Consider the following 57,671-nt stretch of genomic DNA (forward strand, 5'->3'; position numbering starts at 1 on the left):
TCCTGTTTCAGGCTGACGCCCGGAGACGACGAGGACGTCATAGCGCGAACGCCGGAGCCGGCCGCGCCGTATACCATGTTGATAGCTGCTACTTCCGATTCAGCCTGTACGAACACGCCGCCTACCTGAGGCATTCTCAGCGACATATATTCAGGGATTTCATTCTGCGGGGTAATGGGATATCCGAAGAAACCGCGACAGCCTGCACGAATTGCGGCTTCAGCTATAGCTTCACTGCCCTTCCAAATTTCTCTTTTCATGGAACAGTTCACACTCCTCTTTGTTAGTCCTTTTCAATAGTAATGATCGAATCCGGGCAAATTCTTGCGCAGCTTGCGCAGCCGATGCAGAGCGATTCATCCGTGCAGTGTGCCGGCCGGTAGCCCTTAATATTCGTGCCGTCTTCTAAGGCCAGAATCTGTTTGGGACATACGGTGATGCACAATCCGCATCCTTTACAACGCTCTTTTCTGAAAGTCAAATGCATTGCCATAGGTGTTACGTCTCCTTTCTTTGCGGGTGTCATTCCCAAGGTTTCTTCATGTACAACTGCATAGGGAATACAGGATATACTAAATCCGAAACCCGATCTGCCAAATGCAGGGGGACAGCGTGGCAGACTACGGGGATTCCGGTTAATACCGATACTTCCTGGGCCATCTTCGCGCCGGCAACGACGTCTTCGACGTCTGTCAGCTGGCAGCAGTGCGTATTGTTGATCAGGCCATCGATTTTCAAGCCCGACGACTGTTCAATGGCCCGTACATATCGTTCGGCTTTTTCCGCCGTATCCGATAAGGGCCGATTGGCATTGACGACACACAGCACGCGAGCTCCGCATCGCTGAAGATCATGACGATAGCGGGCCAGCACTCTGGCTCCCGACGGGTCGCCGCCAATATCTAAAATGCCGTATAACTCAGGATTATCAAACAAAGCAAATACATCGGGCGGCATAGACGGCAGGTCGGCGTCGACATGCATCTGCGAGCTGGCTATGAGCCGGCCGCCCCGTTCTTCTATCATATCCCGGCATTCGCGTGAGCGAAAATACGGGTCTACGACGTCTAAATCGGCCAAGGCAAAGGGATGTCCTTTATCGGCCAAGGCCATTGCCATATTTACGGCAAGTTCCGTTTTGCCGCTGCCAAAGTGCCCTACGATAACCGTAAGACGCGCGGCATCTATCCAATTATCCATGGTGTAAACTCCTCATTTATTGGGGAATCCATAAAAATCCTTGAATCCGTTCCCTTATTCTGTCATGTTAAAAGAATTGGTTTTCTCATTCTTAAATATTGTTGTACATTTGCTTTAAGTGTACATTGTATCATGACCATTTGGTATTTATATTATACCTTAAATCGAAGGCTTTCGCAAGACAGATTCAAGTAAAACGTTCATCTTATGCAAATTGAATCTAGCTATATTTCACTTATTGCATTGAAAACATAGCCTCTCTCAGGTAATTCCATTATCTAAGTGAGAATAAAATCCTCTGGAAGTAAATCTTGATAGAGAAATATTATGTAAGTGATCATGTAACATTCTAAAGGTATTAGAAAAACAAAAAAATCGATTATACACATAGCATAATAAGAAAAAATTTCAGCATTGACTATATGCCGAAAACTTGGTATACTCAGCGTGTAGACTGAAAAGTATGCAAAACACAACGAGCCCCTTCAAGAGTGCCATCTTGAAGGGGCTCTTGCGTTGTTTACGGCCAACGCCACGCCGAGGCTAGTTGCTTAATATCATAACAGCAAAACGGGCTTGCCCGCGCGATTGCGCGAAGCAGGCCCGTTTTTTATGCACTGCACTATTCGCTTTTACTGCCAAACGGCCTTCATCGTGTCTTTGTACGATTCGTTCAAGTGGTTGATGATGACGTTGAACATGGTGTAAATCATGTCGCCGTCGGCTTCTCCGTCCTTGAACAATACGCACGTGTCCATGACGAGGTTGCCTTCGTCGTCGGCGTAGTATTTAAAGGACTTGTACTTCTTATTGTAGCCGTTCATGAGCTCCAGCACGGCTTCCCTATTGTCATCGCGCAGGGCTTTCGGCGCGACGAGAATGCGGATCATGCAGTAAATGCTGCTGTCCAGGATGACCAGCGTCGGAAGCTGGTTGCCGCCGACGTCGATGTAGGAGCGGAAGACGACGGTGTTCAGCGCATCGTCCTGGATTTCGTCGACCGTAAAGGCCGCGATTTGTTTTTCTTTTAAATAGTCTTGAAATAATTCTGCTTTTTTGTTCATGGGAATCCCATCCTTTCTCTTACAGCAGCTGGGAGCCCTATCATGCAGGGCCCCTGCTGCCATGTAGTTCATACAAACTGCCTTTCCTTATTCGACGATGACCTCGTCTTCTTCAGCGTTTTCTACGCTGTGACCGCTGCCGCTCGTCAGGCCGTACCGTTCGTGGTACGACAGGTCAGGCGCATAATACTTGTCATAGAAGTTATAGAAATCTTCGTCAGTAAACAGGTTCATCCAATCGACCTGGCTGTACCGCTGATTGTATGCGTAATTGTGGTCGGCCAGATGGAGCAGGTTGCCGTTGCTGATCTGGACGGTTCCTTCCGGCGAGAAGAAGATATGCATCCACTTGTCGTTCAGCTCGTCGCTGTTCCACGCCGCGAGGTCGTCCTTCGGGCTGTTGATGCTCGTGTTGACCCAGTACGAGCTCGATACGCTGTCATCGTAGACCGGAGCCGAGCCGAAGACGTTCGTCGTCATGTCGTCGGTGCTGAAGGTGGCCTTATCCTGTACGTAAACCTTGTCCAGATGCAGCGCTCCCTCACTGACGTGGATATTGCCGGTATTCAGCCACAGATGGTCGAAACGCACGCCGCCGTTGGTCAGGATGTCGCCGATCACGAGGTTGTCAATCGGCTGGTCGTCCGCCGTGCCTTCCGGCGTAATGACCAGGAAGCCGTCGCCGTCTTCACGCTGCGTGATGCTGTCCAGATCCATATTGGAGCCGGAAATGGCAATCTGCTGGGCCGCTTCGATGTTTTCCACATCCATGTCCTTGCCTTCGGACTTCACGAAAACAGCTACGAGGTTGCCGCTGACATTGACGAGGTGGAGGTTGCCGTTGGCTACGGAAATGCCGGCGTCCTGCTTCGCATACAGCTCGTACAAGTCGACGTCGCCGATGCCATCGTGCCGAACGGTCACATTGCCTTCTGCAGAGGTAAGGTGCGCCCAGTCTCCTGTCGGGCCTTCGCTGTTCGTGTCTTTGATGACGCCGCTTCCGCCTTCGTTGATGGAAACGGTCACGTCGCCGCCATTCGACGTTACATAGATGTCTTCATGGACGCCGTCCTGCGTACCTTCAAAGAGGATATTGCCGGAATTTACATTCAAATCAATGTTTTGCTCAGACTTCAGGTCATCGCGAAGCGTCATATTGCCTTCAGTCAGTACCTTGAAAACGATGTCCTCGCCGGCAGTTACCGCGCTGTTTGCCGTGATATTTCCGACGTTCGTCGTGAACAGCACGTCCTTACCGGCATTAAATACAGCATCGCTTTCCGTCGTGATGTCACCCGTACCGAAAACGTTCGCCACGACGTTGCCGCCACCTTCGCCTTCCGCTACAGCCGTCACCGCGCCGTTGAAGGTAATGGAGCCGTCGCCGGTAACTTCTGCTTTCACGTCGCCGTCACTAGCCGTCGTCGTTCCTTCAAAGACGATATCGCCATTCGCAGCTGTCGCTAAGACTTCTTTGCCCGAAGCGATGTCGCCCTTGACAGTAATATTGCCTGTGTCATCAGCCGTAATCCCAGCCTGCAGCTCCGTATTGAGAGCCGACTGGATACTGCCGTTGACGAGCACCGTGCCGCTTTGCGTCTGGGCCAAGACTTTGCCTGTTTCAGCCTTCACATCTCCACCCAGAGTAATGTCGCCGCTTCCTGTCGTCGCCGAGAAATTATTGTCAGCCGTCGCGCTGCCGGTTACGGTAATCGCGCCGCTGCCGCTGTCCAGAGCAATATCCGTTCCCGCATCTACGTTGCCCTTGACTTCAATGCCGCCGGCAGTAGTATGAGCGTTCACAGTTCCCGCTGTTGCGGTGACGTCGCCGCCAAGAGTAATCTTGCCATCTACCGTATCCGCCTTGAATTGATTGCCAGCTGTTGCGATGCCGTTCACCGTGATAGCGCCGCTGCCGCTGTCCAGCAGGATGTCAGTCTTAGCAACAGCGCTGCCGTCTACAAGGATATTTCCCTGGTCTGTCGTCGCATTGATATTGCCTTCTTCTGCCGATATGCTGCCGTCGAAGGTCACATCACCGCTGCCGGTCGCAGCTGTGACGTCGCCGCGCATGGCCGTGACGTCGCCGTCGAAAGAAATCGCGCCGCTGTTCGTCGTCGCTTTGACTTCGCCATTATGGGCCGTTACCGTGCCGGTAATGTTGATGGCTCCGCTTTCTGTCGTCGCCGAGAAGTTGTCTCCGGCATTCATCGTACCTTCGACGTCGATAGCGCTTTGTTTACCGCTGAAACTAATGTCCGCATTCACATCGCTACCGTTGGCTTTCTGCGTCGTCGCCGATCCGGTCACAGTGAGCTTACCGTCAGCACTTCCGTTATGCTGAATGACAATGCTGCCGTCGTTGACAGTAATACCAGCAGCGGTATCACCATCCGTATCGCCGAACTGCACGTCGAAGCTGTCGGCGGCGCTGTGGATTTCCACATTGCCGGTTAGGCTATTATTATGCAAGCCTTTGACCGCAACAGAGTTAATCTGATTGGTTTCACTCAGTAAGAGCTGGCTGCCCGTGCTGGACAGGTTGACGTGATTAGCAATGAGGCCTTTCGAAGCTTCCGACTGGGTGATGTCGCCGTTCGTGGCAGTGACATTGAAGTCATTCGTCCCTACATCGACTGTTCCGTCAGCCAAATCGACGTTGACTGCCGAAATAGACGCGCCGCCATTTGTCGTCGTGATGCTGCCTGTCAGCGCTTCGTCTTCATCCGTACCTTCGCCGAGGCTGACGTCGCTGACGCTGGTCAGGTCGAAGCTGCCGCCATTGATGTTGCCGATGACGAGATTGCCTGTAGAGCCATCGCCGCTTTCGCCGGAAATCCAGATGCCTTCTGCTGCTTCGGCATTGACTACAGCGCCGTTATCCAAAATGCGGATAGCCTGATTTTCACCAGCACCGCCGATGCTGTCGCCAGCGCTAAGATTAACTTCTGCAGCGTTGATGCGGCCCTGCGCGGTACTGTCTTTTACATTTTCCATCAGAATACTGTCCGTAGCTGCGAGATGCGCTGCCTTGTCTGTGGCGAGCGTAAGGATATCCAAATCTCCCTTCTCGGAGATGTATATATCTCCCTTGGCATTCGCATCGAGTGAACCGGTTAGCTCTGTATGTACATAAAGATCGTCTGCGTTGCCACTCGTGATACTTCCTTCTCCGCCAGCAATAATGAGGTTACCTCCCTTGATGGAACCAACCTCTACACCATCATCGCCCTGAAGCCGGACGTTACCACCAGTTTTAATGTCATTGATATCGAGCGTCGTACCTTTGACACCGGCAAGATATACGTTGCCATTGCCTTCAACAGCCACATTGACCGCTCCGTCTGCCGCCACTGTGATAGCCTGCTGCTGGCGGATGGTGACCTGCTGATTAGCTTCATCCCAAGTGAGGTCTCCTGCCTTGGCATTTGCTAACAATTTAAGATTTTCTTCCTTATTCAGATCCGCATAGTTGATCGTCTGCGCTTCGCCGTCAATGCCGATTCCGCCGCTGGCCGCATTAAGAGTGATATTTATAGCGGACACATTCGGCGTATCAACCGTCTGTACTTCGCCAGATTTTGTGTTGAGAACACTGTCCTGGATCGCGTAGAGGAGCTCATTCTTGCTCCAGCCATAGTTTTCGCTGTTCGAGACCTCCGCATAACTCGTAATGAGATCCTGCTCTCCGTCACTGAACTCTTTATTTTCGAAGTGCTTCGTCTTGGCATTCTGATAATCCTTCTGATACTGCTCATATGCAGCATTAATCTTCTCTTTGTCTCCGCCTGCCTCTGCAACCGCTTTGAGATAGGTCTCTTTCGCATGCTTCACACCTTCGTCATTATAGAAGGCATCCGCCGCAGCCCAGTAGCTTTCGACTTTTGCTTTATCGCCGCCTGCAAGCGAGTTCGCTCGATTCGTCAACGCTTCTACGCGTTCAGCTTTAGCTTTGTCAGCAGCATTTGTGCTCTCGTTTGCCTTGTCATTCTTGTCAATGAGACCGCTTTCTAACCAGCGGTCGATCTTATCCTGGGCGCTGCTGGACGAGCTGTTTTCTGACGGATGCGCATCGACGAAGCTGCCGTTCGTTACCGTAAGCACGGCGTCGCCGTTCGTGCTTTCGATCGTGCCGAGGCGCATATTACCGTCTGTCTGCGTGAGGACGATGTCGCCTGCAGCAGAGGCGTTCACGCTCGACGCCATCGTATCAGCGCTGTACAGGTCGCTGCCGCCAAGAATCGTAAGGGCATTGTTCTCCGTACCGATAGATCCCATCTTACTGATGAGGTCGATGCGCTGTCCCTTTACGGCATAGTCGCCGGACATATGGCCGTCGAGGAGGCTGCCGGCCGCTTCGAGGTAGACGTTGCCCGTTTCGGCAGTAATCGGATTGGCACCGCCAGTCACGGCTTGTTCAATAGAGAGGTCGCCCTTCGAAGACGTGAAATGGATATCTCCATTGTCCGAAGCGATATTGACCGTCGCGCCGCTGCCGATAGCCGCATGGTTTACATTGATATCTCCCGCAGCTTTGAGATTTACGTCATCGGAATTGATAATCCCGTTGCCGGTGATCGCGCCATTTTGACTCGTGAGACTGACGCTGCCTTTACCGACAGTCTGGCTGTTTCCGTCGACGACAGAGGCGTTGCTGATGTTGCCAGCAAGGGTCATATCGCCGCCGGATGTAACGGAAATATTACCACTCCCATTGCCGTTGCCGATGAAGCCAATCTGAATATGCTTATCCGCAGCGATAGACGTCGTCGTAGAAGAAGCAGTCCCTTGCTTTCCTGTCCATGTGTACGTGGTCGTGCCGTAGCCGAAGACTTTCCCCCAGAATCCATCGTATTTCATATCCGGGGAAATATCGCTGTATGTCTCATCACTGCTATTACTATAGCTTCCCGTGATGGAGAAATCCTTGCCGCCGTTTCCTTTTGTAATGACAACACCGTTTTCTTTTCCCGCTGTCCCGCCGCTGGAAACTGGCGTCCCCTCCGGCATTTTATTCTCCGCTTTGAGTCCAGCAACAAATGTATCAGATTCTCCATAATCCAGAAGTCCCCAGAAAAGGAAATCTTCTGTGTACTGATATTTTTTCGTTACTTCACCGCTGACGCCGCCGGTCCACTGGTACTGCAATCCCTTTTCCGGATCATACCCCATGTCTCCCGTTACGGCGCTCCAATCAGACAGCACACCTCCAGAGTAATACGAACGTTGTTCATCATTTCTATATTCAGTGACTAAGTAATGGCCATGACCATCTGTCTTGTTTTTGTCTGTAATACTGATGAGGCCGCTGATATCGTTGTTCGTAATGGTATTTACTGTGACGTTTTTATCAATCTTCGACGTATCGATAGCAATATCTGCCGCTCCGTCCATCGCCATGATCTTGCCGCCGCCAGTACTAGAAATATTGCCGGTAATGTAGATCTTGCCGCCAGATACGGACACGCTGTCTGTAAGCAATTCGCCAGTGGACGGATTATAGTACACTCGGATTGCATAGTCATAAACGCCGGTCTCTTGGTTATAAACCTGACCGCCTGCATTGATCAGGTACTTTTCATTCGCCATGACAGCACTGTCCGAAAGGGCTTCCTGCTTACCCTGCCATTCCTTATCCAACGCATCGACTTTTGCCTGAGCGCTGCTGTCCAACGTCACAGAATATTTTCCGTAGCCGCTCTGTACCAGCCCGCCGATGTTGACGTTCAGACCGTTGATGTAGACGTTGCCTCCAGCAACGATCTTGTTTCCCGGGTCTGCTGGATCATCTTTTTTCCAGATCAGATCTGCTTCTGTGATGCCATACTTTCCGCCGGCGACGATATTCGTCTTGATCCAGTTGACATACTCTTCATAGGTTTTAAATTCAGGAATCGTGTAACTATTATTTGCCACAAACTGATCGTAAATGTACTCCTGAATCGCATTGGCCACGTCTTTGCTGAACTGGTATTTCGTGACGGGGTCGCCGCCTATATTGATAAACCCTTCCGCGCTGGTCTGGGTAACGGAACCGTTTGTAGCGACGAGGCTGACGTTGCGGCCGCTGATGTTTCCGAGAATATTAAGGTTGTAGCTATTGTTGGTGAGCGTCACGTCACCAGACGTATTGGTGATATCCCCAAAGACGCCGATATCTGCCTGCATCCCTTCTTTCATGGACGCCGTGCCGGAGATGTTGATCTGCGATTCGCCGCCAGTCACACCGCCTGCATGAATTTGCGCAGCGCTCATTTCATTGCCCGCCGTATCTGCAGTCAGTGTCGAGCCGTTCATACGGATCTGTCCGCCCGCATCCTGAATAGTCACATCATTTACAACGAGATAAGCATCACTTTCATTGGTAATATTGATCTGCGGAGCGCCTTGAGCCGTAAGATTACCGCCGCCTTTCAGCGAGTCGCTATCAATGTTGATATTGCCGCCGGATACGACGATGTCAGGCAAAGACACTGCGGGCACCTCAATCTCAGACGAAGGCGTAAGATTTCTATTTATGTCCTCCTTCGCCATGCCCATCCGTTTCATTTCCAGAAGAAGGGAGTCTCGTTCGCTCTTATAGCTTGCATACTCAGAAGTGCCTTCTTCATACTGGCCCATCAGTCGAACAACTTCGTTGTAGCGATCCATCAAATTATTTTTGATCGTCGTAGTTCCGGTCTGAACGGTATCCGTACGGAACCAACCTTCGCCTTCTCCCACACTGATAGTGATATTGGAAGTATCAACGCTTCCTCCGTCAGCAGGCATTGCGTCAGGTTTAGGGATTTCGCCTTCAATGGTAAGGTTCAGATGATTATGAATGCCAGCTGTCAGGCTCGCCCCCTCTGCGATTTCCACAAAGTTAGCGTCGCCATTTTCATGCGGCACAGTCTCGCCAAGCGTTGTGGACGCCACGGTACTGCTGCCGCTCGTGCCTTGATACAGATTATATTCTTGCGCCGATTCCGTTACGGTGGTCGCACCTTTTGCCGCGCTGGCATTAATGTGACGCACGCTTTCCACAATTCCGCCAACAGACACTTGATTGGCCTGCGTCATCGCATTATCCACTTTCGGAGCCGTCGCCAACGGAATGACCGTCTTGTTGTACGCATCGGCGAGAACTTGCAGATCCAAGGATGAGGAGATTCCCTCCGAATTTGCACCGGCGTAGAGGTTCACGTCGTTTGTGCTGTGAAGGGTAGAACCGCTGCCGACGGTAATCTTGTTGCTGCGGTCGAGGACGTTCTTTGCTTCTGCCGAAGCCGCGCCGACTGCACCGCCTTGGGTATCGGCGATGGTTTCGAGTTTCACGTCGGTGTCGTCCGTCGCCGCCAGCGTGATGTCCTGATCCTTCTTGTCTGTAGTGAGCGTAGCATTAGTTACATTGACGCTGTTGTTATACGTAATGTCATGGTCGCTGAAAGCGAGGGCAACGGGAATGACGCCGGCCGATTTCAGGCTGTTCTTGGAATGAATCGTGCCTTCCGTCGAGGCAAAGGCCGTAATGCTGCCTTCGTCGCCTGCGCCGGTAAGCGTGCTGTGCTTCATATCTACGCCAGCCGTAAAGTCGAGGTCGTCCTTATAATCGGTGGCGTTGACGTTGATGCCGCCGTAGCCGGAGCCGTCAATCTCGCCGACGTAATCGACCTGGTTCTGCGCAACATAGCTCTGCGCGCCGTCTGTCGTGATGGTCGCGTTGTCGAGAGTCACGTTGGCCGCATTGTTGATAACGTTGTTCAGCCACGTGCCGCTGCCGCCGACGATGGCCGCGCGGACGGCGTCGGATTTGAGGTCAATGTCCATACCGTTCAAAGCCTGAGCTGTAAAGCTGCCCGTCGTATTCCACGCACCGCTGAGCGTCACGTCCGTGTCAGCCGTGTAGTTGTTTTCAACCATAGCGGCATAGGGGCTGATGTCGATAAACGCGCCGCCATACCCGTTGGCATCGTTATCAATCGTAGCAGAACTGCTGCCCTTGATATCGACATTTCCCAGCCGGCTTGCTTCACTACCTGTCGCAGTGACCTGCGTAGACAGGTAGGCCGCTGTGCTCGCCAAGTTCGTACCCGTAGCAATGCCTGTGCTCGCACTAATGCCCCTAGACGCCGTAGTCTGTGTAACCAAATTGCTGCCACTTACATTCAAACCTACAGTATTGGAGTCCTTTCCTTGGAATACACTCGCCCCAATATTAACGGTTACATCGCTGTAGGCTTCCGTACCGCCTGTATTAACCTGTACTGCGCCAGATGGGAATGGCGAAACGCTGATGCTAAGTGCATTCATGTCCACCTTCTGTTTGATATCTGCTTCCGCATTTGCAGTTACCTGATTGGCAGTAAAAGTATTGGAATCATCTACCTTGACACTGGTCTTCAGATGGTCGTCTTCATCAGGGCTTCCCACGTTTGCTTCTGCCACCGTAATGGCTGCCGAAGCAAACATACTACCGCTTACTGCGCCCGTTTCTGCTGTAACGGATGGCGCATTTTTCGCATACAGACCGATCGTGTCACCTGCAGTGAAATGGCTGCCGCCGATTACTTCTGTACCCACAGTTCCCATTTCATTGGCAATGGCTGATACGCCAGCCCCTGCGAATATAAGTCCGCCGCTTCCAGCAATGGCTCTGACATGAAGACTATCTCCCTCTGCTTCGCGTTTTGCATTTACAGAGATAGTGTTACCTGCTGTAATATCAGTATGATTAACAGTAACTGTCGTCTCGCCGCGATTTGTTCCTTCCGCCACGATGACGCTGGCTGCTCCGCCACCGGCCAGTGCAACACCAATAGCGTCCACATCAGCCTGACTCGTATCTTCCGCTGACAGATTGACCTCGCCTGTCGACTCTATTGAACTGTCTTTGATGCCCACGCCGGCCTTGCCATCTGTAGAAATACTGCCATATGCCGCACCGATAGATGCCACACCGCCTACAGTACCCTGATAAATATTCAGATCAGATTTCCCATTTACGTTAGCCTTTGCGTCCAATTCAGATGCATGAATGGAGGAAGACGTCACTTCTACGCTGCTATTACGATGCACACCAAGAATACCTACCGTACCGCTCACGCTGCCTTTCACACTAGCTGAAGCATTGATGCCATTCATCTTAACTTCCGTAGTTTCTTCTGTAGTCAGCGCTACCTTTCCCTTGGTATCCAATGTCGAGCTGTCTACTGCTACCTGGACGATCGATTTTTCCGAGCCTTTTCCTGCCGTAGCTGAATCAAATGCAGAAGAATCATCTTTGCTTACCGCACCCAGCGTATAGGATGACTGGAACTGATTTTCTGTGATCGCGTCGTTGGCTTCTGTATAAATTTCATCGGTTTTGACGCCTCCGTCGCCTTGGACCTCTCCATCGGCATTAGTCTGGAGGTTGGAGCCATAGACGCTGTCTACCGTTTTGCCCACATTAGTAATCATGATGTTTGCGCCGCCTGCAACACTGCCGGCCTGCGCATTGACAGCAAGCTGATTTACCTTGCGCGTTTCGTTTGCAGATACATCAATAGCTCCAGAAGCATGCAGTTCTGCGCGATCCACCCGGGTTTGTACCTGACTATCGATGGTGTTTACAGCAACGCCTACACCTACGCCGACCGCGCCGCCTCCAACTGTTCCGGAATTATTTGTAAAATCAATATCATTTTCTGCGCTGATTTGAATATTCTTCGCAGCACCCTCGATCTCTTCTGTATTGGCAGCCTGCTGTCCGATGGACGTATCTTCAACCGTTGTATTTACTTTGCTGTTTACGTTGGACACACCGATGGAACCAGCTACGCCAACCAACCCGCCTCCTCCGTTATAGAGCTGATAATTGACCTTTGTATGGTTGTTCGCCTTGATAGTAACCTGACTATCCTCTTTGGACATGTTAATATCTGCATCAGTTACTTTCGCCGCCGTTTCGCTGTTTTCATTGAGCACGCTCACGCCTATGCCCACGCCAACTTCACTTGCACCGACCGCCACGCCAAGCGTATTCATCTTCGCCGTGTGATCAGAAGTCACATCAAGAGATGCAGCAGAAACTGCCGTGCCGTTAATCTGAGCAGTCGTCTTCCCTTCAAGGAGCGCCACGCTGGTTGCATTGGATACTCCCGCACCAACAGCAGCTGCGCTAATGCCAGTCGTAAGCGAAGAAATGCCCTGCTTTGCTTCAGCGTCTACAGAAAGTTTATCTGCATTCACTGTATTTTTCAATGCATAACGTCCATTACTATCTGCAGTGCCCTTGCCAAGAACCTCTGCAGACACATCGCGTGAAACCGTGTTCGTATCACTGCCGAGACCAACAGCTGCACCTGCTAAAGTTCCATTTGCCGTACCGACAATACCCGCGCTGTTCGCATAATCATGGGCTACCACATGGACATTCCCGTCAGATGCAGCATTTGCATTAATATCCGCACCGCGTATCGCAGCGGACGTACTGCCACCGATTGAATTTACATTAACCGTGCCGTTCACAGCGGCTCCCTTACCGGCCACTCCGCCATTCACCAAGAAAGATTTGATGGTGTGTGTGGATGATGCCGACACAGCAACACCGCTGTATTCGCTGTCCTTTCTCGTATCTGCAAGAGACGCCGCACTATTGAATGCATCTTCGTCGACGAAATTATCGAGGATTTGATCGTCTTCTACACTGTCTTTTACCTTTTCTGTATCACCATTTCCTTCAGCACTAACTTTTGTTTCATCTCCTTCGATAGATGCATGCGTCTCGCTGGCGATTTCATTAACAGATACAGAGAGCCCAACGGCTGCACCAGTTACTGCAACAGAAGCACTACCCGCATAGTTTGCAATGCTTTCGTCACCAGATGCCGCCACAATAACGTTATTCGACGCTGTAATATCCGAACCACCATCAATTTTTGCAGTTGTACCATTACCAATCATGTTAACGGCAACACTGCCGGTTACGCCTGCACCAGTGCCGCCTGCAACACTACCGCCTACACCAACAGTTGTAATATTAGCGCTGTTAGCAGCCCTAACAGCAAGGTCGTCCACATTCATAGTGCCGCCGCTTACCAGTGCGTTAACATTGGCTTCGCTTCTGTTAACGGCTACACCTGCGCCAACTGCCGCGCCGGCGCTGCCTACTGTAGCGGATACAGTATCGGCAGTAGTAATAATGTCATTGCTGCTCGAAGCTTTAACAGTCACATCAGCACCGCTGCTGTCCTGTTCAGATGCTTTGCTTATGGTTACTCCATTCATTGAAGCTTCCGTATCTTTGTTAATCAAAGCGGTTGCCGCAGCGCCCTGCACCGACACATTGCCGCCTACCGCAACGCCAACGCCTACTGCAGCCGTGGTCAGATCAGCATTGTCAAGCGCCTGCACATCAATCGTTGCACCATTTGCTGTTGTAATAACTGCATTATTAATCTGGGCAGTATTATTCTGTATTTTGCCGTCAGCGTTACCGCTGATATTGCCGATTTCGTTATAAGCAACGGAACCGCCAACAGTAACCTTTTTGCTAACGCCAACGCCGCCTGCAACAGAAAGTACAGAAGCGTTATCGTTAGAAGTAACGTCAATATTCTCAGCATTGGTGATCTTTGTATGTCTGGTATCTTCGCCGCTGCCGTAATCTCCTACAATAGCTTCAAGGTTATTATTACCGCGGTTAATTGCAATAGTACCGTTGGCAGCAGCTGTATCAGTAGATACACCCACACCTGCGCCAACAGCATACATCTTGCCGCTGTTTTCCGCTGCAACGGTTACATCAGTTTCCTCAATTACTTCGTTGCCTTCATCATTAGTATCCGTATTTTTAATATCGCTGCCTAAAATATACGCGCCGGTATTATTTTCAAGGTCGTTATAAGCAACGGCAAGACCCAAGGCCTGCTTACCAACAGTTACCTGTCCGGCAACATTTACGCCCAAAGTGCCGCTGATAGCATTAACTTTGGTAGTTGCCGCATCAATCGTGCTGTTTTCAATGCTAGCAGTGTTGTCATTGTTAACCGTGCTCCAACCAAAAGAACCTGCCCCGGCAAAGCCTTTGCTCGCTCCTGCGCCGCCTGCGGCGATATTAGCCAACAGCGTGTCAGACTTAGCCAAAACATTTACGTCAGCAACGTCATCGGCTCCGTCTGCAGCCAGACCATTGGTTTTAATATTGCTATTTTTAATAGACGCATTAAAATCGTTATTGATGTCGCTGATAGAAATTGCCGCACTGCCGCTGCCTCCGCCGCTGCCGGTAGTTGCTGTAATACCCAGCGCACCGGTAACAATGGTATTGCCGGTTTGGCCAACTTTAAGTATCGGTTGGCCGTCTTCATCAAGATTGATTTCTCCTTTATCATCTTTTTCATACAAATCTTCTGCTGTATCGCTGACATTTTGCAGATACGTATGGCCGGTTGCATCCAGCCCGCGCTGATTAATATATTCGGTATGTTTATTTTCGCCAAGGTCCGTATCATACGCAGCTACGTTAACCTTATCCGCAGTAATGGTTGCTCCGTCAATAACAGCGTCTGCATTGTTGTTAAGTTGGTTATAAGCAGCAACGCCGTCAATGCCGTAATTATTTTCGGTACCGGTTGCCGCAGCCACGCCAACAGCAGCACCAACCTGCGTAATATCAGTAGCAGCGCTTACATCAACCGTACCCATATTATTATACGTCCCGCCAACAATAGCGCTTTGCACATTATTGGTAAGCTCGGCATAAGTTACAGTACCACCTACAGAAACGCCCTGCTGCCCACCTAAAGCAATGCTGGCATTAATGCCGCCGGTTACCTGTACGTCATTATCATAAGCAGTATTGGTTAAAACAGTTTTTTCCGTATTTTCTGCCGCATTAACCGTATTGGCCTGCATTACAGCATAAATATCGTTTTCAGCAATGTTAACGGATACAGAAGCCGCACCGCCGTAATTATTGCCGCCGCCTGCGCCTCCTTTTTCAACGGCCATGCCAAGACCAGCTGCAACAAGTGCTCCGCTCTTATCAGCTGTATTGGTAATGCTGCCTGCATTGTTAATTGTGCTGTTGCGGATTATGGAAGCAACATCGGTATTAACCATATTGACGCCCACCGTACCGGCAAAACCTACGCTCTTGTTGCTCCAGTTTTGATCGGTCATAAAGGTCTTCCACGAAATTGCCGCCGCGCCGCTCCATGCTCCAATAAAGCTGCTGTCTGCCGCACTTACGTTAAGTTTACCGGCATTACCAGCATTATCTGCAACCAAAGTAATTTTTGCGCCGTCAAGCAAGGCTGTGCTGGCACCATCAATTAAATTGACGCTGCTGCTGCCTGCACCGCTGATAGTAAACGACGGCCTTTTCTGCCCGGCATTAGGATTACTTGCCTCCATATTAGTCGGTTTTAAATTCGGGCTTTCCATGGTGCCATTATATTTATTCTGAACCGCTGTATCAATCTTAGTAATACCATTTTCAACACGGTTCTCCATATTCTTTTTAAAGTTATCAAATTTATCGCCAATGCCGGGTTTATCATAATCGCTGCCCGTAACAGCGCTACCTGCAATTGTAACCGTGTTGATAGTGCCGTCCGTTAAAACATTCGCATTTACATCATGAGCGTTAATACCGGCATTTTCGATAGTGTTTTCAGCGGAGCCAAACAAATTCGCATATTCATCATCCGTCAAACCGCTCTGCGTTTTGGTAAGTTCCTGTAATTTGGCAATATTTTCCTTTTGTACTCTTTCACGTTTCTGATCTTCTGTTTCATTTTCCGGTACTTCACCTGTATTTGCAGATACACCTGCGTCATTATTAACAATACCAGCCATATTATACACATCATAATCCGTAATAGCCACGGAAGCACCTATTCCGGCATTTTCGCCGCCAATAGCACCGCCGCCAGCAATATTAGTCAAAACGGTATTGTTATGAGCAGTAATATTTACGCTGCCATCACTGCTGCCAGTAATAGTATCAGATGTGGAATTATTTTCATCTTGGGATGCAGGATTATATTGATCCCTGCCGGTCGCAGTAAGGCTTGCTTCATCATCAATGGATACAATGCTGTTGCTGTCGCCTTCCAGATAACTCCCCATGCCTACAAAGGCATTACCAGATTTACCAGCACCAAAGGTAATAGCTGTATGCGCAACATCATTATCTGCGCCAATATTAATGGCACTGCCAGTAACTTCCGCACCTTCGGCAATAGCAACCGTGCTGTTAACTTCACCAAAATGTACGCCTACTGTACCACCGGCTGCATTGTCTGCACCGCCTGTTAAACCAAGCTTTCCATTAAAGGCTACGTCTTCCTGCGCTGCACTAGCGTTAACACCTACTTTGCCGCTGCCCGTAATTTTGGTATTTTTGCCAACAATTACATTAGCGTTATTGGTAATGTAATTGAGATTCACCGCACCGCTTACAGCCACAGAAGCACCGTCTTCGCTTTTGCCGCTGGTGCTTGCGCCTGCCTGGAAATTTGCATAATTATTAGGATTAGCAAACTGAGCCGCTGCACCTGCCACGCTTAACGGCCCAGCAAAAATATCTTTAATCTGTTCATCTACACTGCCATCAGAAGCATCAAGACTTACCCTATTGGCTGCATTTGCAAGTGCTATCGCAGCTTCATTGCCTTCAGCACTATCGGCATAGTTGGGGTCTGCGGCACATTTAGCACTAAACTCTTTTGCCTTTTTTTCTAATTCATTTACATGCTGTTGATAGGTAGAATTAGACGCATAAGCGTTTTCCAATTTTCCGCATAGCGAAAGAATATCGCCAATCATTTTATCAATGCGACCGTAGTTAAACTCGCTGTTAGCCTGTACGTTAATATTAGCTCCGTCAAGCTGAGTATATGCAGCATTTTTCTCATCATGCGCCGTACCGCCTTCCAACGTTACAGTAGCATTGCTGTCCATATCGCTATACAATACAGCTGCATTAACTAGCGCTTCATTGCTGACGTCACTGCTGTGATTATTTGTTGCACCAGTTACACTCATACTGGTATCGGCAATATAATTATTAGCAGTTACGCTGATATTGCCTTTTTTTCCTGTTTCATCCTGCGCCGTAATTTGGGCATTTTTAGTAAGCGTAACATTAGCATTATTTGTTTCATTGACAACGCCAACACTCACGCCGACGCTTGCCCATTCACCTAATTGGTTGAAGGCAGTTTCAATATCCGGTTTACTTTCTCCCAATATTTTTGTTTTTACTTGACCAGCAAACGCCTTAATATCCTCTACTGTTTTGGTCCCTGTAGCTCTTGATACCAACAAATTCATCAGATAGCTGCTGCCTACATTATTATTGGCAGATACATTATTTTTTACAACAGAATTACCAGCTGCGATATCTACACTATCAGCTTCAATAGCCGTATCAATTTTCACATCAGCGCTGCTGTCAAAATCAGTTATATTTACAGCTGTACCTACAAATGAACTTTCCTTCCCTTTTACAAGTGCCTGTGTATCAATGCTGTTAGTAGAAGTTGCTGTAATATCCAAATCACCATTCAAATCAGTCATTTCGGCAGTATTTTTAATATCAACACTACTGCTGTTGCTACCATCGGCAATAGCCACGGCAACATTAAATACTGTAGCCTGTCCATCTAACTGCGTAGTAGTATCAGCTGAAACCAATTCAACCGTACTGTCAGCCTTAGCGCTAATGTTGGTATGTCCGTTAGAATGCAATTCCCCTGCAATGTTAACCGCTGCTTTATTGTCCGTTTTTGCATAACCAACCGATGCAGCAGGCACATTTGATGTGCCTTTCAAATTAGCCAGCTTAATCGCAGAAGTACTTGCGCCAACACTTGCCTTTAAGCTGCTGTCCGCACTGATATTAAGGGCATTTTTTTCTTTCTCAGCAGCAGCCTTTGCAGTAATAACAGCGCCTTTATTAACATTGACAGCTGCCTCGTTCGCAAGAACCGCATAGGATGCATCCCAATTTACCGCAACAACACCAGCAAGTCCTGTAAGAATGCCTAACTTGACCTTTTCATCTGTACTTGAAATATAATTGTTAATCGTATTCGCCTCTATGTTGACATGCTGTCCTGTTACGTTGCCGTTAATATCGACGGTTGCCACATTTTTAGTAATTTGTCCGTACGCTTCGATGAAATTATCGTCGCCTTCTATAACAGATTCGTTATTAAACAAATCTGCAAGATTGACACCGTTTGTAGCCTCAGCAGTAATAACTGCGTCTTTACGCGCATTGATCGTACCGTCGACGGTTACAGAAGCTTTCGCCTGGTTATTACTGCCTTCATATTTATCAAAATTTTTATCCAAACTATTTACCGTACTGGCAACAGCACGCAGCACAATATCTCCAGAATTGGGATCGACGTCAGCACTCATCAGTTTGGTATTATCTAAACCTGCGTCAATAAAATTATTTTCGCTCTTAATATTGACTATATCTCTAAAATCTGCAACGTTAGTTTTGATAACAGCTTTTTTAGCATCTTCGGAACTCACGTTGTAGCTAGGATCTCCACTAACATTTTCCCCTATGCCAATTTGCGCAGCTGTCATTTTTACGTCATTTGCTGCATTAATCGTCCCTAAGACAGTAATTGTCCCACTGGGGTTGACAGGAATTTCCATTTTGGAAATATTGCTCCACTGTGAATTAAACTGATCTTCATTAAAGGTTCTGGAATCCTCTCCCAAGATACCTTTCATAAAATCCTCCGTCGGAGTCATGACATAGAGGGAGCCGGCGTTAATTACACCGCTGTTCGTTACGGCCATGCCCTTGCTGCTCAGGAAAAACAGGTTGCCGCCGATTTTGCTGTCTTTGATGGCATTGACCGTACCGGCTACATTGATGCGGTCGTTAACGAAGTTGACTAAGTTCTTGGCCCATGTATCTGTTCCTTGCAGCGCAGTAGATTGAAAATACATGTTGGCAATATCACCGGCCGATACGTTAAATTTATCGAAACGGTTTACCGCCGTTTGATTTCCATTAAGCATCTGGTCAGCATAAATATGGCCTACATTTGTATGTTCCATTAAATTTTCCTTCGGCGCATCGACGCGCGTAATCGTCGACGCCATGGCTGCAAAGGGATTACCGATAAAGCTGAAGGCCGTGACGGCCGTCAGGACTTTTCTTGCCAAGTCGAGGTCGTGTTTTTGCTGTTCTAAGGTTTTCGTCTGGTTACGCTCTTGCTTGCGCGTAAATTGTCGTATGTATTTCATCGTCCTGCCTCCTCACGTATCTGTATCAGAACTGACTGTTGAAGGAAAAATGAACTCTCGCCCGGCTTTGTTCTTCATCATTGACCGTGCGAATGAGAGGGAAGCCCATGCCAACATTTATTGACATATGGTCGCCGATAGCCGTCTTGATTCCGAAGCCCGTGCCGACGAGAAGCGTGTCGTCGTAGGCGCTTTCGCCCCAGACGCGGCCTCCGTCGAGGAAGATGTAGGCGTTGGTCTTCTTGGACGACGTAAGGGGAACGGTGTATTCCACGCTTCCCATGACGCCGCTGTCGCCGCCGAGCAGGCTTTCCGTATAGCCGCGGACGCTGTACATGCCGCCGATATAGAACTGCTCAGCCGACGGCAGGTATTGGGTGCTGCTGAGCTGTCCGTCCAGGCGGGCCGTAATCATTTGTCCCGATGGGAACACTTTTTGGTATAAGGTATTAAAGTAATATTTGCCGAAATGCTGTGTTTCGTCGGTAATATCGGTATAATCGCCGATGCGGTAGGCGTGCTTCTGATAGAAAATCGTCGTCCGGCCGTAGTCGATCTGGTCAAAGAACAGGGACCAGCCCTTGACGGTGTCGTCGATCCAGTGCATGCCCATGAAGTCGGTTTTCGAGTTTTGGTAGCCGTATTCCAGGCCTATTTCGGATTTCACCGTTTCCGTCGTCATAATGGGCTGGGTCAGGGAAATGCCGTAGGCGTAGGAATGGCCCTTGACGTCCAGATCTTCCAGAGGCCCGTCCGTAATGTGGACGCTGTTGGTGCTGTAGTTGAGGCCCAGCTTCGTCCCATTGCGGTTGATGGGAAGGGAGTAGGACAGGCCGAAGGATTTCGTACCTTCGGAAAAGACCGAGGTCATCATGAGGGAATCGCGGACTCCCGTCAGGCTCCGATCCTGCCAGAACATGCCGCCGCGGTACAGGCCGCTCGTCTCGCTGCCGGCGTTGTCAGAAAAGAGGCCGAAGACCTGCTGCTGCGGCTCGTAGGCCGTAATGACGTAGTCCGTCGTGCCGTAGGTCTCGCCGGCTTTCATGGCGATGCGCAGCTGAGCGTCGTTCGTCGCGTTGAACCGCAGAAGATCCTTATTGACATCGGAAATATTAGTTATCTTCCCTTCTTCAATAGCGACGCGGTTTCGAATGTAATCTTCCCTCGTCGAGTTGTTTCCCTGTACCGTTACGGCGCCGGTCTTGCCTTCGATGACGCTGATATGGACGACGCCGCCCTTAATGGTCTGCGGGGCTAAGTAGGCCCGGCAGGTCATGTAGCCTTTTTCGCTGTACAGTTCGTTGATCTGTTCTACGATAGTATATAAGTCCTGTATGGAGACTTCCTTGCCGATATAGGGCGCTGTCACGGCCTGTATTTCCTCGCCGCTCAGTACGTCCGACTCGTCGACGATAATGTCGTTCAGCTGAAAGCGAACGGCTTTCGACGTGTCTTCCGGCGTCGTTTCCCGTTGATCCTCTACCTGGCTCGCTTCGCGGCCTTCGGAAATGCGCTGCATCGTCCGCTGCCATTCCAGATACTGCCGCGTTCGGCTCAGTTGTACGCCCGAATCATTCATCCCGGCTAGCTCATTTGCCGGCGGCAATTCGACAGCCCATGCGTGACCCCCAAGGAGCACGCTGGAGGCAATGATAACTGATATATATTTAGTCCAAACTTTCATCGTCATGTAACCCTCCTGTTTCTATGGTCTTTTTATCGTATTTTTATTCTTTATAATAACTTTTTATGCGTCATACAAAACTTTTTGCCAACTGCTCCGCAGTTCGTGCAGTCATATACTTTTTCAACTTATATTATAAAGGAAGGTACTAAGGTAAATATATTATACAAAAGTATATACTTTAATAAAAAACGAGCTCCGGCGAATTTCTTTCTCTCTTTTCGCACAAAGCTCATTAAATATTTATAAAATTGTGAAAAGTATATTTTCCAGGACCTTATTCCGTATTATAATGTAATTACTTGCAGTTTTTCCCATGTGTTTCGGGGTGTTTCCATGAGTCTATCTATCTGCCTGTAAAGGGGGTGCTTTCATGTTAACGGAAGAAGCGCTTATATTGCAGCTAAGCAAACGGATTATAACGGCGTATTTTGAAGAACTGGACTTGACGCCGCTCTTTTCCCATTTATCGGACAACGTCATCTGGGCCGGCGCGGGAAAACATATGCAGCTGACAGGCTATGAAGCCGTCACAGAGGCCTTCCGCCGCGGTCATAGCCAGCGTGTCCCCTGCCGCATCAGCAACGAGGAATACACTGTCCGCCCGCTGAGCGATACGACATGGCTCTGCCAGATTTGTTCCGACATCACGACAGATCCAGCCTACAACATGTTTATCCACGAATACCAGCGCTGTGTCTTTATTTTTCAAAAAACACAGCGTAATGACGGTTGGGAAATCATCTATCTGAATAATTCCATTGCGTATAACCGTCTGAACGATCAGGAGCTGTTCGCCGCCGAGTACGGTATGCACAACTTCCAGCAGCGCGCCGAAGCCGATGGAGAAAACGTCCTGACGACGCAGGACAAGTACCAGCTGTACAGCTACATAAAACGAAATGCCTTTGCTAATCTCGACGCAGCGGGAAAAAATCTCTTTCTGGCCCTGTCCCTCTTTCCATCCTTTACGGGAGAGCTGGCGTCCTATGTGATGGATTCGCCCCGCGCCAAGGATCTTCTCGACGCCGAGGTGGAACGAAATCCCTTCTTATATTTCGATTACCATGACGGGACCTATTCCTTCCATCCCCTGCTGGCCTCGTATCTGCACTATGTCTTTTCACGGAAAAGCCGCCGCTGGCAGCAGGCGCAGCAGCTCCGGGCGGCGCACTGGTACCTGCAGGAAGGCGACTATAAACAGGCCATCGTCCTGGCCCGCCGCGCTGGCGACTACGACACGGTCCTGACGGCGATCGAGCAAGGCGGCCGGGAAAGCTTATACGGCTTCCCCCATGACGTCGCCGCCGATACGCTGCAGCATGCTTCCGCCGCAGAGCGGGCCGCTCATCTGGAAGGCTGCTTTTACTGCGTCTTATACGCCTTCCGCTGCGGCAAGCGGCTCCTCGCTGTCAAATATCTTTCCGTTCTGGCGGACTGCGTCGAGACGGAATTCGCCGACGCCGCCCAGCGCCTGTACTACGCGGCCTATGCCGAGGTGATGAAAGGTTTCTGCTCGTACCCGGATCTTTCCGCTATGACGAAGCACGTCCAGCGCGCCCGGGAGCTTCTCCCGTCGCCGCACGACCTCATCCTGCCATGGACCTTCGGCTCGCCGTCGCCATTGTCCCTCTATCATTCCCTGCCGGGGCAACTGGAACAAACGGCGGAAGGGCTGCGGCAATTTACCGCTTCTTATATACGGCTGATACACGCCGACGCCTTTCCGGTCCAGACCGATTTTATCCGCGGCGAATACGAATACCTGACGGGACGTCTCGACGAAGCGGAACAAACGCTGGCAAAATACGTTCATGCCAATTCTATCGTGCCGAAATGCATTTCCCACCTGCAAACGGCCCATTTTTATTTAGCCCGCCTAGCCCTTTGCCGCGGCGACGCCGCAGGGCTGCAGAAAGAAATACAGCGTCTGCACTCGCTGAAGCTCCAGGTCTACCCGCAATGCGGCACGGCTGTAAAGCACCTGTGCGAAGCCTTCCTCCAGTCGATGCTGAACAGTTCGTCGGCTTCTGTGCCCTTATACACCTCACCCCCCCCCCCCCGATAGACGTAAATGGCTGTTATTATCCCATCGCGCCGATAGCCGCCGTCATACAGGATAAGGTCCTGCTGAGCCGCGGAGAATTTCCTCAGCTCCTGCTGCAGGCGACGGAACATTATAAAACGGCTATGGCCTCGCAGTACATATTGCCGGCGATTTACGAATCGATTCTTCTCGCCTGCGTCTACGAGCACGCCGGCAACATAGACGGAGCAGCAACGGCATTAAAACAGGCCGTCGCGCTGGCCCAGCCCGACCATCTCGTCATGCCCTTCGCCGAACACGCCGAATACCTGCCGCAGGCGATGGAACAGCTCCGCTCCGACGCGGCGGCAGCGCCCTTTATCGAACAGGTGCAGGGCCTTTCCCTAGCCGAGCCGTTGGCGGCGCTGCGCACGGCTCTCGCGAAGCCGTCCCTGCCCTTATCCAAGAGGGAACAAGAAGTCGCCGCCATGGTCGCTACCGGCCTGACCAACAAGGCCATCGCCGGTCAATTAAACATCGCCGAAGTGACCGTAAAGAAAACGCTGAGCCAAATATACAAAAAGCTGGGCATTACCAACCGCGCTGCCTTGTCGCATTACATGTCCCATCATCCGATGAGCTGACATATTGCAAATTTCTTCACACTCATTCAAATAAGCTAACAAATACACGAAATCAGCAAACGATTTCAGCAAATTTGTTAGCTTATTTTTGGTTCTTTGTCAAATGTTGAGGTATCTGCTCTTGTTACAATGTTTTGCGTCTCATTCCCGCTTGTTAATTAGGCTATATATCAAATTCGTTTTTTAAACCGACTATAGCTTCGAATCCCCAAGCTGGTTCGTTTTATTATTGTTGCACCCTTCTGTATACCCATTGGACCATGGGTATTTCAGGGCATTTACAATCTTCTCAAACCAGTCTGTAAACGATTTTTGCAGCGATTGAAATTCTTCCAGGTCAGCAGACCGGACTAATTCCAGCCAGTCCTGCAGCACTGGTTCTGCATACGGAGTTCGCTTCATATCCAGTACCTTGTAAAAGGCTTCTTTGAGAGCGTACGCTTTCCGTAAATCCTCCGAATGCGACAGGATTTCCTCAAGGCACACCAGTTCGTCCGGCGTCAGCGTATGGCCGGCTTTCCGCAGAATCCGCTTATTCCGCTTAAAATAACGGTTTTTCTTGGGAAATGATTTCTGGATCCGCTTACGTACCCGTTCCATGGCCTACAGCACCATTCGGACGATATGAAACCGGTCGCATATGATGACAGCATTGGGAAAGACCGCCTGTACAACTTTCCGGAACAGGTTAGACATATCCATGATAACCCAACGCACCCGGTTTCGTTGTTTCTGTAGGAACGAACGGAAATACTTGATGATATCCTGCGTATTCCTATTTGTCAATGTATTTTTATGAATTTATCGCATATTTTTCACCCTTAGTAAAAACGGGCAATCTGCAGTCGGAACGACAAAAAACCTCTCATCGCAACCTATTAGTTAACAATGAGAGGTTTTGGCAAAAATATAGCTATACTCCCTCCCCCTATTATCGCCGCGGCGGAGGAGGCGGCATGGGCGGAGGGATGGGGCGAATGGGCCTCGGTTTTGGAATTTCCGGCGGCTGCGGCGGCGGAATGGGATGCCGCGGACTCAGAGACGGCGGCTTAGGTGCCGGCTGGGGTCTGTCCGGCCGCGGCGCAGGCGGCGGTGAAACCGGAGGGGGCGGCGGCTGGGGAGGCCGTCCCGGATGAAGCGCTGGCGGAGGCGGCATCGGCGGCGGTATAGGCCGAATAGGCCGCGGCGCAGGAATAGACGGAGCTGCCGGAGGCGCCGGCGGCGGGGGAAGGGGTCTCGCCCGCAGTACCGTCATATACGCGCCGCTTCCTTTTGCCGTACCTTGACCGGCAACCTGAGCCGGAAGGGCCGGCGCGCTCCACAAGACGGCGACGCAGGCTGCGGCGGCAAGATATACGGCCATTCGTTTTGACATGACGCACCTCTCCTTTCAAACATACAATCATAACACAGCGTATGCCAAAAACGACAGAAATCTCTCTGCGAAATTCCTGTCGTTTTCAGCATGTACCTCATGCCTCCCCTTAGCGGTGATGACGCGGCGGGGGCGGAGGCGGCATAGGCCGTCCGGGCTTATGCGGTTTCGGTTTTGGCTTCGTAACTTTTTTAGGCGGTTTTGGTTTCTTTTTCGGCGGCGGCGGAGGACCCGGATGATGAGGACGAGCCTTGAACTCCGTCAGCTGCGCGCCTGTAAAGCTCATATCGCCAAAGGAATTTGCCTGGGAAGCCATCGCAAAGGTCGGAGCGCACAACGCGCCGACAATAGCAGCTACGATAATAGACCGTTTCCAAATGCGCATATCGAATATCCCTCCTTCGTACTTCAATTTCTTGTCTTCATTGTATCACAAAATAGCCTCGATTCAATCCATTTTGTGTCACAGTTTCTTTACAATTTTCGTTGCAAATTAAAATATATCCCTCGTCATTCTTTCGTAAATACTTTCTAATCCCCTATACACTTAAAAATAGACATTTCTCTATACAGCCGCTCTTTTCCCATGAACGGCATAATACAAGACAATGCAGAACAGAATAACGATGGCTGTCATCTTATACAATCCGGCATACCCAGTATACGGTATGGCCGCCCCCAACACATAGGAACCGACGCCCATGCCGATATCAAATAAGGACATAAACGTAGCCGTCGCGACGCCGATACGGGAGGGCGCGGCGACTTTGACGGCAATCGCCTGCGCCGTCGGCATAAACGAACCATATCCCAGGCCAACGAAGGCGGCGGAAAGCAATAAAACGAGAGCGCTTTCCGCCTGACTCAAAAGGGCCATGCCGGCAGCAAAGGACAGGAGAAGCGGATACATCACATAATTTTCCCCGCGATTGTCGAGAAGGCGTCCCATAAACGGACGGGATAAAAAAATACAGACGGCGTATACGAAAAAATACCATGCGCCGGCCTCGGTCAAACGCGCCTCTTTTACGAAGGAGGTCAAAAAGCTTACCAGCCCGGAATAGGACATGCCGATGATAAGGCCTAGCACGCCGATTGGCACGGCAGCCGGCTCGACATATTTCCGCCAAAAAGAGCCTTTATTCTTCGCCGGTTCATGAGACGGCAGCATGGGAGTCCGAAGAAGAACGGCAAGCCCTATGTTTATGCCGCACAGAGCCATGCACAAAAGCATGTCGGCCGTATACAAGCCGTATCGCTGAAACCACATACCCAAAAAGGGCCCTGCCGCCGTTGCTAAAATAACGCTCAGCGTGTAGTACCCAATACCTTCTCCGCGGCGCGACACCGGCGTCAAAGCAGCCACCAAGGTGCCCGTAGCAGTAGACACCACGCCGAACCCAAAGCCCTGCAGGATACGAACACCATACAACGCCGTCACAGAAGAGATGACGACATACATTGCCGAAGCCGCAAAAAAGATAAGACCTCCTATATACAGCAAGGGTTTCAAACCCAGCCATACGGCACACCGTCCTGCGGCGATGCGCCCGGCAAAGCCGGAGAATACAAAAATACCGGCGGCTAACCCGGCCTGACTGGCCGTCGCCTGCAAAAAGGTCATCGCATATTCCACTACGATAATAGTAAACAAGAAAAAGACCATGTATACATTAAAATTGATAAAAAAATTGACGATAAAGTCCTTCGTAAAAATCCGATCCCTATCCATGACACGTTCTCCTCTCGTCAGTATCCAAAGACATATGGTATTATAGAATAGAAAATATATAATTTAAAATACATAAATCCTTATATAATATGTCTGTAAAAGCATAAGGAGAACCTATGGAACTACTGCATTTATCCTATTTCCAAACCATTGCCCGCTTAGAAAGCCTGACGCAGGCCGCCGACGTGCTCCACGTATCGCAGCCGTCTCTCAGCAAAATATTAAAACGTCTGGAAACGGAGCTCGGCTATCCCCTTTTCGACAGACAAGGCAAACGGCTGCGGCTAAACGACGGCGGACTCTTGTTTTTATCTTACGTAAACCGCATGTTTGCTGAATTAGAATTGGGAACAAAGGAATTTCAAGCCTACGCCGCGCAAAAAGCCGAGCGTCTCCGCATCGGCGCCGCTTCGTCCCGTCTCTTGCCTCAAGCGCTGACGACGTACGCGGCGCGGCATAGGCAGGGGCAATTCTGTATACGTCAAATCATCGAACCTAGAGAAATGGAAGAACAGCTGTTGGGCGGCCGGATAGATTTCTGCCTATCCTTCCACTCCTTGCGTCACGACCAGCTATACAGCGTTAAGCTGACCGACGAAGATATTTTTCTCGCCGTATCGCCTCGTCATCCCTTAGCCCGCCGCCCCTTCGTCGACTTGGCCGAGGTAAAGGACGAGCCGTTTATTACGCTGACCAGCGAATGCGGCCTCTATGAAACATCTCTGGCCTTCTGCCGCGATGCCGGCTTCATCCCGACAGTCGCGTTTGAAATCAACAGTCTCGAAGTCATCGCCAACCTGGTCAGCGCGGATCTCGGCGTCGCCTTTGTCCCCGCCTTCGGCTCCGAATCCCTGAGCCAAAGCATTACGCGCCTTCCTATCAGAACGCCGACATGCCGCCGCGGCATATGGCTGTCGTATAAAGCCTTATGGCAGCCGTCGCCGCAGCAAGAACAATTCCGCACGTTCTTACTACATTACTTCTCCGGCCCCGCGCCGGATAGCTCCGTCGTCTATTGACGAGCGCCGAAGGGGCCGTTATACTAAGCGTTGGCAAAAGGATGAAATCACAAATTCATAAGCACAGCGAAAAAGCCACAGGCTGCATCCTGCGGCTTTTTCTATTCCGAATAAATTGAATACGCGTCTTCAAAAAACAGCGCTCTCCCAAGGGAAGGCGCTGTTCTTTTTCATACTACGTGTGCCGTTATTCATGAAGCGAGGTGACGACGGGGTTATTCAGGAAATCGTAGACCCGTTTTACTTCGCTGGGCCGCTCCGTATCGAGCATCTGCGGATGACCTAAATCAAGGGCGGCAATGCCCTTCATTTCATCCGCAGTCAGCTCGAAATCCCAGATGGCGAAGTTTTCCCGAATCCGTTCGGGTCGGACCGATTTGGCGATGCACGGCAACCCACTCTGGATTTCCCACCGCAGAATGACTTGTGCGACGCTCTTTCCGTAGGCCGCGGCGATCTCCTGCAATACGGGCTGGGTAAACATGCCGTTCATCCCTTCGGCGAAGGGAGCCCAGGCCTCGGCCTGCACGCCCAGTTCCTTCATGACGGCCAGTTCCTCTGATCGCTGATAGAAGGGATGCCGTTCGATCTGGTTGACGGCCGGCGCAATGTCGGCGTTGTAACACAGATCCATCAGCCGGCTGCTGTTGAAATTGCTCACGCCGATTGCCCGAATCTTCCCTTCCTTATACAACTCTTCCATGGCCCGCCATGCGCCGTAATAATCGCCGAAGGGCATGTGCACGAGGTACAAGTCGAGGTAGTCCAGCCCCAGCAGGCGGAGCTGGCGGTCAAAGGCTGCCTTCGTCTTGTCATAGCCCATTTCGTGAATGTAGGCCTTCGACGTGATAAACAATTCGCTGCGGGCGACGCCGGACTGGCGAATTGCCTGGCCGACGGCTTCTTCATTTTGATACGAGCTGGCCGTGTCGATATGCCGGTACCCTGCGGCAAGGGCCGCCGCGACGGCCTCTCGGCAAGGGGCTCCGTTGGGAATCTGAAAGGTGCCGAAGCCCAGCAGGGGCATGGACACGCCGCTGCGCAATGTGATATATTCCATAGCACTCATCCTCCTGTGTCTGTATACGTCTATTATACGTCCGGCTGCCGATGTGTCTAATACTTACCCCGTATATCCTGCAATACAAAATTTCTATATCTTGCAGCTCCTGCGCAGCAACGCAGTACGACAAAACCCGCCGGCCCTAGAAAGGCGGCGGGTTTGTCATATACACATGTATCATTTATTTGATTACGCGCCTAATATACTGCCGACAATGATGCCTAAATAAGTGCCGATGACGTAGCCGAAGGTACCGACCAGCATGGACGGGCCGACGAGCTTCGTCCAGCCCTGGGAAATGGCCATGCCGGCAGCCGTTGTCGGGCCGCCGATATTCGCGTTGGACGCCAGGACGATGTCTTCCAGATGAAAACGGAACAGCTTGCCGCCGACAAAGCAAAACAGCATATTGACGACGACCATGAGGAAGCAGAAGGCAAAGAGCAGGGGCGCGTTGCGCAGGATTTCCGATATAGACGCCGGCACGCCGATGACAAAGAAAAAGAGGTAGATGAAATAGGTGCCGATTTCTTGGGCGCCGCTGACAGAGGCCACCTTTTTGTCAAAGAAGGTAGCGACGAGCATGGAAATAAAGGTAATCCACACGTACTCGCTGCCGAAAAAGGTATTTGCCATGTGGAGAAGCCAGTTGTCCGTCGGAATGACGGCCGACAGGGACGAGCCCATCCACTTGGACAAGGTGACGACGACGGCTGCATACATGACGTTTACGGCGATGTCCCGCAGGGAAATGTCCTTGCGGCTCCAATAGGCGGCGGCCAGCGTCTTGCCTTCATCGGCCTGCCCGCTTTGCTCTACGGCGTCGATATGGGGATGGGTAAAATAGCGGCGGAAAAAGGCGTTGCTTACGCATCCCAGCAGAACGAGGAAGTAAACGGCCATGGTGAGATTATCCGCTACGATCGTCGAGGACACCAACGTGCCGTCGGTCTTGAAGGCGTCGGCCAGGGCCACGAAGTTGACACCGCCGCCGATATACGAGCCGGTCATCATGGCCGCCACCTTGGGCAGCCCGTCTATCATGGAGCCGAAAATCGCCGTCCCCAGCAGGGCTCCGCAGATCGTCCCTGCCGAGCCGATGAGAAACACGAAGAGCATCCGCCCCGTTTCCCGCCATATCTTCGTCATGTTAGCCTGGAGCAGCAGCAAGGGAATGGCCATCGGTACGGCGTATCCCCAGACAATGTCGTCAAACAAGGGCGCGTGCGTAGGCAGGACGCCGACATTGACCAGCACCAGGGCGAGAATCAGGGCGATGACGGCTCCCGACACCTTCGAAGCCCAGGCGTAGGTCTGTTCCAAATAAATCGACGCGGCGACGGACGCGCACATCACCGCCAGCAGCATCCACGTATTTTCAGGACTAATCAATGAATTCAATATCCGTTCCTCCTCCCTATGGTTAGGCCCTTACGAAACAGAGGCATAGAAAAACTCCCAAAACCCAACATCAGCGGGTCTTGGGAGCGTATAATTTCTTCTGAAATTATTTCAATTCAACAGTAGCGCCTGCTTCTTCCAATTTAGCTTTGAGAGCGTCAGCGTCAGCTTTGGAGAGGCCTTCTTTAACAGGGCTCGGAGCACCGTCAACGAGAGCTTTAGCTTCTTTCAAGCCGAGGCCCGTTACTTCGCGGACAACTTTGATTACGTTGATCTTCTTGTCGCCAGCGGAAGCGAGGATAACGTCGAATTCGGATTTTTCTTCAGCAGCAGCAGCGCCAGCAGCCGGAGCAGCAGCAACAGCTACGGGAGCAGCAGCGGATACGCCGAATTTTTCTTCCATTTCTTTTACGAGTTCGGAAAGTTCCAAAACAGTCATGTTTTCAATGGCTTGCATGATTTCTTCTTTAGTCATTTTAAAATACCTCCATAGTATCGATTTTTTTAATTAAAAGTTGTAATTTAGATTAAGCAGTTTCTTGTTCTGCTTTCTTAGCACGTACTGCGTCAAGCACATAAACCATATTGCGGATATTGCCCTGAAGTACGTTGACAAGACCGGAAATAGGAGCCTGCATGCTGCCGACAACCTTCGCGATAAGTTCGTCGCGGCTCGGCAGGTTTGCCAATGCGTCGACGGCTGCTGCATCGATGATCTGACCGTCGGCAATACCGACTTTGACCGTCAGAGCTTCTGTTTTCGTTTCTTTGATGAATTCTTTTAAAATCTTAGCCGGAGCTACGGCGTCTTCCGTGGAATAGGCGATAGCTGTCGGGCCTTCGAGGAATTCAGATACCCCTTCGAAACCGATTTCGCTGGCGGCGATGCGAGTCAAGGTGTTTTTGATAACCTTGTATTCAACATTGCCTTCGCGGAATTTGCGGCGGAGCTTCGTAACGTCGGCTACGGTCAAACCCGTAAATCCAACGAATACAACACCCTGAGCTGCCTGCAGTTTTTCCTTCATTTCTTCAACGACAGCGGCTTTAGCAGGAGAAACCTGATGCTTTGCATACATAGACATTCCTTCGATACACCTCCTTGATTTGGATTTATATCGTCTTAGCAATAAAAACGGCCTCATTTCCATGAGGCCGAACTAGTCGTTATCAGTAGTACTCAATAATCTACTAGTTTTAGCCTCAGATGGCGGACTTGCGTCCATTATACATACCTTCAGTCTACAGCTAAGAGTGATATTATTATTGTTCGTCAGCTTTTACAATGCCTTTTACGCTGAACGGGTTGATATGGATACCAGGGCCCATCGTGGAGCTGACAGTGATCGTTTTGATGTACTGGCCTTTGGCACCCGACGGTTTTACTTTGATAAGCGTGTCGACGAGAGTCGTAAGGTTTTCGATCAATTTATTAGCGTCGAAAGACTTTTTACCGATAGGGGAATGAATATTGCCGGCCTTATCCGTACGATATTCAACCTTACCAGCTTTGCTTTCGGAAACAGCTTTTGCAACGTCCATCGTAACCGTACCGACTTTCGGGTTCGGCATTAAGCCTTTCGGCCCGAGGATTTTACCCAAACGGCCAACTTTGCCCATCATGTTCGGCGTAGCAATAGCTACATCGAAATCGAGCCAGCCGCCTTTGATTTTTTCAATCAGGTCGTCTGCGCCTACAAAATCAGCGCCGGCTTCCTGAGCTTCTTTTTCTTTATCGCCTTGAGCAAATACGAGAACAGTCTTCGTTTTGCCAATGCCATGAGGCAGAACCAAAGCGCCGCGAACCTGCTGGTCGGCATATTTCGGATCTACGTTTAAGTTTACAGCCAATTCGACAGTTTCGTCAAATTTAGCCGTATCCATCTTTTTCAAGATGTCGATGGCTTCAGCCGGTTCGTACAATTTGTATTTATCGTACATTTTAGCGGCTTCAGCATATTTCTTGCCTACTTTTGCCATGTCTTTTCCTCCTTAGTGGTTTAGCGGGGCATTCGCCCCTTCCACGGGCAGGGAAATCGGAATTAGTCTACGATTTCAATACCCATGCTGCGGGCAGTGCCTTCAATCATTTTCATAGCCTGTTCTACGTCGTTGGCGTTGAGGTCAGGCATCTTTGTCGTTGCAATTTCACGAACCTGATCGCGGCTCAGCTTTGCAACTTTTTTCTTGTTCGGTTCGCCCGAAGCTTTGTCAAGGCCAGCTGCTTTTTTCAACAATACGGCAGCGGGCGGTGTCTTTGTAATGAAGGTAAAGGATCTGTCTTCGTATACAGTGATTTCAACAGGAATAATGTAACCAGCCTGTTTCGCCGTACGTTCGTTGAATTCCTTTACGAAGGCCATGATGTTAACGCCAGCCTGGCCTAATGCAGGACCAATCGGAGGCGCCGGAGTTGCCTTGCCAGCTTCACACTGAAGTTTTACCATTCTTGCTACTTTTTTTGCCATGGTGATTTACACCTCCTCACATTACAAGATGTGGTACGCGAATCCTAATGATTCTCCCACTCGCGGCTTTCGCCGCATTTTAGAAGTATTTATTCCAGACTTTTCTCAATTTGAGAATAGTCGACTTCTACTGGAGTTTCCCGGCCAAACATATCGATAAGGCCTTTGAGGGTTCCTTTTTCCTCATTGATTTCCGTAATGGTCGCAATGAAGTTTTCAAACGGACCGGATGTGATGCGGACCTGTTCGCCTACTTCGACGGAAATATGCGGTTTCGGTTCCGTGTCAAGATTCTGCGATTTCAGAATGCTCTTAACCTCCTCCGGTTCCAAGGGAATAGGCTTCGTCGCCGAGCCTACAAACCCCGTTACGCCCGGGGTGTTGCGGACGACGTACCAGGAACGGTCGTTGACTTCCATTTCGACGAGGACGTAGCCGGGGAAAACCTTGCGTTTCACGGCGCGCTTTTTCCCGTCTTTGCCGACGTCGATTTCTTCCTCCATCGGGACGAGGATGCGGTTAATGACATTTTCCAATCCCATGGATTTAACTTTCCGTTCCAACGTAGCCATTACTTTATTTTCATAACCGGAATACGTATGGATGACATACCATTTTTTTTCAGATTCCATTTAAGCGCAGGCCTCCCTATCCGACAACGGCTCGAAGCAAATTAAACAACTGACCAAAAACGCCGTCGGCCACGCCGATAATCGCCATGACGACGATCGTCGCGACGATGACCATGACCGTGTAGTTTATCAGCTCTCTTCTCGTCGGCCAGATGACCTTTTTCAGTTCCACCTTAACGCCTTGAAAAAATGACTTGCCCGGATTCTTCTTATTCTTTTGTGCTGCTTTTTTTGAAAGTGCCATATAACCTCTCACACCCAAATAAGATTAAGCACATCTTATTCCATCAAAATTATTTCGTTTCTTTATGTACGGTTTGTTTTTTGCAGAACGGGCAATATTTTTTCAATTCCAAACGGTCCGGATTGTTTTTCTTGTTTTTATTTGTCCGGTAGTTACGCTGTTTGCATTCTGTGCATGCCAATGTAATCGCTGTACGCATTCCCTTACACCTCTCTTAAAAATAGTCTGATACTACGCGCAAACCCAGTGCCTGCGCAAGACTGCCTTTATAAGATACCACACCTGTCAGGCTAAGTCAAGAAAATTTTACTGCAACTTAAAAAAGCTAGGCCTCATGTCGCCTAACTTTGTTTATCATACCATAACAAGGCGAGGCTGTCAAATGTTGCCGCGAAAAACGCAGTATCTCCTGCACCGCACAGCGATGCAGGAGAAAGAATTCATCTTATTTAATGCCCAGCAGCGTCGCCATCAGCCAGGGAGACGCGTAATACACCATGTACTGTACGCCCGTATGGACGCCGAAATATCTGTTCAAGATACCGCCGAAGATGGCGATGGTAATGGCGATTGCGATGCCTACGACGCCGGCTTCAAAGTACGAAATGACGACAATCAGACCGGAGAACATGCTGATAATCGCTTCCTGACTTACGTTTCTTAATACCCATGCGCTGGCGCGGCGGGCGTAGTTCATCGAAAACGGATATGCTACGAGGAAGGCGACAAACAACCCGATATATCCATAAACCAAGAAATCCGCAGCCGATAAAAAGGTATGCAGGTTATGAACAGGCTGGGCCGTATATACGGGCGGCGCGTTGAATAACGGAGCTGCCGGCCCTAATCCGACGGGGCTGAGGGGGATGCCGAAGGCTAAGAGCGGAATGATCGTTTCCGCAATGTACGTCGCTTCCGTCGTCCCGTTCATGACGGCCAAGGTCGACGTCATGCGCTGGTACAAGCTCTTAATGCGCGCGCCGACGAATTCGCCCATCATAACGGTCATGCCGACGGGACTGAACGTAAAGGTCAGGGCCGATACGCCGGCCGTCATGGCATTGTACATAATCTGATGCTTAGACAAAATTTTGATGGGATTCGGGAAATATCCCTTCCACATCTTAACTTCCGGAGCCAGCCAGAATTCGCGCGACGAATCCCGTTTCAGGATATGGCGGGAGTTAGGCGATAAAATGGTCATCAAGTCGGCAAACATCGGCCCGATAGCGATGCCCAGGAACATACTGATAAACACGCCATGACCGATGCCGGCAATAGCCATCTTATTCAAGCCCTGAATGAAGAAGGCGAAGGGAAGCAGGGCGAAGAGACTAGCCCATTTGCCGCCCGACGTATAGGCGATGATGATAGCCGCAACGGTAAATACGACGGGAGCCCAGGCTTTGACGATGTCGGCGAAGGGCGCCAGCAGGGACGCGAAGCCGACGCTGACGGGCAGCGCGATAAACGCCGCAATGATACCGCCGGAAATCATTTTCCGCAGCGCCATATGCGGCACGCCCAGCTTGCGCAGCACCGCCGCGTCTTCCAGCATGGGCACGGCCATCGTGTCGCCTGGAACGCCCATGAGAGCCGTCGGAATAGCGTGAATCATATGTTTCGAAATAGCCGCCGCCATAAACCAGGAAAATACGGCGACAGGCGGGACGCCGAGCAGAATAATCAGCAAGGTCAGCGGCGCGATCGTCGACGTTTCATCCGTTCCGGAAATCAGGCCGATACCGGAAAAGATAATCCCGCCGGCCAAGGCCATGCCTACGGCCCAGAGTAAATCGTGAAGGATCATTCCGTCCATTACCGGTCACCTTCCTTTACAGTCCGTACCGGCGGCGCGTTTTCACTTGTTCCGGCAAACAATTCATACAACCGCAGGTCTTTCATTTCCTGCAATACTTTTTCATCGACATACTTTAATTCTTCCCGTTCTTTTTCCAAATCAATCTGCAATTCCTTCAAGACGCGTTCTCTGTCGGCCTCGGAAAATTCCTCTTCGTTCAGAGTCCGTTTCGGCTTAAACAGCTTAGCTGATACGACGGCCGACAAAACGCAGCCGCCGATGCCAAACAATAAAGAGTACGCCGAGACGAGGTTCGCCGCTAAGTCCGGATATGAAGACGAAATTGCCGTACTAGCGCCCAAATAGCAGCAGAAACTAAGAACGACGCCGATGAGAATACCGCCCGTCAAGTTTCGGAGATCTACCGTATCTCCCCAAATATCTGCTAAAACCGCTCGTTTCATAACGGCCTCCTTTGCTTACAATGTAGACAACAATTCCTTTGCCCGCTCAACGGAAATATTCTTTTCTGCTACCATCGCTGCCACGACCTTATCCAGCATTTCGCCTGTCGCGCCGGCGACGGTTGCGATATTGCGAGCATGGAGCTTCATGTGCCCCTTCTGGATACCGTCTGTAGCCAGGGCGCGCATGGCCGCGAAGTTCTGCGCCAGCCCTACTGCTGCGATGACCTGAGCCAGTTCCGCCGCCGTCTGGACACCGAGGATTTTGACGCCGACCTTAGCCGCCGGAAGAATCTTCGTGCCGCCGCCTACGAGGCCGCAAAGGGCGGGGATTTCAATAGAGCCGGTCAAATCGCCGTCGGCGTTCTTTTCCCAGCGGGTCATAGACGTATACTTGCCTTTATAGGAGCAGTATGCGTGGCAGGCCGCTTCAATGCCGCGCCAGTCATTGCCGGTCGCTACGATGAGCGGGTCGATGCCGTTCATAATGCCCTTATTGCTCGTAGCAGCCCGGAAGGGATCGGCTTCGGCGAAGGCATAGGCGGCAATCACGCCGTCGACAACATCTTCTCCGCCGATAGCTTCCTTCGTAAAGGTCGCCGTGGCCCGGGCCAGACGATATGCAGCCAAGTTAGACAATATACGGAGCTTAACGGTGCCGCCGGTAATTTTTTCAATAAACGGAGCAACGGCTTCGGCCATCGTGTTGACGGCGTTGGCTCCCATGGCGTCGCCCGTGTCGACGAGCAGATGCACGACGACCATCGGACCGATAAGGGATTCGACGATGCGGACTTCCACATCCTTCGCGCCGCCTGTAATACCAACTAACACAGGGTCTTTTTCATTGGCAATGCTCAAGATTTCCTCTTTATGGTGCAGGATAACCTGTTTGGCAAAATACGGATTGGAAATTCCAATCGTCTGAATCTGGGCGATCATGATATTTCCCGTATAGCTCGTCGTAAAGCCGCCGCCTGGACGGGCCATCTTTGCGGCGTTAGACGCCGCGGCGATGATGGACGCTTCTTCTACGACCATGGGAACAAGTACTTCTTTGCCGTTGATGATGAAGTTCATGGCGACGCCCATAGGCAGCTGATAGGTGCCGATGACGTTTTCGATAACCTTGTCCGCTACGTCGTTGTGCAGTGCGCCCGGCTCGGTAATCAGGCGCAGTTCGTCTTCTGTAAGATTGGCAAATTCAGCGACTTCCGCCGCTCTTTGACTTACAGAAAGTTTATGGAATCCAGAGTAATTATTGGTTTTCATATGTCATCTCTCCTTTGACGTCCCGATACAGTTTATGTGCAATTCCAAATTGTTCTATTCGTCATCGACTTCAATGTACATGCGCAGCAGCGCCGCTTCCATGCATTTGCCCAGCGTGTCGAGACGCAGGGAGCGCGTCGCGCCGCCGTCCAAGGCATGGTGCATGACGAAGTTGAAGCCGTCCAGCTGGGGCAAGTCGTAGCGTACGACGTCGCCGAAGACGAGTCCTTCAAAGTGGCGGCGCACGGCTTCGGCCGTCAGCTGCCGTTCCATGGCTTTATAATACTGGGGCTTGCGGGCGTAAATGCAGATATTGGACGTATCGCTCTTATCGCCGCAGCGGCCGTGAGCTATATCTTTTAACTGAACTTTCATGACATTAAACCTCCTCTACGTGCGTTTCCATCGTAATGGCATCCCGGGGAATGAGCGTCGGCCACAGGGCGAATACTTCGCTGGGACGGGTGCGGCCGCCGAAGAAGCAGCCTTGGGCCGGGCCGTTCAGGTTGCTGACGGCGGCGACTTCCGGCGTCAGTTTCAGGCCTTCTTCCTTCGTTTCCGTCATGATGGCGTAGCGGAGGACGACTTCGTTCAAATCGGCGTCGAGTTCCGGAGCCAGGGGGCCGTGGAGGGCGTTGACGCCTAAATAGCTGATATGGGTACGGATGGCCTTCAGGCCCTTCATGGCCATGCGCTTGTCCAGAATATTGGCAGCCATTTTGGCTTTATCCAGCGCTCTCGGCCAGCTGTAGGGCAGGTAGGCGATATTGCGGTAGCCTTCGAGATAGCCGACGCAGAGCTTCAAGGTGTCGGGAGCGGGCTTGCCCGTCACGCCGCGGACAGCGACGTGGTCCCGTTCGATTTCTTCCAGCGTAATCTTGCTGAAATCGGCGACGACGTCGGGCGTAATGTATTGCGACGGGTCGTGGATTTCGTACATGAGCTGTTCCTTGACGGACTGGACCGTTACGAGGCCGCCGGTGTTCTTCGTCTTCGTCAGAACGAGGCTGCCCTTTTCGCTGACTTCGACGATGGGATAGCCTAAAAGCTCCGGACGTGGGACGTGTTCCCAGTCGTAGTCGTAGTTTCCGCCTGTAGCCTGGGCGCCGCATTCGCAGAGGTGGCCGGCCAGAATGCCCGTGGCCTTGGCGTCCCAGTCGTCGAGCTTCCAGCCGAATTCGTACAGGAGGGGCGCTTCAAACATAGCCGTATCGGTCGAGCGGCCCAGGATGATGATGTCCGCGCCGTCTTCCAGGCATTTGACGATAGGCTCTACGCCGTAATAGACGTTGGCGTTGACCATCTTCGGCAGGATGCCGTCGATGTCTTCGCCCGTATCCATGTGCTGCATCTGGACGCCCTGCTCGCGAAGCTGGGGAATCTTTTCCCGCACGTCGTCGCCGAGGACGTAACCGACCTTCAGGTTGTAGCCGCCGGCTTTGACGACTTCCTTTACCTTTTCCACGCAGGCCTTTACGTTCATGCCGCCGGCGTTGGTAATAACCTTCGTCTTCTTTTCTGCCAGGTAGGGCAGCATGCCCTTCAGCGACGTGATGAAATCGCGGGCGTAGCCGGCTTCGGGCCGTTTTTCCTGCTGCCGCCGCATGATGGACAGGGTCAATTCCGCCAGATAATCGCAGCAAATATAATCTACGTTGTCTTCCTTCGCCATGATAATCGGCGCGTCAATCAGGTCTCCCCAAAAGCCCTGGCCGCCGCCGATGCGTATTGTCTTCATAGATGTACCTTCTTTCTGTCTTAAACTACATGTATTGTCGCGACGTAATGCTATCCAATAATAGCTTCGCCTATGTATATGAAATTTATATGCCAATATGTACTATATTCGCTATGCAACGTTACAAGGGTTCTCCACTTTTCGCATATACTCCGGCCTGATCGCCACTTTATAAGAGTGGCATTTTATTTCTACACAAAAAATCCTCCCGCGATACGAGTATAAACTGTATACTTGGGAGGATTTTCCGTGTTTACCATGTATATAGTGTTTACTTTATAGACGATTCTTTATCTAGTCCGTAGAGCTTCCATTTCTTGTAAAAGGTGCGGCGGCTGATTCCCAGGACTTCCATAGCCTTGGTCTTGTTGCCGCCGGTCTCCTTCAGCACGCGGAGGATGTAGTCCCGCTCCATAGCTTGTATATCGGCCTTTAAGCCGTGAGGCGCGCCTGCGGCGGAAGCTTCTGCCGCATCCGTTCTTTCCCCATTATCCGAAAGGCCCTGCAGCTCTTCCGGCAGGTGCTCCATCCGGATTTCGCCGTCGCCGCATACGATGACGGCGTACTCCATGCAGCTTTCGAGCTGCCGCACGTTTCCCGGCCAGGCATAGGACAGGAAAAACCGCTGCACCGCCGACGAAAGGCGTCCTGTCTTTCCATACTTCTTGGAAAATTTTCCCAGGAAATGCTCTGCCAGGAGCAGTACGTCTTCGCCCCGCTCCCGCAGAGGCGGAATGACGATCGTAAAGGTATTGAGGCGGAAGTACAAGTCTTCCCGGAACTTCCCATCCCGCACCATCTGCTTCAGGTTGCGGTTCGTCGCCGCAATCACCCGGACGTCGACCTTCTGCATCGTGTCGGAGCCGATTTTCTGTATTTCCCCCGACTGCAGGGCCCGCAGCAATTTGGCCTGCATGAACAGCGGCATTTCGCCGATTTCATCAAGGAAGATGGTGCCGCCGTCGGCCAGCTCAAACTTCCCGGCCTTGCCGCCCTTGGCCGCGCCGGTAAACGAGCCGGCCGTATAACCGAAGAGCTCGCTTTCCATGAGGCTTTCCGGAATGGCCGAGCAGTTTATGTTGACGAAGGGACGCCGCCGCTTGCCGCTGAGGCGCAGAATCCCGTCAACGACGACTTCCTTGCCTGCGCCGCTTTCCCCTTCTACCAGGACAGTCGCGTCGGTCGGCGCCACGAGCTCCGCCAGCCGCAGGCAGCGCAGGAACTTGGCGCTGTCCCCGACGATATGGGCAAATTCCGGCGGCAGCGTATGGCAGCCGTCAGCAGCGGCCTTGAAGATCGACCGGCTCAGCCGCTGAGCCCGTTCCAGCTCCTGATGGCTGAGGGACAGCTCCGTAATGTCTTCAAAGACCGACACGGCCCCGATGACTTCGCCGCCGTCAAAAATCGGCGTAATATTAACCAGAATTTGCTTGCCCCTCGTTTTGACTTCTACGGGAAGACGCGAGCGGGGTTGCTTGTCGCGCAAGGCGTCCAGGATGACGGCGCCCGGCTCGATGACGCTGATCTGCTTGTGCAGCACCTTTTGCCGCTCTACCCGCAGGATGCGCGTATACGCGTCGTTTATGTAAATAATACGGGAATCCTTGTCTACGATAACGATGCCGTCGCTTACGGCGTCCATCGCCGCCAGCATCATAGCCGGCGGCAGCACCGGCCGAGCAGCTGTCATAGCTTCTGCACCTGCCTTTCCAATCTCGCGGGTTATACGCTTTGCCGAATCGTTCCCTGTTCGATTTCAAATAAATGAATCGTATCGGTTTCTCCGGCTAATTCCTTCTGTACCTCGCCGGCGAGATTTCTCGTCGTCTGGGAACAGGTAAATAAGAAAATCTGTTCTTTCTTGCCTAAGTCGGCCAGGAAGTGAATGGCTTCCTTCTGCCGCTGTTCGTCGAAGCGGACGAGGATGTCGTCCAAAATCAGAGGCATCGCCTCGATTTGCTTGGAAAAGGCCATGGCCAGGCTGATGCGTATGGCCAGATAAATCTGGTCGCCCAGGCCGCTGCTCCATTGCTTTTCCGGGATACGCCGCTGCGTGCCGTCGACGGCGTAGAGCTGGCGGCCGTCAAAGCTGGCCTGGAGGGTGTAGCGGCCCTGGGTCATGAGGTGGAGGTAATCTCCGGCCTGGCGGATAACTAAGGGTTGGCGCACCCGTTCGTAATACGACTGGGCCTCGCCGAGCATATACTGGGCGAAGAGATAAGTCAGCCACTCGTTCACCTTGCCGTCCAGCTCGGCCTTGCGGTTTTGTTTTTCCTGCAGAAGTTGGCCGTAGGCGTCGCTTCTGGCCATCTGGCTGAGCCGTTCTATGATGCTGCCCCGTTTTTCGGCGACTTCGGCTAATTTCTTTTCCGCGTCGGCGATTTTCTTTTCGTAATATGCCCGTTCGTCCGTCCAGTTTTTCAGCGTATGGACTTTCAGCTCGTGCCGCAGCTCTGCCAGCTGCTTCGGCGTCTTGGCGATGAGCCGGATATGGGCTTCGGACTGCTCGTATACTTCCTTATACTGCTGGAACTGGCGGAATTTCAGGACCTTGCTGCGGAATTCCCCCGTCGTCTGGGCGCCGGTCAGGGCCAATAAGTCCTGCTGCTGGTTTTGCCGGATTTCCTTGTCCTTCTGCAGCTGGACGATTTGGGCCTGCCGCTCCTGCTGCTGCTTGTCCTGTTCGCGGGCGACTTCGGCCTGCACGCGGATCGTCTGCCACTGCTTATATACGGCCTCAGTCTGTTCCGGCGTGCCTTCGCCGGCGACGCCTAATTCCCGAAACAGCTGTTCTGCGCTGTCGCGCCACTGGCCCATGCGCCGCAGGAGGTCTTCCTTGCGGACACGCCAGCTTTCGGAGGCCGACACGGCGGCGTGCCACTTGTCCCAGACTTCCTTGGCCTGAGCCAGCTGGCCGACTTCCAAGGAAGCAAATCCGCTGCCGCTGCGCCACGATTCCCAAGCCTTCCGGCTGGCTTCGAGCTTGCCCTGCCAAGCGGCGCCTTTCTTATTCCACTCGTCATAAATAGCGTCGTACATGACCTTCTGTTCTTTTTCCCAGACCGTCTTCGACTCCTGGGTCTTCCAGTCCATGTACTGCATCCTGATTTCATCGAGCTTACGCGACCAGACATCGTCGTCGTCGCTCGCCGCCAGTCCTGCCTTCGCTTCCGCCGCCAAGGCTTCCATCCGCTCCTGCACGGCGGCCAGGCTCTTTTCCAATTCCTCGATTCGCCGGGGGCCCTTGCCGGCCAGCGATTTTTGCTTGGCAAAGGCCGCGACGGCCAGAGCCAGGAACAAGCCGGCTCCGTAGCCGAACAGCTGGTCCATGCCGTATACGAAGACCATCGCCGCCAGGCCCGCAGCGGCGGCCAAACACAGGACCGCCAATACGGCCGGCCCGTGAGATACGCCGCTTCCGTCCGATTTCAGCCACTGCAGCTGTTCGCGCAGCTTCTTCCGCTCCATCAGGCATTCCTGAATGGAAGAAACGGCCTTGCCTACAGCCTGCCATTCCTCCTTGGACGGTTCCCCTTCGGCAGGTGCTTCCGCCTTGTCCGCCGCGACGTTCTTCGGCTTGGCGGCCTGCCACTTTTCCAGCTCCTGCTCGCAGCGAGCCAGTCCGGCCGCCGCAGCCTGTCCGCCGGTCCAATCGACGGAAGAGGGAATCGTATCGCCAGTCCATTGCTTCAGCGATTCTGCGCACTGATTTTGCTCAAACTGCCAGTCTATTTCCATATCGGCATGGGCGGCGACTTCTTCCAGTCCCTGCTTCCACTCGCCGACGTGCAGATACAGGTCGTCGAGGTGAGGGCCGCACAGCAGCCAGATGTTCCATTCCTCGCGGAAGGCCGGCCCTTTAGCCGACAGGGCTTCCAGCTTGCGAATCTGCTCGTCGATTTCCCCAATCTTCGTTTCCAGCTCCGTCCATTTCTGCGCGCCGTCGGCCGGAAACTGGGAGACGTCGGCCAGATCCTGCATGCGCTTGAGCGCGTCCTGTCCCCGCTTGTATACGTCCCAGGCAGCGATAGGCATGGAGATGCGCTCGATTTGCTGCTTCGTTTCTTCGATGCTCAGCCGTATGCGGTTTTCCGTCTCGTGGGTCGCCTGCTCCTTTCCCTGAAGCTGGGCGAACTCGTCTTCGTCGTAGGACAGAGCCCGGATGCGGTTGTCAAATTCGCGCTGCTCCGCCAGCAGGGCGTTGATCGGCTTCTTCCCCTGAGGCGAAGCGACGAGGAGATCGCCCATCTGGCGGATGATGTCCCGCCGCGTCGCGCCCATGCGCACGCCGCCTTCGACGCTGAAAAACTGGCTGCGCACCGTTTCGTTGGACAAGATCTTAAAGCCCTGCAAATCTTCCAGGCCCATAGCGAAAATTTTATCGTAGGTCTGCCGGTCCAGGCCGTGCCACCACAAGTCGGCCGGCTCGTCGTGTAGCGTCAGCTGGCCGTCCGTCATATACGATTCCTTTTCCTTCCGGTAGATGCGGTATTCGCGCCCGTCGTCGCGGCGAATATCCATATGGCCGAAAAAGCCCTTCCAATCGCCGCGCAGGTAGCCGAAAAACATGGAGCGCACGTATTTCATCAGCGTCGTCTTGCCGCTTTCGTTATAGCCGTGCATGACGATGAGCCCCGTTTCCGGTGGGTTCCATTCGACATTATGGTAAATGCCGAAATCGTCTAAATTCATCTGTATAATCTTCATAAGTCCTATCCTCTTCCATCTTCCAGCAATTTCTGCATTCCCAGCCATTTGGCTTTTTCAAAGGCTTCCAGCAGCCTGTCGTCAGAAATCGCCTTGCCGTACGCCCCGAGGCGGTCGAATTCGGGCCGTTCCCGCAGGATATCCCGCAGGGCCTGGACCATCTCTTCCGGCGGCAGGGCGGCCAGCTTGTCGGCAACATTCAAATAATCGCCTACCGTATCGGGCAGCTTGCTCCGTTCTGTCAGGTTGATCTTCGGCCGGGCCATATTGCGCAGCCGTTCCACCATGACGAAGGCGTATTTCCCCTGCTCCTCTTCGCGCCAGCTGTCGATCCAGTACTGCGTCGCTTCGGGATTGTTGATGACCTGGTACATGCTGCCGGCGCCAGTGAAGTTGACTGTCAGGAACGTCGGCTTGCCGATGTCGCGGCGGATTTTTTCCTTGGCGAACCGCACGGCCTCGCGCAGGCCCGATACCGACTCAATCGACTCGATGCTGATGTCCGTGCTTTCCCAGCGGACGATGCTCGTATCTAAAAACTCGACCTTCGTCGTCCCGTAGGGGCCGACCTCTACGTAATAACAGCCGTGGGCGCCGGTCTCCGTGCAGTCTAAGCCCTGCGGGCTTCCAGCGTACACGATATAGGGCTTTTCGCTCAATATCTGATGGGCGTGGACATGGCCCAAGGCCCAATAGTCCATGCCGCTCTCTTTCAAATCCGTCAAAGAACACGGCGCATAAGGAGACGGCCCGCCGATCTGCGTATGGAGCAGGCCGATGGCGTAGCGGTCCCCAGATTCACGGGCAAAGTTCCAGGCCAGATTGTCCCGCTGTTCCGCCTTGGCGTAGCTCTGGCCGTACACGGCCGCCACTTCCTCGCCGTCGACGACCAAGGGCATGCGCTCTATTTTCTCGGCGCTGAAAATGTGCACGTTCGGCGGAAAGGGAATCCGGGCCTTCCAAGCCTCCAGGGGGTCGTGATTGCCCAAGACGGCGAAGACCTGTATATTGTTCTGCGCCAGCTTGTGCAGCAGCCGCACGTAGTCCAGCTGAGCCGTCAAATTGTGCGTCGCGCTCGTATATACGTCGCCGCTGATCAGCACGGCGTGCGCTTTTTTATCAATGGCCAGCTGCACGATTTTCTGGAACGCCCGCATCGGCGCTTTGCCTACGATGCGCTCCCACCGGCTGCCGACAGCGGCGACGTCGTGAAAGGGACTGCCCAAATGTAAATCGCCGCAATGAATAAATCGTAAACTTTTTGCCATGACGCTATCCTTCCTTTTCCGCCCAGGCCCGATGCAGGGCCGCAACGGCCTGTTTCAGGTCCTGACTGGGTATCTTTGAAAACGACAAGAGAAATTCCTTCGTGTCCGCCTGCTCCGGCCGCTCGTAAAAAGACTGCATCGCCAGCACGCGGCATCCCCGCTCTTCTGCCCGGCGGCGCAGCTCGCTTTCGTCGTAAGGGCTCTGCAGGGCGATGTGGCAATATACGCCGGACACGACGCGGCTCACGGAAATGTCCTTCCCGAAGGCCTCCAGCAATAGGCGCTCCATGAGCGCGCCTTTCTCCTGATAATCCTTGCGCAGGCGGCGCACCTGCCGGGCCAGCTCGCCGCTTTGGATATACGCGGCCAGCACGCACTGCTCCGGTACGGAGGCTCCCTGCCGGAACAGACTCCGCCGCTCATTGTACAGCTCCATCAGCTTCGGCGGCAGCACCATATAACTCAGGCGGACAAAAAAAGGAAGCACCTTGGATAAGGCTCCCATGTAAATGACCCGGCCCGACGTATCCAGCCCCTGCAAGGCCGGAATGGGGCGGCCGTAGTAGCGCAGCTCGCTGTCATAGTCGTCCTCAATGATGACGCCTTCGCGCTCCTCGGCCCAGCGGAGCAGCTGGCGGCGCATGCCAATGGGCATGACCGTCCCCGTAGGAAATTGGTGCGACGGGCTGACGTACACCAGCGACGCCCCGCTGCGTTCCAAGGCATCCATGTCGAGAATTCCCTGCCGTATCGCTACGGGAACAATGCCGTATCCCATGTTGCGGAACAGTTCCCGTCCCAAGCGGAAGCCGGGATTTTCTACGGCAATATCGGAGTGCGCCTCCCGCAGCAGCGACGTCAGCACGCCCAGCAGGGCCGCCGTGCCGGCTCCTACGACGATGCGCTCCGGCGGCGCATAGACGCCGCGCGTCTCATAGACGTAGCGGCTCAGGGCGTCACGCAGATCCGGCACGCCCTGCTCGTCGTTGCAGGCCGTCAGGTACGCCGGCTCCGACAGTACCTTATTCATATATTTTCGCCAAATTTCCAGGGGAAAGCGCTCCATATCCATGTCGCCGCTTCCGAAGTCATATAAGTAGGAACGGCGCGACACGGCCGGCGCCGCTTCATCGCCCGGCCCTCCGGCGGCTTCCCGGCTTTGGCCGACGAAGGCCACTTCATACCGCGCCTTATTCCTGCGCAAAATATATCCTTCGCTCGCCAGCTGATAATAGGCCTTTTCCACGGTCATCTTGCTGACGTTCACCGTCTGGGCCAGCTCGCGGACAGAGGGCAGCTTCATGCCGGCAATCATGCGCTGTGCTTCCACCTCGCGGCGGTAATATCTATAGATTTGTACATAATATGGTATTTTAAGAGTTCTGTCGATTTGCAGCATACGATGCACCTAACTATGATTTGTCATGATTAGTTATATTGTAGCGAAAAACTGGCCTAGTGAAAAGAGCTGACAAACAAAATATCTGTACAAGTTTACAGCGATAAAAAGTATGTATCCCTCTCATTGTTAACTTTTGAATCATCCATAACGGTTGATTTATTGCCAGCAGTTTAGTATACTTACAAAAAACGTTCAAGGAGGTTCATCATGAAAATTGCCGAGCTTTGCTCATACGCTGAAAAGGTATTGTCCGGAGGGGAAATTACGCCGGAAGAAGGAGAACGGCTCATCACCTTGCCCGACACCGACACGCCCCTGCTGCTGGCCCTGGCCGACAAGATCCGCCAGCATTTCTGCGGCGACGCCGTAAGCTGCTGCGCCATCCTTAACAGCCGTTCCGGCAGCTGTCCCGAAGACTGCCGGTTTTGCGCCCAATCGTCTCATTACCAAACGAATATCCAGTCCTATCCGCTGCTGGACAAGGCCGCGATACTGGACGCCGCCAAAAAGGCCAAAGAAAAGGGAGCGTCCCGCTTTTCCATCGTGACCAGCGGGCGCTCCGTCCGGGAAGGAGCCGAATTCGCCGAAATCCTGCGCGCGATTTCCTCTATCCGGGACGCAGGGCTGCAGGCCTGCTGTTCCCTCGGCCTGATTACGGCCTCCCAGGCCAGAGAGCTCAAACGCGCCGGCGTATCTCATTACCACGCCAATATCGAAACGGCTCCGTCATATTTTTCTCATATTTGTTCGACCCATGGGATAGACGACAAAATCCGCCTGATCCGCGCCGTCCAGGACGCAGGGGTCTCCGTCTGCTCCGGCGGCATATTGGGATTGGGCGAATCGCCGCGGCAGCGCGTAGAAATGGCCTTTACGCTGAAACGGCTCGGCATCCGCTCCATTCCCCTGAACATCCTCACGCCCATTCAGGGAACGCCGCTGGCCCATGCGCCGCAGCTTCCGCCCCTTGAAATACTGCGGGCCTTCGCCGTATTCCGCTTCATCCTGCCGCAGGCCCTGATCCGCACTGCCGGCGGCAGGGAAGTAAACCTGCGCTCCCTCCAGCCCTTCGCCCTGACAGGGGGACTCAACGGCCTCATGATCGGCGGCTACTTGACGACGAAGGGAAACGACCAGTCTGCCGATATGGAAATGCTCCGCGATTTAGGCCGGAAGCCGGCCTGCCCGGCTAATGATGGGCAGCCATAGCCGCGGCGATGGCCGCACCGACAGAAGGACCGTCCTTAACCAAAACGGGCGACGCCTCGATCTTTTTCCCTCGGGCAAAGCCGGCCTGGCAAATGTGCAGGGCGTCTTCCAGCATGAATAAGCTGCCCCGCACATGCTCTAGGACGCTGCCTTCTACGGCGATGGTCTGGGCGGGAATCGCGCCGTCGGGATACAAATGGCGGAGCACGCCGAAGCAGGACGCCCCCGTCAGCTGGGCCGAACGCACGAACACGGCCGCGCCGATGCTGCGCAGGGGCTTAACGTCCTGCAGGGCGACGATCCGCTTCCACACGCGCCCCATGAGCAGCCGCCCTTCGGCTGGGCTGTCGTTCGCCACGATATGATTCATCGCCTCTGTCGTAAAGGCCGGCATGGATTCGGCGTCCAAATACTCCATGGCGACGCGGCGGTATATTTCGCTCAGATAGGCGCCGCTGACCATCTTTTCCAGCTGATGGTATCCCGGCTGCTGCGACGCTTCGTCTACGGCAATATCCCAGTTCGTCCGGGCCATGCCGTCGTATCCGCCGGCTTCCAGGCTCACGATCATATCCCAGCGCGGCTCGTAATAGCACATATTAAACCCCGTCCCGCAGATGATGCCGACCTGGGACTGGCCGTGCTGATATCCCGCCGCCAGCAGCAAGGCCGTCGTATCGTTGAGCAGCGCGACGGGAATGATGTCGTCCAGGCCCTTTCGCACCAAGGCCTGGCGAAGCATGTCGTTGACCATGCGGCCTTCGGCTCCGGCGACGGTAATTTCCTTCGACCACTGCAGAAACCGGGCGTCGCCGACGTCGTGCTGCGCCACGCCGAAGGAAAAGGTATGGCCCAAATAGAAGGGCTTATTGCCGCCGGCCGCTTCGCCGACGAGATCGGCAATGAAATCGAACAATTCGTCCGCCGTCGTCTGATCCGTCATATAATTGTATTCTCCGTTCTTCTTCAAGGGACGGGAAATCTTTTTCTCCACGATAAAGCAATGGTGTCCCAGCAGGCGAATCCGGGAGACGCGCACATTCGTGCCGCCGAAGTCGAGAGCCAGGTAGGTCCCCTGCTCCCTGCCCGTCGGCAGGGACAAATACGACTTAACAGCTTGAAGCGATGAAGGCTGTCCAGCCAGGACGCGCTCTATTTCAGCGGAAAACTGCTGGGAAAACTGCAGCAGCCGCTCGTTGCTCCAATAAAAGCACTGCGCTATATTCATCCAATCGGTCACTTCACGACTCATACGGTATTCCTCCTCGTTCATGCAAATCCGCGTTGTACACTCTTATTGTACCATATATATCCATAACCAGCCCCGTATTTTGCATGAATTCAGAAAAATTTCCGCATACCTATTCCCTTTAACCCAACAGGCTACATCAGGCCGTCGTCTTCGCGCAGCGCATCGGCCATGCGGCACATGCGGGCAATCGGCTTGACGTCGTGTACCCGCATAATCGCGCAGCCCGCCAATACACCGGCTACGCAGGCCGCGCCTGTCCCCTCCATCCGTTCTTCTGCCGGCAAATCGAGAACCTCGCCGATAAACCGCTTGCGGCTGGGGCCGAGAAGCATCGGATACGGCAGGGCCGTCAGTTCGCGCAAATGCTTCATGACGTATATATTTTGGGCAAAGGTCTTGCCAAAGCCGATGCCCGGGTCGAAGATGAGCCTGCTCTGCTCAAGTCCCGCTTCGGCAGCCAGAGCAGCCGTACGGGAAAAAAAGGCCTTCATATCGCCGATTATATCTGTATACTCCGTGCCGTTTTGATTGTGCATCGCCACGACCAGCACGTCCTTTGCCGCAGCGACGGCTGCCATCCGTCCGGGCTCTGCCTCATACTGGAGCCCCCAGATATCGTTGATGATATGGGCGCCCATGTCCACGGCATAGGCCGCCGTTTCCGCTTTGTACGTATCGACGGAAATAGGCACGGGGCAAGCGGCGGCCAGCTTCGGCAAGATGCCGCGAAGCCGCTCGATTTCCTCCTCCGCCGTAATCGCCTGATGGCCCGGGCGTGTAGATTCTGCGCCGATATCAATGATGTCCGCCCCGTCGGCGACCATCTCCTCCATATGACGCAGGGCATCGTCTATGCGATTCCATTTGCCGCCGTCGGAAAACGAGTCGGGCGTATAGTTCAATATGCCCATGATCAGCGTCTTTTCTCCTATCGTCAGCGTCTTTCCGTCCTTCCATGCATAACGGCGAATTTCTTTTTTCATTCGTATCTCCCTCCCATACTAAAAAAGGATAACGAAGGGCATGGCGTCCATGCCGCAGTCGTTATCCTTCATCGGTTCGTAACCTGCGTAAAACCGTTTCTATTATATCAGGCAGTGCGCCGCAAGGCAACTGCTACAAGGCCCCTTTAATCGCGGCGACGGCCCCGTTGATCGCCCGGCGGTACAAGATGCAGTCCATGGACAAGGCCACGCTGTCAAATCCCTCGTCAAAGCGTTTCACCGCCGCATCTTCCGAATCGGCGTAGATGATGCAGAACTTACCGGCACGCTGTACCGCTTCCAGCACCCGCTTCAAGGCGGCGGCAAATTCCGGCCGGTCAAACTGCGCCGGTGCCCCCATGGCAACGGACAAATCATAAGGACCGACAAAGATTCCGTCGACGCCATCTACGGCAGCAATCTCTTCAATAGCCTCCAGACAGCCCATCGTTTCGCACTGCGGAATCAGCAGCTGCGACGTATTGCATCGGTCGAAATACTCCTGCACGCTCCCTTTCGCGTCGTCCGAGCAGCCGTACAGCGAATTGCGCGTAGGCGCGAATCCCCGGCTGCCGACGGGATAATATTTTCCATATTCGACGATGCGCCGCACCTCGTCGACGCTCTGCACCTGCGGGATAATCAAACCCTTTGCGCCGACGTCGAGCATTCGCAGAATGGAATTGCGCTGACTGTCTTTCACCCGCACAAAGGGAGCCGCCGTGCCGGCGCCTTCCGCCGCCCGGATGATATCGGCGGCCTGAAGCACGTCATAGGGGCCGTGCTCGCCGTCAATCACAAAATAATCCAACTCCGTCAGAGCGATCATTTCTCCGACGGCCGGCCCGCCCATTTCAAAAAATGTCCCGACAGAAGGCTCCCCGCTGCGGAACTTGTCTAAAAATCGATTTTTCATCTCTAATCCCTCCCCGATGCTGCGCTGACGTCAGCTTTGGTATCTTTAACTCTTATAATATAGAATTCAAATTCATTGCGCAAGATAATCGTGTTCTTTTATTATTTTCGAATACATATATTTTTACTTTTCATGCAATTAATTAGTTTCATTAATTCATATAAATTTCTCGTTTATCAGAAGGAATCCTTTCATCACTATAGAAATTTGTATATATGCTGAAACGCAGCACATCGTCTATTGCGAAGGGAGGGCTTTATATGATGAAATTATGGGAATTCGTCAACGAATTAAAATCTCCGGCATACTGCTGGGTAGATTTAACGCATGAACTAAGTCCTGCGACGCCCCATTGGTACGGCTTCGGCGATTTGACCACTGAAGTCATTTACGATTTTAGTCCCGACTGCATTTTTCATTCCGACAAATATACCATTCCTGCCGGCCAATTCGGCACCCACGTCGACGCCCCGGGTCACTTCGTCCAAGGAGCGCGCACGCTGGACCAAATGACGCTGAAGGAAATGGTATATCCCCTCGTCGTCGTCGATAAATCGGCAGCCTGCGCGGCAAATGCCGACTACGAACTGACCATTGCCGACCTTCAGGAATGGGAACAGGAGCACGGCCCCATTCCTGAAGGCGCCTTTGTCGCCTTCCGGTCCGACTGGTCCAAGCGGGCAGACATGAACAATTACGATGAAAACAACCAGCCCCATTATCCCGGCTGGAAGCTGGACGCGCTACATTGGCTCGTCGAAGAACGCCGCATCGGCGCGATCGGACACGAAACAGCCGACACAGACGCCCCCGGAGCCAATGTCAACTTTGCCGGCGAAGTCTATATCTTAGAAACGGATCGGCTGCAAGTCGAACTCATGACCAACCTCGACGCCCTTCCGCCGACAGGAGCCGTCATCTTCGTCACCTTCCCCAAGGTAAAAAACGGCGTCGGCTTCCCAGCGCGGGTCTTTGCCGTCTACCCAAAAGAATAACTCCATCAGAAGAAGAAATGGTTTCGGCCATTTCTTTTTTTTGCCCTCTTGCCACACGCGCCGACAGCCCTTCACAAAAATTTAAATTATTTCTCCAAAAAGTATTGACAAAACATCCATCTCCGCATATAATAACAGAGTACTCGCCACTATAGCTCAGCTGGCAGAGCATCTCATTCGTAATGAGAGGGTCGTAGGTTCGAATCCTATTAGTGGCTCCAAAACCATAAGGAACTCCATTGTTACCGCAGTGGGGTTCTTTTTTTATGCTATTTTCTCGTATGTCTATTCAGCAACAGGAATGAACTGTCCTGCCCAATGCTGCCCCATGATGTCGGCACATTTGTTTTTGAGTATGTCCGTTTGTGCTTCATCAGCGTAGTAATATGGCATTTTGTCGCTTTTCCAGCCGCCTTGTTTCTTCATGGCTTCCAAGGGTACACCTTCCAATACTAAACGTGTCGCAAAGGCACGACGGCAGGAATGAGGACTAATAGGCTTCGTAATGCCTGCTTTCTCTTTCCATCGTGTAAACGTTCGATTGAAATTCCTTGTACTCTCCATTTTGTCCTGTCGCTTTTGTGCAATGATATATGTTCGGCTGTTTCGCTGTGTATGCTCTTTGTAGTAGAACATCAAATCCACCAGAACGTGCGGGACAGCTACATTTCTATATCCTTCCAGTGTCTTCATGAACTTTTCTACAGTGTGTTTTCCCTTACTGGCGGATACTTTCTTATTGATGCTGATATACCATTGCCCTGTATCTTCATCTTGAAAAACATCATCCCATGTCAAAGCCAGCAGTTCGCCTTTTCTCATGCCACACATCAACAGGATAGGAATAGCAATCCAATAATGATGATCTTTACACACCTCAAAGAGCTTTCTTGCTTCTGTGTCTGTAATGGTCGGGCGCTTTTTCTTCTGCCTGATCTTCGGCAAATGCACCCCGTCACATGGATTCTTAGGGATTAGCTCCCGCACGTTTACAGCCTCATTAAGCGCAATAGACAAAACACGGACTATATCATGAATTGTACTGTCAGTAACGCCTTTAGCCTTTAGATGCTTCACAAATGCTGACACGGTATTATACGAGACATCCATGATTGTTTTACCTTCAAAGAATGGCTTTATGTGATTCCTGTACCGCCCTTCGTAGTTCTCGTATGTCTTTTGTACTATGTCTATCCCGTGTTTAGCTTCCAGCCATTCCGTCATATAGTCATTGACAAGAATATGGCTTCCTTCCCATTGCTTCGCCTGTACAGGTGCGATATTCTGGGAAATGAGTTTCGCCATTTGCATTAATTGTTCATTGTCGAGTTTCACTGCTGATGATTCATTATGTTGTGTCATCATATCATTCTGTCATCCCTTCGTATATAAAAAGGACGACACAACATAGAAAAGCAATCTCGCCTTTACTATATCATGCCGTCATCAAAATATAAAGACACACAAAAAAAGAGAGCCAACACGGTATATGCTGGCTCCCTATGGATGCGGTCGTATCCATTTGTCTCTGTGTGTCTTTTTTCTTGATAAAATAGCGATTTACAAAATTGAAATATCCTTCAAGGGTAATTACACCTAAAGAGAGGGATATATGTTTTTTCTCCCTAAATTTAGGAGAATACAGACAAAAAATAATATGTCATGCATGTTTCCTTAGACGTGCCGCCCTCTCTTTCTTCTGTTCATCGGTTAATGTCATTTTCTTCGTCCTAAAGGTCAATAAACTTTTGTCGGCTACATACTCAACAGCATACAGGCCGCCCTTGTCGGTGTATTCCTTTGCTCGTGGATATTTTTTGTCTAGCAAGGTTACCATCGTAGTGTCTGCCGTGTAAATTCTCATGGTGTCGCCTGCGCGGTCAAATACGATAGTTGTCTCCTGTTCCTCCAGTGTTCGGGGTGCTAATTTCGTCGTAAGCATTTTCTATACCTTCTTTCCATGTGTCTGCATAAAAGAAGAGCCGCAGGGGCGGGGTTTCTCCTACGGCTCCGCTTCACTACCTACTTACTCACTCTATTTCTGTTTCTTCTGGTATTCTTTCATCTCTACGATGTCGTCAAGGGTAGAATGCAGTCCCTTCTCATCCTCAAAGGTGAAGAAGTGAACTCCCGTATCCAGTAAGGGGGCCCCTTCAGAAGATTCTGCCAGCTGTTCAAGTGTCACGTCATGCACCCCGATGATTTCGTCGAGATTCGTAAAGGCCCCACTGTAGGCGAAAGCGTCCTTGAGGGCGGCATAATAGAAGTACGTGGCGATGATAGAGAACTGCTTACTGGTTACATCGGCAAGCTTTTCCATGTCTTCGGCGTTCTCCGCAGCCTTCTTCATGAGTTCGTACCGTTCCATGCTTAGCCCTGTGAAATGGTCAGCGTCGGCGAGGTCGTACATGTGTTTTTGCAGGAACGCCGTTGTTATTGCCTGCTGGAGCTGTTTCCGTTCTCTTACTTCTTGCGCGTACATTTCATAGGGGACTTGTGCGGCAGTAGCTACTTTTGCGGCTGTGTCTTTCGTGTTAGTGGTGTTTTTTGTTGTCATAGTATTTCTCTCCTTTGTGATCGCATTTTATTTAAACTAACGAATTAGTTAGTTCTTTGGATATAGTATAGCTAACGTTTTAGTTAGTTGTCAAGAAAAATGAATACATGTTACAATCAAGATAATAAATCTACATGAAAGGGGGATTTTCATGAACATTCATGAACTACTAAAGCAATACGCTAAAGAACAAGGGATGACCTTGAAAGAAGTGGCCGAAAAGGTTCCCGTATCCTATGAAGGAATGTTGAATAAATTCCGCCGTGGTTCTATGACAGTTAAAGACCTTGAAAAACTTTTGGACGTACTGAATAAAGAGCTGTACATCAGAGACAAAAAGCCGTAGGGTGCTCCCGATTGTCTTTTACTGAAAATTTGCCTGTAGAACCTAATCTACAAACCTAACGCATGTCGGGGTATACCAACATACCTAAAAGGGTCGATGTGTCTTTTATTCTACTAACTGTAGTAGCCTGCTCACAAAAAACAGCAAATTATGAAACAGGCTGATACTGCGCAAGAGCTTTCAAGGTATCTTTCTTTCCTTCTGCCTGCAATTCTTTCAAGATGTCCTCGGCGTTCACCTTCTGGAAAAAGCCCTGTACTTCTTGCTCCCGAACATAATTCACCTTCCGCCCGTCGTAGCAACTCCGCAGGGGGCACTGTGCCGGATTTCCATACCACCTCTTCACCCAATAACTTTTTAACTCTTTGACAATTTGAGAGCAAGGGGAGCCGTACAGTATCACATGGACATGCCAAGCCCCCAGACGGCCGCCTTGCGAACGGTGAATATTGCTGATAGCGGCGTAGACAACATACTGCCAGCCTCTTACTCTGGCTTTCCTCCGTAGACTTTCCAGAGCGTTTTTCATAGCCTTCTGTAAATCTTCCTGTGTCACGTCTTTGTGTCTTTTCCTGAATCCACCTTCAAGGCAATTCTTTGTAGTCAAATCCAACGAATAAAGCAAGTATTTTTTCATCTGTAAATCTCCTTCCTTTTGTCTTTTAGCACGGTTTCTCCCTTCAATAAATCCCAGTGAGCCCAGTAAATAGCCAGTTATTCCATGACTTAATTTTAGGAATGTCCTTTGCTGAGGGATAAGCTGAGGAACACCCCAAGATTCATACTCCAGAGTAACCCAGTAGAACCCCATCAAACCCATGACACAATGGAAGACATGGATAGCCTCTCTTGCTCTCTCTTACCCATGAGAATAGAGGGGAATAGCTCACGGCCACCTCTGGAACTCCCCCACGAATAACTACCTAACTATCCTCCTCCTGTACCTCCTCCTTTGCCATTACTACTACTACCTTCTAAAATAGATAAATCAAAGAAATACTTTACTACACTAAAGGATTCTGAAATATCAACTTGACATCTCTTTCCATATCAATTAATCATAGCTTTCTAACGGAGAATCTGACCGTGCTATTTTCTCCATAACGGGGGACAATTTATTCTAAAGTTTTAGGGGACAAAACATTATATTATTTCCTAAACAACATAAAATTCTTTTCATCTGTTATTTTAATTGTTAATATTTTTAATCATATCCTCTCTCATAAAAGAACGTTTAGTTTTATTTAGAGACAAAAAAGAGTCAACCGCTACTTTTCAGCTGACTCTGTGATTTGGATTCGATATGCAATTAGTAGTAGTAAAAGAACGTTCATTCCCCCTGAATGGGTGAGTATAGTTACGCCCAAATTTGAGCTAAACAGTTTCTTCCAATTTTGGAAAAATCCCTGTTTGCTTACCAAAAATAGGAAACAAAGACATGCCCAAAGGTTTACCGCTCAATTTTGCGCAGTGGACACGCTCTATTTTTCTTTGTCTTCCGCAAACCACCTATACAATACAGTACGGGAAACCCCGCACCTTTTAGCGAGTTCCGTCGCCGTCATTCCTCTAGTCTTGTAAATCTGGTACCATTTCGCCCACTGCGGCGGTTTGTCTTTCGCCTTGCGCCCTTTATACTTCCCTGCCTTCTTTGCCTCTGCTATGCCTTCCCGTTGCCGCTGTAACATGAGTTCCCGTTCGAACTGGTTAATACTGGCGATCATCGTCAGCATAAGCCTGCCCTGCGGTGTGTCTGTATCGAACTTTTCCTTTAAACTGACAACACGCACGCCCTTATTCTTCAGCTCCGTAATGATATTCAGTAAATCCTGTGTACTCCTGGCGAGGCGGCTGTATTCATTCACGTACAGCGTGTCACCTTCCCGCAAGTAATCCATGCAGGCGGTGAGCTGTGGGCGGTGTCTATCCTTGCCGCTACATTTGTCTACATACACCTTTTCCAGTGCGGCGATTCCTTCGAACGCTGTTTCCTGTCGTGTCGTGTGCTGTTCTGCTGTCGATACCCTGATGTATCCTATATTAGCCATGTCCATTTCCTCCTTCTTCTGTGTCTGAAGCATAGCATGAAGCGGAGCAAGGTGTCAAGATAGAATTTAAAATGTTATGGACAAAATGTAAAATAAATACTAAAAACGGCCCTATTGAAACATATTTCGAGTGTACAGTTAGGGCATGCCCTATATGAACACCAAGACAAGAGAGGCAGGACAAGGATTGTATCCTTACTGCTGAAGATAGTTCGAATAAAAGGGAACGCCCCCCTGCTGTGTCTTTCATACTCAAATCATGGGGAGCTACGGGGAAAACGGGGATTTTCAAGGAATTAATCAGGGCTTCACAATTTTTAGCAATTTCAATATACCCCCACCCTTAGAGAATTATTTTCTATTGACATCTGTGTCTTGTATCCTGTATCATTTTCCCGTAGGCATTACACAAACAACGGCAGGCGGTTATATCGCCCCTATCCATTTCTGAATGAATGGGGGTGATGCCCATGAACGAGACAAACGTAACACTATTACTTTTGATTCTCTTAGTGGTTCTCTTACAAAAGAAATAACCGCCCGTAGCGTCCAAACTTTAGGCGGTTAAATCTCGTCAAGTATAGGGGCTATAACCGTTTGTCGGTGTAATGCCTCATTTTTATTTCACTTTCATTATATCCAGTATTGAAACAGGAGTCAAGCAGGAAAAAATCCCTTCATGCATAAAATAGCAAGCACTTCCTGTCTGGGTGATCTTTCAAATTTCCGTTCTAAGCGATTTTTAAGAGGTAACACGATAAAAGCGTCATGCACCGCATAAAAATTCCTTACAGCGGAAATTAGAGCATTTTTTAATTTCGAGATATTTTTCTATGCTGTGTCGTCGAACAAATATTTGAGCCAAAGCTTCGTAATGAGAGGGTCGTAGGTTCGAATCCTATTAGTGGCTCCAG

General features: G+C 51.4%; 41 protein-coding genes, 1 tRNA gene and 1 pseudogene (1 of these 43 running past the window's edge). 7 read left to right on the plus strand and 36 right to left on the minus strand.

Features of this window, described 5'->3' with window-relative positions; all coding sequences use genetic code 11:
* From OCV58_RS01510 to OCV58_RS01535, 6 genes are all read right to left on the minus strand, one after another.
* Positions 1 to 260, minus strand: the beginning of a protein-coding gene (locus tag OCV58_RS01510; protein WP_087477305.1) for a 3-methyl-2-oxobutanoate dehydrogenase subunit VorB. Its footprint begins 808 nt before the window's first position; only the first 260 of its 1,068 coding nucleotides appear in the window; it begins with the start codon at positions 258 to 260; the stop codon falls past the left edge of the window.
* A 23-nt stretch (positions 261 to 283) separates the two neighbouring features.
* Entirely contained in the window at positions 284 to 493 is a 210-nt protein-coding gene (locus tag OCV58_RS01515; RefSeq protein ID WP_087477304.1) for a ferredoxin family protein, read from the minus strand.
* A 29-nt stretch (positions 494 to 522) separates the two neighbouring features.
* The gene (locus tag OCV58_RS01520; protein ID WP_087477303.1) at positions 523 to 1,200 is read right to left on the minus strand and encodes a hypothetical protein; all 678 of its coding nucleotides are present in this window, start codon (positions 1,198 to 1,200) and stop codon (positions 523 to 525) included.
* 632 nt (positions 1,201 to 1,832) lie between these two features.
* The gene (locus OCV58_RS01525) at positions 1,833 to 2,264 is read right to left on the minus strand and encodes a YbjN domain-containing protein (protein WP_154876673.1); all 432 of its coding nucleotides are present in this window, start codon (positions 2,262 to 2,264) and stop codon (positions 1,833 to 1,835) included.
* Positions 2,265 to 2,351: 87 nt separating this feature from the next.
* Positions 2,352 to 19,511, minus strand: coding sequence for a hypothetical protein (locus tag OCV58_RS01530; protein WP_154876674.1), 17,160 nt, complete (start codon positions 19,509 to 19,511; stop codon positions 2,352 to 2,354).
* 25 nt (positions 19,512 to 19,536) lie between these two features.
* On the minus strand, positions 19,537 to 21,201 hold the full coding sequence (locus tag OCV58_RS01535) for a ShlB/FhaC/HecB family hemolysin secretion/activation protein (protein ID WP_154876675.1): 1,665 nt from the start codon (positions 21,199 to 21,201) through the stop codon (positions 19,537 to 19,539).
* 367 nt (positions 21,202 to 21,568) lie between these two features.
* Here OCV58_RS01535 and OCV58_RS01540 point away from each other — a divergent pair, with 367 nt between their 5' ends.
* Positions 21,569 to 23,263, plus strand: coding sequence for a winged helix-turn-helix domain-containing protein (locus OCV58_RS01540; RefSeq protein ID WP_154876676.1), 1,695 nt, complete (start codon positions 21,569 to 21,571; stop codon positions 23,261 to 23,263).
* Positions 23,264 to 23,385: 122 nt separating this feature from the next.
* Positions 23,386 to 23,865 carry a LuxR family transcriptional regulator gene (locus OCV58_RS01545; protein ID WP_107195301.1) on the plus strand — a complete coding sequence of 160 codons (480 nt, stop codon included), beginning with the start codon at positions 23,386 to 23,388 and terminating at the stop codon, positions 23,863 to 23,865.
* 192 nt (positions 23,866 to 24,057) lie between these two features.
* On the opposite strand, the pseudogene OCV58_RS01550 reads toward OCV58_RS01545, so the two are convergent.
* From OCV58_RS01550 to OCV58_RS01565, 4 genes and pseudogenes are all read right to left on the minus strand, one after another.
* Positions 24,058 to 24,651, minus strand: a pseudogene (locus OCV58_RS01550) (ISL3 family transposase).
* Between the two features lie 145 nt (positions 24,652 to 24,796).
* Complete coding sequence (locus OCV58_RS01555) at positions 24,797 to 25,240, minus strand: hypothetical protein (RefSeq protein WP_267312742.1); 444 nt, start codon at positions 25,238 to 25,240, stop codon at positions 24,797 to 24,799.
* Positions 25,241 to 25,349: 109 nt separating this feature from the next.
* Positions 25,350 to 25,625 carry a hypothetical protein gene (locus OCV58_RS01560; RefSeq protein ID WP_267312743.1) on the minus strand — a complete coding sequence of 92 codons (276 nt, stop codon included), beginning with the start codon at positions 25,623 to 25,625 and terminating at the stop codon, positions 25,350 to 25,352.
* Positions 25,626 to 25,805: 180 nt separating this feature from the next.
* On the minus strand, positions 25,806 to 26,972 hold the full coding sequence (locus tag OCV58_RS01565; RefSeq protein WP_154876677.1) for an MFS transporter: 1,167 nt from the start codon (positions 26,970 to 26,972) through the stop codon (positions 25,806 to 25,808).
* 116 nt (positions 26,973 to 27,088) lie between these two features.
* On the opposite strand from OCV58_RS01565, the gene OCV58_RS01570 reads away from it, so the two are divergent.
* Positions 27,089 to 27,991 (plus strand): LysR family transcriptional regulator, encoded by a 903-nt coding sequence (locus OCV58_RS01570; protein WP_154876678.1) that lies wholly within the window; start codon positions 27,089 to 27,091, stop codon positions 27,989 to 27,991.
* 187 nt (positions 27,992 to 28,178) lie between these two features.
* Here the strand turns inward: OCV58_RS01570 and OCV58_RS01575 are convergent, their stop codons facing one another.
* The 18 genes from OCV58_RS01575 to pdxR all read right to left on the minus strand — a co-directional run bounded on the left by OCV58_RS01575 (position 28,179) and on the right by pdxR (position 46,448).
* Positions 28,179 to 29,051 carry an aldo/keto reductase gene (locus OCV58_RS01575; protein WP_154876679.1) on the minus strand — a complete coding sequence of 291 codons (873 nt, stop codon included), beginning with the start codon at positions 29,049 to 29,051 and terminating at the stop codon, positions 28,179 to 28,181.
* 192 nt (positions 29,052 to 29,243) lie between these two features.
* Positions 29,244 to 30,455 carry a DUF819 family protein gene (locus OCV58_RS01580; RefSeq protein ID WP_095629272.1) on the minus strand — a complete coding sequence of 404 codons (1,212 nt, stop codon included), beginning with the start codon at positions 30,453 to 30,455 and terminating at the stop codon, positions 29,244 to 29,246.
* Between the two features lie 106 nt (positions 30,456 to 30,561).
* Positions 30,562 to 30,930: a 50S ribosomal protein L7/L12 gene (rplL, locus tag OCV58_RS01585; protein WP_087477293.1), complete on the minus strand. Its 369-nt coding sequence runs from the start codon at positions 30,928 to 30,930 to the stop codon at positions 30,562 to 30,564.
* Between the two features lie 52 nt (positions 30,931 to 30,982).
* Positions 30,983 to 31,540 carry a 50S ribosomal protein L10 gene (gene rplJ / locus OCV58_RS01590; RefSeq protein ID WP_087477292.1) on the minus strand — a complete coding sequence of 186 codons (558 nt, stop codon included), beginning with the start codon at positions 31,538 to 31,540 and terminating at the stop codon, positions 30,983 to 30,985.
* A gap of 178 nt (positions 31,541 to 31,718) precedes the next feature.
* Positions 31,719 to 32,435 (minus strand): 50S ribosomal protein L1, encoded by a 717-nt coding sequence (gene rplA, locus OCV58_RS01595; protein WP_095629271.1) that lies wholly within the window; start codon positions 32,433 to 32,435, stop codon positions 31,719 to 31,721.
* Between the two features lie 62 nt (positions 32,436 to 32,497).
* Positions 32,498 to 32,923, minus strand: coding sequence for a 50S ribosomal protein L11 (rplK, locus tag OCV58_RS01600; protein ID WP_095629270.1), 426 nt, complete (start codon positions 32,921 to 32,923; stop codon positions 32,498 to 32,500).
* Positions 32,924 to 33,012: 89 nt separating this feature from the next.
* Entirely contained in the window at positions 33,013 to 33,555 is a 543-nt protein-coding gene (gene nusG / locus OCV58_RS01605) for a transcription termination/antitermination protein NusG (protein ID WP_087477289.1), read from the minus strand.
* A gap of 16 nt (positions 33,556 to 33,571) precedes the next feature.
* On the minus strand, positions 33,572 to 33,799 hold the full coding sequence (gene secE, locus OCV58_RS01610; protein ID WP_087477288.1) for a preprotein translocase subunit SecE: 228 nt from the start codon (positions 33,797 to 33,799) through the stop codon (positions 33,572 to 33,574).
* Between the two features lie 49 nt (positions 33,800 to 33,848).
* The gene (gene rpmG / locus OCV58_RS01615) at positions 33,849 to 33,998 is read right to left on the minus strand and encodes a 50S ribosomal protein L33 (RefSeq protein ID WP_087477287.1); all 150 of its coding nucleotides are present in this window, start codon (positions 33,996 to 33,998) and stop codon (positions 33,849 to 33,851) included.
* Positions 33,999 to 34,244: 246 nt separating this feature from the next.
* Positions 34,245 to 35,618, minus strand: a complete 1,374-nt coding sequence (locus OCV58_RS01620) for a tripartite tricarboxylate transporter permease (RefSeq protein ID WP_154876680.1) — start codon at positions 35,616 to 35,618, stop codon at positions 34,245 to 34,247.
* Positions 35,618 to 36,064, minus strand: a complete 447-nt coding sequence (locus OCV58_RS01625) for a hypothetical protein (RefSeq protein WP_154876681.1) — start codon at positions 36,062 to 36,064, stop codon at positions 35,618 to 35,620. Before OCV58_RS01625 ends, OCV58_RS01620 begins: the two co-directional genes overlap by 1 nt.
* Before the next feature lie 15 nt (positions 36,065 to 36,079).
* Positions 36,080 to 37,336, minus strand: a complete 1,257-nt coding sequence (locus OCV58_RS01630; RefSeq protein ID WP_154876682.1) for a hydroxymethylglutaryl-CoA reductase, degradative — start codon at positions 37,334 to 37,336, stop codon at positions 36,080 to 36,082.
* 54 nt (positions 37,337 to 37,390) lie between these two features.
* On the minus strand, positions 37,391 to 37,711 hold the full coding sequence (locus tag OCV58_RS01635; protein WP_087477283.1) for an AtuA-related protein: 321 nt from the start codon (positions 37,709 to 37,711) through the stop codon (positions 37,391 to 37,393).
* 4 nt (positions 37,712 to 37,715) lie between these two features.
* Positions 37,716 to 39,074, minus strand: a complete 1,359-nt coding sequence (locus OCV58_RS01640; RefSeq protein WP_107195308.1) for an acyclic terpene utilization AtuA family protein — start codon at positions 39,072 to 39,074, stop codon at positions 37,716 to 37,718.
* 271 nt (positions 39,075 to 39,345) lie between these two features.
* Positions 39,346 to 40,764 (minus strand): sigma-54 interaction domain-containing protein, encoded by a 1,419-nt coding sequence (locus OCV58_RS01645; protein ID WP_154876683.1) that lies wholly within the window; start codon positions 40,762 to 40,764, stop codon positions 39,346 to 39,348.
* 32 nt (positions 40,765 to 40,796) lie between these two features.
* The gene (locus tag OCV58_RS01650; protein ID WP_154876684.1) at positions 40,797 to 43,781 is read right to left on the minus strand and encodes an AAA family ATPase; all 2,985 of its coding nucleotides are present in this window, start codon (positions 43,779 to 43,781) and stop codon (positions 40,797 to 40,799) included.
* A gap of 5 nt (positions 43,782 to 43,786) precedes the next feature.
* A complete protein-coding gene (locus OCV58_RS01655; RefSeq protein ID WP_154876685.1) occupies positions 43,787 to 45,049 on the minus strand; it encodes a metallophosphoesterase family protein in 1,263 nt (420 codons plus the stop codon).
* 4 nt (positions 45,050 to 45,053) lie between these two features.
* Positions 45,054 to 46,448: a MocR-like pyridoxine biosynthesis transcription factor PdxR gene (gene pdxR / locus OCV58_RS01660; RefSeq protein ID WP_154876686.1), complete on the minus strand. Its 1,395-nt coding sequence runs from the start codon at positions 46,446 to 46,448 to the stop codon at positions 45,054 to 45,056.
* A 210-nt stretch (positions 46,449 to 46,658) separates the two neighbouring features.
* Between pdxR and bioB the strand changes: the two genes are divergently transcribed.
* The gene (gene bioB / locus OCV58_RS01665) at positions 46,659 to 47,660 is read left to right on the plus strand and encodes a biotin synthase BioB (protein ID WP_087477277.1); all 1,002 of its coding nucleotides are present in this window, start codon (positions 46,659 to 46,661) and stop codon (positions 47,658 to 47,660) included.
* Here the strand turns inward: bioB and OCV58_RS01670 are convergent.
* From OCV58_RS01670 to OCV58_RS01680, 3 genes are all read right to left on the minus strand, one after another.
* Positions 47,641 to 48,912, minus strand: coding sequence for a hexokinase family protein (locus tag OCV58_RS01670; protein WP_154876687.1), 1,272 nt, complete (start codon positions 48,910 to 48,912; stop codon positions 47,641 to 47,643). The genes bioB and OCV58_RS01670 overlap by 20 nt on opposite strands.
* A gap of 131 nt (positions 48,913 to 49,043) precedes the next feature.
* Positions 49,044 to 49,895 (minus strand): dihydropteroate synthase, encoded by an 852-nt coding sequence (gene folP / locus OCV58_RS01675; RefSeq protein WP_154876688.1) that lies wholly within the window; start codon positions 49,893 to 49,895, stop codon positions 49,044 to 49,046.
* Between the two features lie 133 nt (positions 49,896 to 50,028).
* A complete protein-coding gene (locus OCV58_RS01680) occupies positions 50,029 to 50,811 on the minus strand; it encodes an HpcH/HpaI aldolase family protein (RefSeq protein WP_154876689.1) in 783 nt (260 codons plus the stop codon).
* Between the two features lie 260 nt (positions 50,812 to 51,071).
* Between OCV58_RS01680 and OCV58_RS01685 the strand changes: the two genes are divergently transcribed.
* Positions 51,072 to 51,806, plus strand: coding sequence for a cyclase family protein (locus OCV58_RS01685; protein WP_267312744.1), 735 nt, complete (start codon positions 51,072 to 51,074; stop codon positions 51,804 to 51,806).
* A gap of 145 nt (positions 51,807 to 51,951) precedes the next feature.
* A tRNA-Thr gene (locus OCV58_RS01690) sits at positions 51,952 to 52,027 on the plus strand.
* A 64-nt stretch (positions 52,028 to 52,091) separates the two neighbouring features.
* On the opposite strand, the gene OCV58_RS01695 is transcribed toward OCV58_RS01690, so the two are convergent.
* The 3 genes from OCV58_RS01695 to OCV58_RS01705 form a co-directional block, all read right to left on the minus strand.
* Entirely contained in the window at positions 52,092 to 53,171 is a 1,080-nt protein-coding gene (locus OCV58_RS01695) for a tyrosine-type recombinase/integrase (RefSeq protein ID WP_154876690.1), read from the minus strand.
* A 295-nt stretch (positions 53,172 to 53,466) separates the two neighbouring features.
* Complete coding sequence (locus OCV58_RS01700) at positions 53,467 to 53,748, minus strand: hypothetical protein (RefSeq protein ID WP_154876691.1); 282 nt, start codon at positions 53,746 to 53,748, stop codon at positions 53,467 to 53,469.
* Between the two features lie 93 nt (positions 53,749 to 53,841).
* Positions 53,842 to 54,363: a hypothetical protein gene (locus tag OCV58_RS01705; RefSeq protein WP_154876692.1), complete on the minus strand. Its 522-nt coding sequence runs from the start codon at positions 54,361 to 54,363 to the stop codon at positions 53,842 to 53,844.
* A gap of 151 nt (positions 54,364 to 54,514) precedes the next feature.
* Here OCV58_RS01705 and OCV58_RS01710 point away from each other — a divergent pair, with 151 nt between their 5' ends.
* Positions 54,515 to 54,709, plus strand: a complete 195-nt coding sequence (locus OCV58_RS01710) for a helix-turn-helix domain-containing protein (RefSeq protein WP_154876693.1) — start codon at positions 54,515 to 54,517, stop codon at positions 54,707 to 54,709.
* Positions 54,710 to 54,857: 148 nt separating this feature from the next.
* Here OCV58_RS01710 and OCV58_RS01715 read toward each other — a convergent pair whose 3' ends face one another.
* Both OCV58_RS01715 and OCV58_RS01720 read right to left on the minus strand, forming a co-directional pair.
* The gene (locus tag OCV58_RS01715; RefSeq protein WP_267312745.1) at positions 54,858 to 55,346 is read right to left on the minus strand and encodes a hypothetical protein; all 489 of its coding nucleotides are present in this window, start codon (positions 55,344 to 55,346) and stop codon (positions 54,858 to 54,860) included.
* A gap of 844 nt (positions 55,347 to 56,190) precedes the next feature.
* A complete protein-coding gene (locus tag OCV58_RS01720) occupies positions 56,191 to 56,757 on the minus strand; it encodes a recombinase family protein (protein ID WP_154876697.1) in 567 nt (188 codons plus the stop codon).
* Positions 56,758 to 57,671 lie beyond the last annotated feature (914 nt).

Origin of the sequence: Megasphaera stantonii, assembly GCF_025567065.1 — a bacterium.
GTDB classification, from domain to species: Bacteria; Bacillota; Negativicutes; order Veillonellales; family Megasphaeraceae; genus Megasphaera; species Megasphaera stantonii.

Bases quoted from the DNA above. Each gene is read 5' to 3' on its own strand.
- OCV58_RS01715 (WP_267312745.1), bottom strand. From the start codon at position 55,346: ATGAAAAAATACTTGCTTTATTCGTTGGATTTGACTACAAAGAATTGC.
- OCV58_RS01515 (WP_087477304.1), bottom strand. From the start codon at position 493: ATGGCAATGCATTTGACTTTCAGAAAAGAGCGTTGTAAAGGATGCGGA.
- OCV58_RS01630 (WP_154876682.1), bottom strand. From the start codon at position 37,336: ATGAAAACCAATAATTACTCTGGATTCCATAAACTTTCTGTAAGTCAA.
- OCV58_RS01655 (WP_154876685.1), bottom strand. From the start codon at position 45,049: ATGGCAAAAAGTTTACGATTTATTCATTGCGGCGATTTACATTTGGGC.
- rplA (WP_095629271.1), bottom strand. From the start codon at position 32,435: ATGGCAAAAGTAGGCAAGAAATATGCTGAAGCCGCTAAAATGTACGAT.
- OCV58_RS01520 (WP_087477303.1), bottom strand. From the start codon at position 1,200: ATGGATAATTGGATAGATGCCGCGCGTCTTACGGTTATCGTAGGGCAC.
- OCV58_RS01705 (WP_154876692.1), bottom strand. From the start codon at position 54,363: ATGACAACAAAAAACACCACTAACACGAAAGACACAGCCGCAAAAGTA.
- OCV58_RS01645 (WP_154876683.1), bottom strand. From the start codon at position 40,764: ATGACAGCTGCTCGGCCGGTGCTGCCGCCGGCTATGATGCTGGCGGCG.
- bioB (WP_087477277.1), top strand. From the start codon at position 46,659: ATGAAAATTGCCGAGCTTTGCTCATACGCTGAAAAGGTATTGTCCGGA.
- OCV58_RS01680 (WP_154876689.1), bottom strand. From the start codon at position 50,811: ATGAAAAATCGATTTTTAGACAAGTTCCGCAGCGGGGAGCCTTCTGTC.
- OCV58_RS01640 (WP_107195308.1), bottom strand. From the start codon at position 39,074: ATGAAGACAATACGCATCGGCGGCGGCCAGGGCTTTTGGGGAGACCTG.
- OCV58_RS01555 (WP_267312742.1), bottom strand. From the start codon at position 25,240: ATGTCAAAACGAATGGCCGTATATCTTGCCGCCGCAGCCTGCGTCGCC.
- OCV58_RS01540 (WP_154876676.1), top strand. From the start codon at position 21,569: ATGTTAACGGAAGAAGCGCTTATATTGCAGCTAAGCAAACGGATTATA.
- OCV58_RS01700 (WP_154876691.1), bottom strand. From the start codon at position 53,748: ATGCTTACGACGAAATTAGCACCCCGAACACTGGAGGAACAGGAGACA.
- OCV58_RS01545 (WP_107195301.1), top strand. From the start codon at position 23,386: ATGGCCTCGCAGTACATATTGCCGGCGATTTACGAATCGATTCTTCTC.
- OCV58_RS01530 (WP_154876674.1), bottom strand. From the start codon at position 19,511: ATGAAATACATACGACAATTTACGCGCAAGCAAGAGCGTAACCAGACG.
- OCV58_RS01560 (WP_267312743.1), bottom strand. From the start codon at position 25,625: ATGCGCATTTGGAAACGGTCTATTATCGTAGCTGCTATTGTCGGCGCG.
- rpmG (WP_087477287.1), bottom strand. From the start codon at position 33,998: ATGCGTACAGCGATTACATTGGCATGCACAGAATGCAAACAGCGTAAC.
- OCV58_RS01720 (WP_154876697.1), bottom strand. From the start codon at position 56,757: ATGGCTAATATAGGATACATCAGGGTATCGACAGCAGAACAGCACACG.
- OCV58_RS01525 (WP_154876673.1), bottom strand. From the start codon at position 2,264: ATGAACAAAAAAGCAGAATTATTTCAAGACTATTTAAAAGAAAAACAA.
- rplJ (WP_087477292.1), bottom strand. From the start codon at position 31,540: ATGTCTATGTATGCAAAGCATCAGGTTTCTCCTGCTAAAGCCGCTGTC.
- folP (WP_154876688.1), bottom strand. From the start codon at position 49,895: ATGAAAAAAGAAATTCGCCGTTATGCATGGAAGGACGGAAAGACGCTG.
- OCV58_RS01685 (WP_267312744.1), top strand. From the start codon at position 51,072: ATGATGAAATTATGGGAATTCGTCAACGAATTAAAATCTCCGGCATAC.
- secE (WP_087477288.1), bottom strand. From the start codon at position 33,799: ATGGCACTTTCAAAAAAAGCAGCACAAAAGAATAAGAAGAATCCGGGC.
- OCV58_RS01650 (WP_154876684.1), bottom strand. From the start codon at position 43,781: ATGAAGATTATACAGATGAATTTAGACGATTTCGGCATTTACCATAAT.
- OCV58_RS01575 (WP_154876679.1), bottom strand. From the start codon at position 29,051: ATGGAATATATCACATTGCGCAGCGGCGTGTCCATGCCCCTGCTGGGC.
- rplL (WP_087477293.1), bottom strand. From the start codon at position 30,930: ATGACTAAAGAAGAAATCATGCAAGCCATTGAAAACATGACTGTTTTG.
- OCV58_RS01635 (WP_087477283.1), bottom strand. From the start codon at position 37,711: ATGAAAGTTCAGTTAAAAGATATAGCTCACGGCCGCTGCGGCGATAAG.
- OCV58_RS01535 (WP_154876675.1), bottom strand. From the start codon at position 21,201: ATGACGATGAAAGTTTGGACTAAATATATATCAGTTATCATTGCCTCC.
- rplK (WP_095629270.1), bottom strand. From the start codon at position 32,923: ATGGCAAAAAAAGTAGCAAGAATGGTAAAACTTCAGTGTGAAGCTGGC.
- OCV58_RS01620 (WP_154876680.1), bottom strand. From the start codon at position 35,618: ATGGACGGAATGATCCTTCACGATTTACTCTGGGCCGTAGGCATGGCC.
- OCV58_RS01625 (WP_154876681.1), bottom strand. From the start codon at position 36,064: ATGAAACGAGCGGTTTTAGCAGATATTTGGGGAGATACGGTAGATCTC.
- OCV58_RS01670 (WP_154876687.1), bottom strand. From the start codon at position 48,912: ATGAGTCGTGAAGTGACCGATTGGATGAATATAGCGCAGTGCTTTTAT.
- nusG (WP_087477289.1), bottom strand. From the start codon at position 33,555: ATGGAATCTGAAAAAAAATGGTATGTCATCCATACGTATTCCGGTTAT.
- OCV58_RS01565 (WP_154876677.1), bottom strand. From the start codon at position 26,972: ATGGATAGGGATCGGATTTTTACGAAGGACTTTATCGTCAATTTTTTT.
- OCV58_RS01695 (WP_154876690.1), bottom strand. From the start codon at position 53,171: ATGATGACACAACATAATGAATCATCAGCAGTGAAACTCGACAATGAA.
- OCV58_RS01570 (WP_154876678.1), top strand. From the start codon at position 27,089: ATGGAACTACTGCATTTATCCTATTTCCAAACCATTGCCCGCTTAGAA.
- pdxR (WP_154876686.1), bottom strand. From the start codon at position 46,448: ATGCTGCAAATCGACAGAACTCTTAAAATACCATATTATGTACAAATC.
- OCV58_RS01710 (WP_154876693.1), top strand. From the start codon at position 54,515: ATGAACATTCATGAACTACTAAAGCAATACGCTAAAGAACAAGGGATG.